Origin of the sequence: Streptomyces sp. NPDC006476, from assembly GCF_040612015.1 — a bacterium.
Classification (GTDB): domain Bacteria; phylum Actinomycetota; class Actinomycetes; order Streptomycetales; family Streptomycetaceae; genus Streptomyces; species Streptomyces griseorubiginosus_B.
In genome coordinates, this window is record NZ_JBEXPK010000053.1 from 1 (window position 1) to 57387 (window position 57387).

The 57387-nt window shown below is 68.7% G+C and carries 54 protein-coding genes and 1 pseudogene; 33 read left to right on the plus strand and 22 right to left on the minus strand.

The features are described 5' to 3' along the window. Window positions 1-150 precede the first annotated feature (150 nt). From ABZZ74_RS38955 to ABZZ74_RS38965, 3 genes are all read left to right on the plus strand, one after another. Complete coding sequence (locus tag ABZZ74_RS38955) at window positions 151-2100, plus strand: AMP-dependent synthetase/ligase (protein WP_356773305.1); 1950 nt, start codon at window positions 151-153, stop codon at window positions 2098-2100. Window positions 2101-2386: 286 nt separating this feature from the next. Then, window positions 2387-4303, plus strand: a complete 1917-nt coding sequence (locus ABZZ74_RS38960; protein ID WP_356773307.1) for an AMP-dependent synthetase/ligase — start codon at window positions 2387-2389, stop codon at window positions 4301-4303. A gap of 151 nt (window positions 4304-4454) precedes the next feature. Next, window positions 4455-6770, plus strand: coding sequence for an MFS transporter (locus tag ABZZ74_RS38965; RefSeq protein ID WP_356773309.1), 2316 nt, complete (start codon window positions 4455-4457; stop codon window positions 6768-6770). A gap of 106 nt (window positions 6771-6876) precedes the next feature. Here the strand turns inward: ABZZ74_RS38965 and ABZZ74_RS38970 are convergent, their stop codons facing one another. The 4 genes from ABZZ74_RS38970 to ABZZ74_RS38985 form a co-directional block, all read right to left on the minus strand. After that, on the minus strand, window positions 6877-7713 hold the full coding sequence (locus ABZZ74_RS38970) for a YceI family protein (RefSeq protein ID WP_356773311.1): 837 nt from the start codon (window positions 7711-7713) through the stop codon (window positions 6877-6879). A gap of 21 nt (window positions 7714-7734) precedes the next feature. Beyond that, window positions 7735-8355 (minus strand): TetR/AcrR family transcriptional regulator, encoded by a 621-nt coding sequence (locus ABZZ74_RS38975; RefSeq protein ID WP_356773313.1) that lies wholly within the window; start codon window positions 8353-8355, stop codon window positions 7735-7737. A 102-nt stretch (window positions 8356-8457) separates the two neighbouring features. Beyond that, window positions 8458-8643 carry a DUF397 domain-containing protein gene (locus tag ABZZ74_RS38980; RefSeq protein WP_356773315.1) on the minus strand — a complete coding sequence of 62 codons (186 nt, stop codon included), beginning with the start codon at window positions 8641-8643 and terminating at the stop codon, window positions 8458-8460. Next, window positions 8640-9494, minus strand: coding sequence for a helix-turn-helix transcriptional regulator (locus ABZZ74_RS38985; protein ID WP_356773317.1), 855 nt, complete (start codon window positions 9492-9494; stop codon window positions 8640-8642). The genes ABZZ74_RS38980 and ABZZ74_RS38985 overlap by 4 nt, the downstream gene beginning before the upstream one ends. A gap of 115 nt (window positions 9495-9609) precedes the next feature. On the opposite strand from ABZZ74_RS38985, the gene ABZZ74_RS38990 reads away from it, so the two are divergent. Further along, entirely contained in the window at window positions 9610-10110 is a 501-nt protein-coding gene (locus ABZZ74_RS38990) for an ATP-binding protein (protein ID WP_356773319.1), read from the plus strand. Here the strand turns inward: ABZZ74_RS38990 and ABZZ74_RS38995 are convergent. Further along, window positions 10037-10942, minus strand: a complete 906-nt coding sequence (locus ABZZ74_RS38995) for a LysR family transcriptional regulator (protein WP_356773321.1) — start codon at window positions 10940-10942, stop codon at window positions 10037-10039. The genes ABZZ74_RS38990 and ABZZ74_RS38995 overlap by 74 nt on opposite strands. A 197-nt stretch (window positions 10943-11139) precedes the next feature. Here ABZZ74_RS38995 and ABZZ74_RS39000 point away from each other — a divergent pair, with 197 nt between their 5' ends. Next, window positions 11140-11661: a DUF6817 domain-containing protein gene (locus ABZZ74_RS39000; protein ID WP_356773404.1), complete on the plus strand. Its 522-nt coding sequence runs from the start codon at window positions 11140-11142 to the stop codon at window positions 11659-11661. Window positions 11662-11723: 62 nt separating this feature from the next. After that, window positions 11724-13502, plus strand: coding sequence for a 3-oxosteroid 1-dehydrogenase (gene kstD, locus ABZZ74_RS39005; protein WP_356773323.1), 1779 nt, complete (start codon window positions 11724-11726; stop codon window positions 13500-13502). Here the strand turns inward: kstD and ABZZ74_RS39010 are convergent. Both ABZZ74_RS39010 and ABZZ74_RS39015 read right to left on the minus strand, forming a co-directional pair. Beyond that, on the minus strand, window positions 13499-14179 hold the full coding sequence (locus tag ABZZ74_RS39010; RefSeq protein ID WP_356773325.1) for a methyltransferase domain-containing protein: 681 nt from the start codon (window positions 14177-14179) through the stop codon (window positions 13499-13501). The two genes, kstD and ABZZ74_RS39010, sit on opposite strands and share 4 nt — an antisense overlap. A gap of 673 nt (window positions 14180-14852) precedes the next feature. Then, entirely contained in the window at window positions 14853-15056 is a 204-nt protein-coding gene (locus ABZZ74_RS39015) for a cold-shock protein (RefSeq protein ID WP_003992177.1), read from the minus strand. 286 nt (window positions 15057-15342) lie between these two features. Between ABZZ74_RS39015 and ABZZ74_RS39020 the strand changes: the two genes are divergently transcribed. Both ABZZ74_RS39020 and ABZZ74_RS39025 read left to right on the plus strand, forming a co-directional pair. Then, window positions 15343-16191: a menaquinone biosynthesis protein gene (locus ABZZ74_RS39020; protein ID WP_356773327.1), complete on the plus strand. Its 849-nt coding sequence runs from the start codon at window positions 15343-15345 to the stop codon at window positions 16189-16191. Between the two features lie 69 nt (window positions 16192-16260). Then, window positions 16261-18021 (plus strand): serine/threonine-protein kinase, encoded by a 1761-nt coding sequence (locus tag ABZZ74_RS39025; RefSeq protein ID WP_356773329.1) that lies wholly within the window; start codon window positions 16261-16263, stop codon window positions 18019-18021. On the opposite strand, the gene ABZZ74_RS39030 is transcribed toward ABZZ74_RS39025, so the two are convergent. Both ABZZ74_RS39030 and ABZZ74_RS39035 read right to left on the minus strand, forming a co-directional pair. Continuing rightward, complete coding sequence (locus tag ABZZ74_RS39030; protein WP_356773331.1) at window positions 17993-18469, minus strand: hypothetical protein; 477 nt, start codon at window positions 18467-18469, stop codon at window positions 17993-17995. The genes ABZZ74_RS39025 and ABZZ74_RS39030 overlap by 29 nt on opposite strands. A gap of 136 nt (window positions 18470-18605) precedes the next feature. Beyond that, window positions 18606-23171, minus strand: coding sequence for an FtsK/SpoIIIE domain-containing protein (locus ABZZ74_RS39035; RefSeq protein WP_356773333.1), 4566 nt, complete (start codon window positions 23169-23171; stop codon window positions 18606-18608). 269 nt (window positions 23172-23440) lie between these two features. Between ABZZ74_RS39035 and ABZZ74_RS39040 the strand changes: the two genes are divergently transcribed. The 6 genes from ABZZ74_RS39040 to ABZZ74_RS39065 all read left to right on the plus strand — a co-directional run bounded on the left by ABZZ74_RS39040 (window position 23441) and on the right by ABZZ74_RS39065 (window position 28355). Beyond that, complete coding sequence (locus ABZZ74_RS39040; protein WP_133043420.1) at window positions 23441-23743, plus strand: WXG100 family type VII secretion target; 303 nt, start codon at window positions 23441-23443, stop codon at window positions 23741-23743. 106 nt (window positions 23744-23849) lie between these two features. Beyond that, window positions 23850-24173 (plus strand): hypothetical protein, encoded by a 324-nt coding sequence (locus tag ABZZ74_RS39045; protein ID WP_356773336.1) that lies wholly within the window; start codon window positions 23850-23852, stop codon window positions 24171-24173. Between the two features lie 26 nt (window positions 24174-24199). Continuing rightward, window positions 24200-25690 carry a putative T7SS-secreted protein gene (locus ABZZ74_RS39050; protein ID WP_356773338.1) on the plus strand — a complete coding sequence of 497 codons (1491 nt, stop codon included), beginning with the start codon at window positions 24200-24202 and terminating at the stop codon, window positions 25688-25690. A gap of 582 nt (window positions 25691-26272) precedes the next feature. Further along, on the plus strand, window positions 26273-27070 hold the full coding sequence (locus tag ABZZ74_RS39055; RefSeq protein ID WP_356773340.1) for a hypothetical protein: 798 nt from the start codon (window positions 26273-26275) through the stop codon (window positions 27068-27070). A 48-nt stretch (window positions 27071-27118) separates the two neighbouring features. Then, the gene (locus ABZZ74_RS39060; RefSeq protein WP_356773342.1) at window positions 27119-27769 is read left to right on the plus strand and encodes a hypothetical protein; all 651 of its coding nucleotides are present in this window, start codon (window positions 27119-27121) and stop codon (window positions 27767-27769) included. Further along, window positions 27762-28355 carry a hypothetical protein gene (locus ABZZ74_RS39065; RefSeq protein WP_356773344.1) on the plus strand — a complete coding sequence of 198 codons (594 nt, stop codon included), beginning with the start codon at window positions 27762-27764 and terminating at the stop codon, window positions 28353-28355. The genes ABZZ74_RS39060 and ABZZ74_RS39065 overlap by 8 nt, the downstream gene beginning before the upstream one ends. Before the next feature lie 50 nt (window positions 28356-28405). Here ABZZ74_RS39065 and ABZZ74_RS39070 read toward each other — a convergent pair whose 3' ends face one another. From ABZZ74_RS39070 to ABZZ74_RS39115, 10 genes are all read right to left on the minus strand, one after another. After that, window positions 28406-29158, minus strand: coding sequence for a hypothetical protein (locus ABZZ74_RS39070; protein WP_356773346.1), 753 nt, complete (start codon window positions 29156-29158; stop codon window positions 28406-28408). Between the two features lie 37 nt (window positions 29159-29195). Further along, window positions 29196-30113 carry a hypothetical protein gene (locus ABZZ74_RS39075; protein WP_356773348.1) on the minus strand — a complete coding sequence of 306 codons (918 nt, stop codon included), beginning with the start codon at window positions 30111-30113 and terminating at the stop codon, window positions 29196-29198. Window positions 30114-30208: 95 nt separating this feature from the next. Next, on the minus strand, window positions 30209-31426 hold the full coding sequence (locus ABZZ74_RS39080; RefSeq protein ID WP_356773350.1) for an enoyl-CoA hydratase/isomerase family protein: 1218 nt from the start codon (window positions 31424-31426) through the stop codon (window positions 30209-30211). Window position 31427: 1 nt separating this feature from the next. Continuing rightward, on the minus strand, window positions 31428-31730 hold the full coding sequence (locus ABZZ74_RS39085; protein WP_356773352.1) for a hypothetical protein: 303 nt from the start codon (window positions 31728-31730) through the stop codon (window positions 31428-31430). A 60-nt stretch (window positions 31731-31790) separates the two neighbouring features. Beyond that, complete coding sequence (locus ABZZ74_RS39090) at window positions 31791-32828, minus strand: hypothetical protein (RefSeq protein ID WP_356773354.1); 1038 nt, start codon at window positions 32826-32828, stop codon at window positions 31791-31793. After that, entirely contained in the window at window positions 32825-33478 is a 654-nt protein-coding gene (locus tag ABZZ74_RS39095) for a hypothetical protein (protein WP_356773356.1), read from the minus strand. Before ABZZ74_RS39095 ends, ABZZ74_RS39090 begins: the two co-directional genes overlap by 4 nt. Window positions 33479-34011: 533 nt before the next feature. Next, window positions 34012-34950, minus strand: a complete 939-nt coding sequence (locus tag ABZZ74_RS39100) for a hypothetical protein (RefSeq protein ID WP_356773358.1) — start codon at window positions 34948-34950, stop codon at window positions 34012-34014. 74 nt (window positions 34951-35024) lie between these two features. Beyond that, the gene (locus ABZZ74_RS39105) at window positions 35025-35678 is read right to left on the minus strand and encodes a hypothetical protein (protein ID WP_356773360.1); all 654 of its coding nucleotides are present in this window, start codon (window positions 35676-35678) and stop codon (window positions 35025-35027) included. Between the two features lie 353 nt (window positions 35679-36031). Beyond that, a complete protein-coding gene (locus tag ABZZ74_RS39110; protein ID WP_356773362.1) occupies window positions 36032-36298 on the minus strand; it encodes a hypothetical protein in 267 nt (88 codons plus the stop codon). 273 nt (window positions 36299-36571) lie between these two features. Next, window positions 36572-36829 (minus strand): hypothetical protein, encoded by a 258-nt coding sequence (locus tag ABZZ74_RS39115; RefSeq protein WP_356773364.1) that lies wholly within the window; start codon window positions 36827-36829, stop codon window positions 36572-36574. A gap of 156 nt (window positions 36830-36985) precedes the next feature. Between ABZZ74_RS39115 and ABZZ74_RS39120 the strand changes: the two genes are divergently transcribed. The 15 genes from ABZZ74_RS39120 to ABZZ74_RS39190 all read left to right on the plus strand — a co-directional run bounded on the left by ABZZ74_RS39120 (window position 36986) and on the right by ABZZ74_RS39190 (window position 48478). Continuing rightward, window positions 36986-37306 carry a type VII secretion target gene (locus ABZZ74_RS39120; protein ID WP_356773366.1) on the plus strand — a complete coding sequence of 107 codons (321 nt, stop codon included), beginning with the start codon at window positions 36986-36988 and terminating at the stop codon, window positions 37304-37306. Continuing rightward, complete coding sequence (locus ABZZ74_RS39125; RefSeq protein WP_356773368.1) at window positions 37303-38703, plus strand: putative T7SS-secreted protein; 1401 nt, start codon at window positions 37303-37305, stop codon at window positions 38701-38703. Before ABZZ74_RS39120 ends, ABZZ74_RS39125 begins: the two co-directional genes overlap by 4 nt. A gap of 45 nt (window positions 38704-38748) precedes the next feature. Continuing rightward, on the plus strand, window positions 38749-39540 hold the full coding sequence (locus ABZZ74_RS39130) for a hypothetical protein (RefSeq protein ID WP_356773370.1): 792 nt from the start codon (window positions 38749-38751) through the stop codon (window positions 39538-39540). Further along, window positions 39537-40340 carry a hypothetical protein gene (locus tag ABZZ74_RS39135; RefSeq protein WP_356773372.1) on the plus strand — a complete coding sequence of 268 codons (804 nt, stop codon included), beginning with the start codon at window positions 39537-39539 and terminating at the stop codon, window positions 40338-40340. Before ABZZ74_RS39130 ends, ABZZ74_RS39135 begins: the two co-directional genes overlap by 4 nt. Beyond that, the gene (locus tag ABZZ74_RS39140; RefSeq protein WP_356773374.1) at window positions 40337-41005 is read left to right on the plus strand and encodes a hypothetical protein; all 669 of its coding nucleotides are present in this window, start codon (window positions 40337-40339) and stop codon (window positions 41003-41005) included. The genes ABZZ74_RS39135 and ABZZ74_RS39140 overlap by 4 nt, the downstream gene beginning before the upstream one ends. After that, on the plus strand, window positions 41005-41586 hold the full coding sequence (locus ABZZ74_RS39145) for a hypothetical protein (RefSeq protein ID WP_356773376.1): 582 nt from the start codon (window positions 41005-41007) through the stop codon (window positions 41584-41586). Before ABZZ74_RS39140 ends, ABZZ74_RS39145 begins: the two co-directional genes overlap by 1 nt. A 390-nt stretch (window positions 41587-41976) precedes the next feature. Beyond that, window positions 41977-42708: a hypothetical protein gene (locus ABZZ74_RS39150; RefSeq protein WP_356773378.1), complete on the plus strand. Its 732-nt coding sequence runs from the start codon at window positions 41977-41979 to the stop codon at window positions 42706-42708. 17 nt (window positions 42709-42725) lie between these two features. After that, window positions 42726-43574 (plus strand): hypothetical protein, encoded by an 849-nt coding sequence (locus ABZZ74_RS39155; RefSeq protein WP_356773380.1) that lies wholly within the window; start codon window positions 42726-42728, stop codon window positions 43572-43574. Next, a complete protein-coding gene (locus ABZZ74_RS39160; RefSeq protein ID WP_133043402.1) occupies window positions 43571-44878 on the plus strand; it encodes an ATPase, T2SS/T4P/T4SS family in 1308 nt (435 codons plus the stop codon). Before ABZZ74_RS39155 ends, ABZZ74_RS39160 begins: the two co-directional genes overlap by 4 nt. A gap of 5 nt (window positions 44879-44883) precedes the next feature. After that, on the plus strand, window positions 44884-45858 hold the full coding sequence (locus ABZZ74_RS39165) for a type II secretion system F family protein (protein ID WP_356773383.1): 975 nt from the start codon (window positions 44884-44886) through the stop codon (window positions 45856-45858). Beyond that, window positions 45855-46778 (plus strand): type II secretion system F family protein, encoded by a 924-nt coding sequence (locus ABZZ74_RS39170; protein WP_356773385.1) that lies wholly within the window; start codon window positions 45855-45857, stop codon window positions 46776-46778. The genes ABZZ74_RS39165 and ABZZ74_RS39170 overlap by 4 nt, the downstream gene beginning before the upstream one ends. Window positions 46779-46840: 62 nt before the next feature. Next, complete coding sequence (locus ABZZ74_RS39175) at window positions 46841-47092, plus strand: hypothetical protein (RefSeq protein ID WP_133043400.1); 252 nt, start codon at window positions 46841-46843, stop codon at window positions 47090-47092. 23 nt (window positions 47093-47115) lie between these two features. After that, on the plus strand, window positions 47116-47568 hold the full coding sequence (locus ABZZ74_RS39180; protein ID WP_133043399.1) for a TadE family protein: 453 nt from the start codon (window positions 47116-47118) through the stop codon (window positions 47566-47568). Then, window positions 47568-48020, plus strand: a complete 453-nt coding sequence (locus ABZZ74_RS39185) for a TadE/TadG family type IV pilus assembly protein (protein ID WP_356773388.1) — start codon at window positions 47568-47570, stop codon at window positions 48018-48020. Before ABZZ74_RS39180 ends, ABZZ74_RS39185 begins: the two co-directional genes overlap by 1 nt. Next, window positions 48017-48478: a pilus assembly protein TadG-related protein gene (locus tag ABZZ74_RS39190; protein WP_356773390.1), complete on the plus strand. Its 462-nt coding sequence runs from the start codon at window positions 48017-48019 to the stop codon at window positions 48476-48478. The genes ABZZ74_RS39185 and ABZZ74_RS39190 overlap by 4 nt, the downstream gene beginning before the upstream one ends. A 10-nt stretch (window positions 48479-48488) precedes the next feature. Here ABZZ74_RS39190 and ABZZ74_RS39195 read toward each other — a convergent pair whose 3' ends face one another. Next, entirely contained in the window at window positions 48489-49901 is a 1413-nt protein-coding gene (locus tag ABZZ74_RS39195) for a sigma-70 family RNA polymerase sigma factor (protein WP_356773392.1), read from the minus strand. A gap of 223 nt (window positions 49902-50124) precedes the next feature. Here ABZZ74_RS39195 and ABZZ74_RS39200 point away from each other — a divergent pair, with 223 nt between their 5' ends. Beyond that, a complete protein-coding gene (locus tag ABZZ74_RS39200) occupies window positions 50125-50538 on the plus strand; it encodes an SsgA family sporulation/cell division regulator (RefSeq protein WP_356773394.1) in 414 nt (137 codons plus the stop codon). Window positions 50539-50565: 27 nt separating this feature from the next. On the opposite strand, the gene ABZZ74_RS39205 is transcribed toward ABZZ74_RS39200, so the two are convergent. Then, the gene (locus ABZZ74_RS39205; RefSeq protein WP_356773396.1) at window positions 50566-50916 is read right to left on the minus strand and encodes a hypothetical protein; all 351 of its coding nucleotides are present in this window, start codon (window positions 50914-50916) and stop codon (window positions 50566-50568) included. A gap of 111 nt (window positions 50917-51027) precedes the next feature. Between ABZZ74_RS39205 and ABZZ74_RS39210 the strand changes: the two genes are divergently transcribed. The 3 genes from ABZZ74_RS39210 to ABZZ74_RS39220 all read left to right on the plus strand — a co-directional run bounded on the left by ABZZ74_RS39210 (window position 51028) and on the right by ABZZ74_RS39220 (window position 56959). Continuing rightward, a complete protein-coding gene (locus ABZZ74_RS39210) occupies window positions 51028-51675 on the plus strand; it encodes a hypothetical protein (RefSeq protein WP_356773398.1) in 648 nt (215 codons plus the stop codon). 104 nt (window positions 51676-51779) lie between these two features. Further along, window positions 51780-56321: a DUF6531 domain-containing protein gene (locus ABZZ74_RS39215; RefSeq protein WP_356773400.1), complete on the plus strand. Its 4542-nt coding sequence runs from the start codon at window positions 51780-51782 to the stop codon at window positions 56319-56321. Then, window positions 56318-56959 carry a hypothetical protein gene (locus tag ABZZ74_RS39220; protein ID WP_356773402.1) on the plus strand — a complete coding sequence of 214 codons (642 nt, stop codon included), beginning with the start codon at window positions 56318-56320 and terminating at the stop codon, window positions 56957-56959. The genes ABZZ74_RS39215 and ABZZ74_RS39220 overlap by 4 nt, the downstream gene beginning before the upstream one ends. A gap of 179 nt (window positions 56960-57138) precedes the next feature. Here the strand turns inward: ABZZ74_RS39220 and ABZZ74_RS39225 are convergent. Next, window positions 57139-57387 (minus strand): annotated as a pseudogene (locus tag ABZZ74_RS39225) (hypothetical protein); the annotation flags it as partial.

Below are 57387 nucleotides of genomic sequence, written 5' to 3' on the forward strand. Positions count from 1 at the left end.
GCGACGACCTTGCACATCCCTGACGCACGCCCACCGCCGGACCACCTCCGTACCCTCACCGGACCATCACGCAGGCACCGTACGATCTCCTCCCCTTGACCTGCGACAACTCCCCTGCAGGGCAGCTGGGTTGAACATCTGGAGTCGCCCGTGTCCACCTCGCACCCGCCCGCCGACCTGGTGGTCCACTCCACGGCGTACGACGGCACACCGGTCCTCGTGGAGCCCGCCGTCCGCCGGCTGGACGGAGAGGTGCGCGAGGTCTCGGTACCGCCCCTCGTCCCCCCGGTGCGCCACGGCTCGCTCGCCGACCTGCCCTTCGACAACGCCCGGATCGCCCCCGACGACCGTGTCCTCAGCCGCCGTACCGAGGCGGCCCGTTGGACGGACGTGACGGCCGCCGAGTTCGCCGCCGAGGTGCTGGCCACGGCGAAGGGACTGATCGCGACCGGGCTCACACCGGGCGACCGCGTCGCCGTCATGGCCCGTACGGTCTACGAGTGGACGCTCCTGGACTTCGCCGCCTGGGCCTGCGGTCTGGTCACCGTGCCGATCTACCCCACCTCCTCCCTCTTCCAGACCCGCTGGATCCTCCAGGACTCCGGCGCGGTGGCCCTGGTGACGGAGACCGGCGCCCAGGCCGCTGCCCTCGGCCCCGAACTGGACCGCGTGCCCGATCTGCGGCACCTGTGGGTCATGGACAAGGGTCATGTGGAGCGCCTGGGGGAGCTCGGCGCACAGGTGCCGGACCAGGAAGTGGCCGTACGGCGCGGGATGCTGGGCCCCGACACGCTGGCCACGATCGTCTACACCTCGGGCACCACCGGCCGCCCCAAGGGCTGCGCGATCACGCACGGCAACTTCTTCGCCGAGGTCGACAACGCCATCGAGCTCCTCTACCCGGTCTTCCGCGCCCGGACCAGCGAAGAGGCGTCGGTCCTGCACTTCCTGCCGATGTCGCACATCTTCGGCCGTATGGTGGCTGTCGCCTGCATCAGGGCACGCGTGCGCCTCGGACACGCGCCGAGCCTGAAGTCGGAGGAACTGCTGCCCGACCTGGCGAGCTTCCGGCCGACCTGTCTCGTCGCCATCCCGTACATGCTGGAGAAGGTGTTCAACGTGGCCCGCGCACGGGCCGAGACCGGCGGCCGGGTCAGCGCCTTCGACCGCGCGGTGGGCGTCGCCTGCCGCTACGGCGAGGCGCGCGAGGCCCGCCAGTCCGGCACGGGCCCCGGCCCGGGCGCCGCGCTGAAGGCCGCCCGCGCCTTCTACGACCCGTTGGTCTACCGCCGTATCCGCAACGCCATGGGCGGCCGGGTCCGCTACATGATCTGCGGCGGCTCCCCGCTGGGCCGCCGGCTCGCCTCCTTCTATGCGGGCGCGGGCATCGACGTCTACGAGGGCTACGGGCTCACCGAGACCACGGGCGCGGCCACCGTTTCCCCGCCCCTCAAGCCCCGTCTGGGCACGGTCGGTTGGCCGCTGCCCGGCACGAAGGTGCGCATCGCGGCCGACGGCGAGATCCTGCTGGCCGGCGGCCATGTCCTGCGCGGCTACTGGGACCCGAACGCCGGCGGGGTCGTCCCGGCGACCGCCGACGGCTGGCTCCCCACCGGCGACATCGGGCGGCTGGACGAGGACGGCTACCTCCACATCACCGGCCGCAAGAAGGAGATGCTGATCACGGCGGGCGGCAAGAGCGTCGCCCCGGCCCCGCTGGAGAACTGGCTCCGCCAACACCCGCTGATCTCCCAGGTCATGGTGGTCGGCGACGCCCGCCCCTACGTCGGCGCCCTGATCACCCTCGACATGGAGGGCGTCAACCACTGGCGCCGGATGAGGGGCAGGCACCCGGTCTCCGCCGAACTGCTGCTGGACGACGAGGAGTTGCGGACAGTCCTGCAACGCGCGATCGACGAGGCCAACAAACTGGTCTCCCGCCCGGAGTCCATCCGCCGCTTCACGGTCCTGCCATGCGACTTCACGGAGGAGGCGGGCCACCTGACCCCGTCGATGAAACTCCGCCGCGAGGCGATAGCCGAGGAGTTCGCCCCGCAGATAGAGCAGTTGTACGCCCCCTACGGCGCGACAGCGCCGTAAAGGGGCGCGGGGCTGTGACATGTGCGGCTCCGCCGCGTGGGCGCGACCAGCCACAGCGGCGCCGCAGCCGAAGACGGCCCCAAATCGGCTCCCCCAGCGGAGCGTTCTGCACAGCCCCGGCGCCGGAGCATTTCCGGATCACCACGAACTCGCCATGGCCGAGACGTATCCTTTCTGCTGTAACCCGCGGTAACATCCCGGCCACGCACCGCCGGTGAACAACTCGGTACGCACCGCACGTACCACTGCAGAGCGGTACCGAGCTGCACGCCCCAGGAGAGCTGCCATGTCCGTGTCCGTGCCCTACCCCGCCGCGTCCGACTACGACGGCGTACCTCAGCTCGTCGAGCCGGAGATCCGCCGGCTGGACGGCGAGGTGCGCGAGACGTCGGTGCCCCCGCTCGTGCCGCCGCCCACGCACGGCTCGCTCGCCGACCTGCCCTTCGACAACGCGGACACGGCGCCCGACGCCCGTGTCCTCAGCCGCCGCGCGGAGGACGGCGGCTGGACGGACGTCACCGCGGCGGAGTTCGCGCGGCAGGTGCTGGGCCTGGCCAAGGGGCTGATCTCGGAGGGGCTGGTCCCCGGCGACCGGATCGCCGTGATGGCGCGGACGATCTACGAGTGGACGCTCCTGGACTTCGCGGCCTGGGCGGCGGGCCTGGTGACCGTCCCCATCTACCCCACCTCCTCGGTCTTCCAGACCCGCTGGATCCTCCAGGACTCCGGCGCGGTGGCCCTCGTCACGGAGAACGCGGGGCAGGCGGCGGCCCTCGGCCCGGAGCTGAGCCAGCTGCCAGACCTGCGGCACATGTGGATCGTCGAGAAGGGCCACCTCGACCGGCTCGCCGAACTCGGGCAGCCCGTCCCCGACCAGGAGGTCGGTGTGCGGCGCGGCATGCTCGTCCCCGACACGCTCGCCACGGTCATCTACACCTCGGGCACCACCGGCCGTCCCAAGGGCTGCGTCCTCACCCACGGCAACTTCCTGTCCGAGGTCGACAACGCGATCGAGCTGCTCTACCCGATCTTCAAGTCGAAGGCCGACGACCCCTCCACCCTGCTCTTCCTGCCCATGTCGCACGTCTTCGGCCGCATGGTGGCGATCGCCTGTGTCCGCGCCCGGGTCCGCCTCGGCCACGCCCCGAGCCTGCAGGCCGAGGATCTCCTCGCCGACCTGGCCGCCTTCCGCCCGACCTTCCTGCTGGTCATCCCCTACATGCTGGAGAAGGTCTTCAACAACGCCCGCGCCAAGGCGGAGAGCGGCGGCCGGGTCTCCGTCTTCGACCGCGCCGTCAACGTCGCCGTCCGGCACGCCGAGGCGACCGAGGCCCGGCACGCCGGCACCGGCTCGGGCCCGAGCACGGCTCTGAAGGCGGCCCGCACCTTCTACGACCCGCTGGTCTACCGCCGTATCCGCAACGCCATGGGTGGCAGGATCCGGCACATCATCTCCGGCGGCTCCCCGCTCGGCCGCCGTCTGGCCGCCTTCTACGCGGGCGCGGGCATGGAGATCTACGAGGGCTACGGCCTCACCGAGTCGACCGGCGCCGCGACCGTCACCCCGCCGCTCAAATCCCGTCTGGACACGGTGGGTTGGCCGCTGCCCGGGACCAGGGTGCGCATCGCGGCCGACGGCGAGATCCTGCTCAGCGGCGGTCAGATCTTCCGCGGCTACTGGGACCCGCACGGCGGCGGCGTGATCCCCTCGCACACCGACGGATGGTTCCCCACGGGGGACATCGGCCGCCTGGACGAGGAGGGCTATCTGACCATCACCGGCCGCAAGAAGGAGATCCTGATCACCGCGGGCGGCAAGAACATGGCCCCGGCCCCGCTGGAGAACTGGCTCCGCCAACACCCGCTGATCTCCCAGGTGATGGTCGTCGGCGACCGCCGTCCCTACATCGCGGCGCTCATCACCCTCGACATGGACGGCCTCAGCCACTGGCGCCGCATGAACGGCAAGCACCCGGTGCCGCCGGAACTCCTGGTCGACGACGAGGAGTTGAGAGAAGTTTTGCAAAGGGCGGTGGACGAGGCGAACAAGCTGGTGTCGAGGCCCGAGTCGATCCGGCGGTTCGCCGTCCTGCCCCGCGACTTCACCGAGGCGGAGGGGCATCTGACCCCGTCGATGAAGCTCCGCCGGGATGTCGTGCTGCGGGACTTCGAGGCGGAGGTCGAGGGCCTGTACGCGCGGTGAACGGCCGCGTGTGACCCGTTCCGCAGTCCGTGTGAAGCTAACGAAACGTTTGCGTTTCGCTGCCCGGGTGGCATACGTTGGCATGGTTTGCTGTACGAAACCGTTTCGGACCGATGTGCTGAACAACCAGCCCCCTGAGGGGAGTACCACCTTGGAAGCCATCCCGGTCGCCACCGCCCAGGCCGGGCCCTCGGGCCAGACCCAAGCTCCGTCCAAACACCGCTGGTGGGCGCTGGCCGTGATCGGCCTCGCCCAGCTCATGGTCGTGCTCGACGCCACGATCGTGAACATCGCACTGCCCTCCGCCCAGCAGGACCTGGGCTTCGACAACAACGGCCGGCAGTGGATCGTCACCGCCTACTCGCTGGCCTTCGGCAGCCTGCTGCTCCTCGGCGGCCGCCTCGCCGACCTCTTCGGCCGCAAGACCACCTTCGTCGTCGGCATCGTCGGATTCGCCGCCGCCTCCGCGCTCGGCGGCGCGGCGAACGGCTTCACGATGCTGGTGATCGCCCGCGTGGTGCAGGGCCTGTTCGGCGCCCTGCTCGCCCCTGCGGCGCTCTCGCTGCTGACCACCACCTTCACCGAGGCCAAGGAACGCGCCAGGGCGTTCGGCATATTCGGCGCCATCGCCGGTTCCGGCGCGGCCGTCGGCCTGGTCCTCGGCGGTCTGCTCACCGAGTACCTCGACTGGCGCTGGACGCTGTACGTCAACGACGTCATCGCCGTTCCCGCGCTGATCGGCGCGATCGTCCTCATCAGCCGTTCCGTCCCGGCCGAGCGGCCCAAGCTGGACATCCTCGGTGCCCTCCTGGTCTCCGGCGGCCTGTTCGGCGTCGTATACGGCTTCGCCAACGCGGAGACGCACGACTGGGACAACTGGATGACCTGGGGCTTCCTCGTCGCGGGCGGGGTCCTGCTGGTCGCGTTCTTCTTCTGGCAGACCCGGGCCGCACACCCCGTACTGCCGCTGCGCGTCCTGGCCGACCGCGACCGCGCGGCCGCCCTGTCGACCGTGCTGATCTCCTCCGCCGGCATGTTCGGCGTCTTCCTCTTCCTCACCTACTACCTCCAGTCGACGCTGGGCTATTCACCGGTCAAGAACGGTGTGGCCTTCCTGCCGATGGTGGCCGCCCTGATGGTGATGGCGCAGTTGTCCACCAACGTGCTGGTGCCGAGGATCGGCCCCAAGATCGTCGTACCGGTCGGCATGCTCCTCGCCGTGGGCGGCATGATCTGGCTGACCCGCCTAGGCCTGCACAGCGGGTACGCCTCGGACGTGCTGGGGCCGCTGCTGCTGCTCGGCGCCGGACTCGGCATGTCGATGCCCGTCGCGATGAGCTACGCCACCCTCGGCGTGCAGGCGAGCGACCAGGGCGTGGCCTCGGCGGCTGTCAACACCACCCAGCAGGTGGGCGGTTCGATCAGCACCGCGCTGCTGAACACGCTCGCCGCCACCGCCGCCACCGACTACGCCAAGGACCACCTGACCGACCCGCTGGTCAAGGCGAACGCGGCGCTGCACAGCTACGAGGTCGCCTACTGGTGGTCGGCCGGCTTCTTCGCCTTCGCGGTGATCGTCACGGCGCTGCTGTTCCGCGCGAAGAAGAGGGCGAGCGAGCCTGCGGAGGAGGCCGGGGCGCCCGTCGAGGCCACGGTCCCGGAGACGCCGGCCGCCGCGAGGGCCACCACGGCCGTGCTCCCCGCCGCGACCGCGGCCGCCGTCCGGGGCCAGGTGCGCGACGGTACGGGCGCGCCCGTACCCCGCACCGCCGTCACCCTGCTCGACAACTCCGGCCGCCAGCTGGCCCGAGCCGTCTCCGGCCCCGACGGCACGTACGCCGTGGACACCGCAGAGCACGGCAGCCTCGTCCTGATCGGCTCGGCGCCCGGCTACCAGCCGCAGGTCGTCACGCTGACCCTGAACGGCGAGCCCGTCTCCCACGACCTGGTGATCCTGCCGAGCCCCGGCGGACTGGCCGGCACCGTGCGCGGCGGCGACGGGGAGGTCCTGCCCGGCGCGCTGGTGGTCGCGACCGACCAGCACGGTGACGTGACGGCCTCCACGACGACCGGCATGGACGGCGGCTACCGGATCGGCGACCTGCTGCCCGGCGACTACACGCTGAGCGTCAGCGCGCCCGGTCACCGCCCGGCCGCCGTAACCGCCACCGTCACCGCCGAGACCGCCCGCTGCGACATCCAGCTGACCGTCGCGGCGACCCTGCGGGGCACGGTGCACACGCCCGACGGGCGGGCGCTCGACGACGCCCGGGTCACCCTGATCGACGCCGCCGGCAACGTCGTCGGAACCCGCACCACGAGCGTCGACGGCAGCTACGCCTTCACGGACCTCTCCAGCGAGCAGTACACGGTGATCGCCAGCGGCTACCCGCCGGTGGCGACCCAGGTCACGCTGGACGGCGGCCGGGAAGGCGTCGACATCCTGCTGGGCCACAAGGAGTCCTGACGGGGAGTTCCAGCACCCACCGACCCCCATGCGGCAGCGTCCGCCACCCGGAGTCCAGGGCGGCGGACGCTGTCGTATCTACGCTCCCGACATACGGTCCCGATGCTCAGCCCAGCGACGGCAGTCGCTCACCCTGGACGGCCTGGACGTCGAGTTCCACGCGCAGGGTGGCGCCGATGGCGGCGACGCCCGCCTGGACGACCTGGTTGTAGTTCATGGCGAAGTCCTCGCGCCGCAGCTCGGTGGTGGCGCGGAAGGACGCCCGCACCCCGCCCCAGGGGTCCGGGCCGGTGCCCAGGTAGGACAGGTCCAGATCGACGGACCGGGCCACGCCCCGCAGGGAGAGTTCGCCGTGCACGGTCCAACGGGCCTCACCGGCCGGGGTGATGCCCGTGCTGCGGTAGGTGATCTTCGGGTGGAGGTCCACGTCGAGGAAGTCGGCGGAGCGTAGATGGCCGTCGCGCATCCCGTTGCCGGTGTCGATCGAGGCACCCTCGATGACCGCCTCCACGCTCGACGCCAGCGGGTTCTCCGCGACCTCGATCCGCCCCCCGAACTCCTTGAACCGCCCGTGCACACTGGTCAGCCCGAGATGCTGGGCCACCGCGCTGACACTGGAGTGCGCCGGGTCGATGGTCCACGGTCCGGGCGGCGGAAGCTCCACGCCCCCGGCCCGGGCCAGTACGAGCGAGCCGAGGTCGGCGCCGCCGGAGGCGGTCACGATGGCGGTGGAGGCGACGGGGGCGTAGCCGAGGGCGGTGACGATCACGGTGTACGTGCCGGGCGCGAGGGCGTCGGTGGCGACGAGCCCCTCCGCGGTGGCCTCATGACGGACCGCCTGCTGTCCCGCCATGTCGGTGACGGTCAGCACGGCGTGCGGGACGGCCCAGCCGTCCTTGGTGCGGATCCGGGCCCGCAGGCCGCCTGTGTGGGTGCTGGTCATGAACGCTGCCTCTCGAAGTGCTCAGGCGGTGACGCTGTTCCGGGACGGGGGAGGCGCGAGGAGGACGGGGAGGACCACGGCGTCGACGTACGCCCGCAGGAAGGCGCGGGTCGGGGGCAGATCTTCCAGCAGACCACGGGCGACCAGGCCGCCGAGCAGCATGTGGGCCGCGTGGTTCGGGGCGGGGTTGTCGGCGTGGATCTCGCCCCGGTCGACGGCGTGCCGCAGCACTCGCTGGAAGGCTTCCAGCTCCACATTGAGGATCCGTTCCCGGAACACCCGCCCCAGGTCCGGATGCCGGTGCATCGCCACGGCGAGGCCGCGCATGAGCGACGACGTCTCCTCCATGGAAGACTCGGCCGCGCGGTCCAGCAGGACGTCGAAGTCCTCTCGCAGTGATCCCGTGTCCACGTCGGCGACGACGCCGGACCTCTTGTGCCGCATCGCCTCGACGACCAGCTCGACCTTGCCGCCCCACTGGCGGTAGAGCGTCGCCTTGCTGGTCCGGGTGCGGGTGGCCACGGCGTCCATGGTCAGTCCGTCGTACCCGACCTCGCCGAGCAGCTCCAGCACGGTCTCGTACAACTCGCTCTCGCGCTCGGCCGTGAACCGACTGCGCCACGTCGCTGCGACCTCGGTCACTTCCCTCACCCTCTCCAGGTGAACGATACGGTTTCGTACGTATCCTTCCTCTTCGACCTTACCCTGTGCGACTGCAAAACGAAACAGTTTCGTACGCGCCGGTTACTTCGTGGACGCGAGGAAAGCGGCCCACGCGGTGGGGGAGACGGTGAGGTGGGGGCCGGCTTCCGGGCGGTGCTTGGAGTCGCGGATGTGGACGGTGGCGGGGGTGACGGCGGCTTCGAGGCATTCACCGCCCTCGCCGCCGCTGTAGCTGGACTTGAACCAGGTGAGTTCGCTGCTGCTCATAGCTCCTCCAGCTTCTTCTGGATCAACGCCCGGGACTCCGAGGGAGAGAGCGCCATCGCCCGCAGGATCCCATAGCGGTCGACGATCTTGCGGACCTCTTCCTGGTCCGTAATCAGCCGCGGAAACCCCTGGACCTCCGTGTACGCAACCTGGGCGTGTTTCTTGGGCGTCAGCAGATTGAACGCGCCGTCCATGTTGGGGTGCTCCTCCAGTGCGGTCGGCATCACCTGGATCTCGACGTTACGCATCTCGCCGACCCGCAACAGCCGCCGTAGCTGGTCCGCATGAACGCCCCGCCCGCCGATCGGCCGGTCCAGCACGATCTCTTCCAGTACGTAGCTCACGATCGGTGCGGGGCGGCGCTCGAAGACCTGCTGGCGAGAGAGTCTGTCAGCCACCCGCTTCTCGATGGTCTCCTCGTCGAGAAAGGGGCGCCGCTTGGTGAACACGGCCAGTGCGTATTCCTCGGTCTGCAACAGGCCCGGCACGCCATGGTTGGCGTAGAAGTGCAGCTCGACCGCCTCCGCCTCCAGTGCCGCGTAACTCCGATACCACTCTGGATGCCTGGTCCGCGCCTTCGCCATCGCCTCCCTGACGTCCGGGATCACCTCCCTCAACAACCCGCCCGCGTCCAACAACTCGTCCGCCTTCTCCAGGAAGTCCGGCTGGGGTGTCCGTACGCCCCTTTCCATCGCCGAGATCTGGTCCGGCCCGTACGACACCAGCTCGCCGAACTCCTTCTGCGTCAACCCCCTCCGCTCCCGCAGCAGCCTGAGCATCTTGCCCAGGGCCGTGAACAAGCCCGTCGTCCCCTCGGCTTCCGCCGGTGTCTCCGGCCTCCGCTCCTCCACGGCTCCACCCTCCCGCCCGACAAGCCGTACCGCGCACCCAACGCAGCCGTACAGCTACCCACAGTCGCCCCGTTGCTCCTGGTCAGGGTAGAGACAACCCAGCACTCTCAGTCACGTGAACGCCGAAATCTCCACCCCCACAAGCACCCCCACCGCCGAACTGGCCCAGCGCCTCAGCTCGACGCCCCGAGGCGCACGCCTCGCCCGTCACCTCACCGCGCAGCAACTGCACGCCTGGGGATTCCCGCACGACAGCGACCTGAACGACACCGCACAGCACGTCGTCGCGGAACTCGCCGCCAACGCCGTCACCCACGGGCGCGTGCCCGGGCGGGACTTCGAGCTGAGGTTGTCGCTGCTGCCGGCCGAGGACACTCTGCGTATCGAAGTGAGTGACGCTCGCGGGGATCGAGCGCTGCGGTTCGCCGCCGCCGACCCGGAGGGCGACGGAGGCCGCGGGCTCGTCCTCGTGACGCTTCTCGCCGCCGCCTGGGGCGTCACCCACCGCACCGTCGGCAAGACCGTCTGGGCCGAACTGCCCCTCAAGGAGCCGAAGTCGAGCCCCGCCGGCGACTCTCGACGACCGTGTCCGCGAACGCCCGCGCCGGAGGACTGAGCGCGTCCCAGCGGCGTACGGCCCATCCGACGGCAAGGGGGCGCAGGGCCGGGACCGGGATCAGTCGCAAGGTCCCGTCCCCGGGCACCGCGAGCCCCGGCAGCGCGGGTACCAGCGCACGCCCCACCCCCAACTCGGCCAGCAGCAGTGCCGTGTCCCAGTCCGCGACACTCGTGTCGTACCCGAAGCCGATCCCCAACTCCGCGCAGGCCGACTCCAGGTGTGCGGCCGACGCGGAGTTCGGGGGGAGGCGGATCAGCCGTATGTCGTTCAGCTCGGCCGCGTCCAGGGACGGACGTCCGGCCCACACGTCGTCGTCCCTCACCGCCAGCACCCACGGCAGGTCGACCACCGCCCGCTGCTCGATCCCGCGCACCGGCGGACCGAGGGTGATCCACGCCAGGTCCAGCGTGCCGTCGGCCAGCGCGTCGAAACTGCCGCGGCCCGAACTCACCGTACGGAACTCGACGTTGACCTTCGGATAGCGGCGCCGGAAGCGAACCACCGCGTCCGACATGAAGTGGCGTACGGTCGTCGCACCCGTCGCGACGCGGACGTACCCGCTCTCGCCCTCGACCAGGTCCCGCAACTGCCGTACGGCGAGGTCGAGTCCGGAGATCCCCTCGGCCGCCGCGGCCTCCAGCACCCGGCCGGCCTGCGTCGGGACGACTCCGCGCGGCTGCCGTTCCAGAAGCGCCACCCCGGTCTCCCGCTCCAGCCGCTTGACGTGCTGGCTGACCGCCGACTGGGTGCAGCCCAGATCGCGCGCGACCGAACTGAGGCTTCCGGCCCGGCACACCGCCACGAACACACGCAGGTCGTCGAGGGTCACAACACCCAAGTTAACACTTGGAGTTGGGCAGAAATCCCAAGGATTGACTGTGCCGAGGACCGCGTACGACGATCCTCTGAGGGCCCCCAAGGGCGGCAACCCGCTCCAGGCGCCGGAGCGGGTGCCGACCCATACGCCGAAGGGACTTCACCGTGCCCCCCACCTTGCTCACCCCCCAGCACCGAGCCACCGCCCTGATGCGGGACCTCGGCGCCGACCGTCAGCCGCACCCCGGCGGCACGCTCCTCGCCCATCTCGACCGGGTGCGCGAGCGGCTCGCCGGCTGGGGTGCGCGGCCCGCGCTCCAGCTCGCCGGGCTCTGCCACGCCGCCTACGGCACGGACGGATTCCCGACAGCGCTGCTGTCGCTGGACCGGCGGGGCGAACTGGCCTCCGTGATCGGGCCGGAGGCCGAGGAGATCGTCCATCTCTACGCGAGCTGCGACCGCAGGGCCACCTACCCCGATCTCGCGGCCCCGGGCGGCCTCTTCCACGACCGGTTCACCGGCCGGACCCATGCCCCCGCGAACCACCTCCGCCGGGACTTCGCCGAACTCACCGCCGCCAACGAACTCGACCTCGCCCACCGCAACCGCGACTTCCGCACCCAGTGGGGCCCCGAACTCCTCGCCCTCTTCAGTCGCTTCCAGCCCCTGCTGACCCAACGTGCCTGGCAGGACTGCCTCACCGTGCTCGGCCCCGGCCGGCACGGCTCTTGACTTCCCAAGACCCCCGCGCCACATTCCGGTCCCCTTGTCCTCATCCGGTAGAAGGAACCGACATGTCCACAAGCGCGGACCGTGCGAGACGAACAGCCCGACCCACCCGCAGACAGGTGCTCGGTACGACGGCCGGCGCGGGGCTCGCCCTCGCGGCGGGCGCCCGCGGTGCCGGTGCCGCCGATCTGCCCCTGCTCGGCACGTACGACGTCGTCGTCATCGGCTCCGGTGCCGCCGGGATGACCGCCGCCCTCACCGCGGCCAAGCAGGGGCTCGGTGTCGTGGTCGTGGAGAAGGCGGCCACCTTCGGCGGGTCGGCGGCCCGTTCCGGAGCCGGGGTGTGGATCCCCAACAACTCCGTGATCCTCGCCGCCGGTGTCCCGGACACCCCCGCCAAGGCCGCCGCCTATCTCGCGGCCGTGGTCGGATCGGACGTCCCCGCGGCGCGCCAGCAGGCCTTCCTCGCCCACGGGCCCGACATGATCTCCTTCGTCATGGCCAACAGCCCGCTGCGATTCCGGTGGATGGAGGGCTACAGCGACTACTACCCCGAGCTGCCCGGCGGCCTGCCGAACGGCCGCTCCATCGAACCCGACCAGTTCGACGGCAACCTCCTCGGCGCCGAACTCGCCCATCTCAACCCGCCGTACATGCAGGTCCCCGCGGGCATGGTCGTCTTCAGCGCCGACTACAAGTGGCTCGCCCTCGCCGCCGTGAGCGTCAAGGGCGCCGCTGTCGCCACCGAGTGCCTGGCACGCGGCACCAAGGCGGCGCTGCTCGGACAGAAGCCGCTGACCATGGGTCAGTCGCTCGCCGCCGGGTTGCGCAAGGGGCTCATGGACGCCGGGGTTCCGGTGTGGCTCGGCACCCCGCTGACCAGTCTGTACGTCGAGGGTGGTGCCGTCACCGGCGCGGTCGTGACGAAGAACGGCACCTCCGGGCTCGTACGCGCCCGCCGTGCCGTCGTCGTCGGCTCCGGCGGGTTCGAGCACAACGCCTCCATGCGCGCCCAGTACCAGCAGCAGCCCATCGGGACCGACTGGACGGTCGGCGCGAAGGAGAACACCGGGGACGGGATCCGGGCCGGGCAGCAGGTGGGCGGCGCGCTCGGGCTGATGGAGGACGCCTGGTGGGGACCGGCCATCCCGCTGCCCGACCAGCCGTACTTCTGCCTCGCCGAACGCACCCTCCCCGGCGGCCTGCTCATCAACGCGGCCGGCGCTCGGTTCGTCAACGAAGCCGCCCCCTACAGCGACGTCGTCCACACCATGTACCGGCGCAATCCCACCGACCCGGACATCCCGGCCTGGCTGATCGTCGACCAGAACTACCGCAACCGGTACCTGTTCAAGGACGTCCTGCCGACCTTCACCTTCCCCGACAACTGGTACAGCTCCGGCGCCGCCCACAAGGCATGGACCCTCGACGCCCTCGCCTCCTCCGTCGGCGTCCCGGCCGCCGCGCTGCGCGCCACCGTCGACCGCTTCAACTCCCTCGCCCTGAAAGGGACCGACCCGGACTTCGGGCGCGGCGACAGCGCGTACGACCACTACTACACCGACCCGTCCGTCCTCCCGAACTCCTGCCTCGCCCCGCTCTGGCTGCCGCCGTACTACGCCTTCCGCATCGTCCCGGGCGACCTGGGCACCAAGGGTGGTCTGGTGACGGACGCGCGGGCGCGGGTCCTGCGGGCCGACGGGTCCGTCATTCCCGGTCTGTACGCCGCCGGGAACGCCAGCGCCGCCGTGATGGGGCACAGCTACGCGGGCGCCGGGTCGACCATCGGTCCCGCGATGACGTTCGGCTACATCGCGGCGCTGGACATCGCCGGGGCGCTCTAGGGGGTGGTGGCCGCGGCCGGTTTGCGGGCTATGAGGAAGGCCTGCGGGGACGTCTCGCCGAGGTTCTCGTCGGCCTCGCGAACCGTCCGGGAATGGAGTGCGAAGCCGGCGTCCGTCAACAGCCCGGCCACGAAGTCGGGTTGGCGGCGCTGGAAGGTCAGCGACACGTCGTGGCCGAAGGGGCGGTCGTGGTGGCGGTGCTTGTCGCCCGCCTGGAAGGCGACCAGCAGCGGTCCGCCGGGTGCCAGCACCCTGTGGAACTCGGTGAAGAGGGCGGGCAGCCGGTCCACAGGGGTGTGGATGGACGAGTACCAGGACAACGCGCCCGCCAGCGACCCGTCGGGAAGGTCCAGGTCCAGCATCGAGCCCTGCTCGAACCGCAGACCCGGATTCTCCCGGCGGGCGATCGCCAGCATCGACTCCGACAGATCGAGGCCGTAGACGTCCAGCCCCAGGGCGGCGAGACGCCCCGTCGTGCGACCGGGACCGCACCCCAGGTCGGCCACCGGCCCCTCGCCGTCCACCAGGTCGGCGAAGACGCCGAGCATCGCCCGCTCCAGCGGCCGGCCCTTCAGCTCCTCCTGGAACAGGACGGCGTAGTCCTCGGCGATCGCGTCGTAGAACACCCGCGTCTCGCTCAGGAACCCGGTCTCGGTCTCGATCTCGGAGTCGGTCATGGTCGAAACCGTAGCGACCGCCACTGACAATCGACCGCGATCCGCCCACTCAGACCACTCGGCCCAGCCACACCGCCGCGGTCCCCAGGGCCAGGATCACCGCGACCGTGGCGTTCATGCCGACGCCTCCTCCCGGCTGAGCCGCGGCCGGACGGACACAGACCCGCGAAGGCCGGCAGTACCGGCACCCCCCCCGGGGCGGCCGCCGTGTCGCCGAGCGCGCCGCCTGCCAGGGTGTCCGAGACCCGGAGCGCGACTCGGCGTCGTACCGGATCGGACTGCGCGGGGCGAAGACGACGGTCTGATCGTTGACCAGATGGGCGCCGACCAGTCGGGTGACCCGACCCCGGCCGAGGGTGTCGGCGTTCGCGAGGCTGAATTCGGCCGTTCGGGTGGTGAGGAGCAGACCGGTGGCCGCCGCGGGCCAGGCCGCCGACGGCGGCGATCGTCCCGAAGGAGATACCGACGATGCCGCTCGCCACCCAGATGAGGGACGCGTCGCGCATCCGTTCCCGGTGGGAGGCGGCAGATGTCCGTTCCGCGCCGAACGTATGTTCCCATCCGGGTGATCCGCGGGCCGCACAAGGCAGGAGCCCCGCCGCCTTGCGGCGCGGGGCTCCTTGGGTACTGCTATCTGTTCCGGATCAAAGCACCAGGCTCCGAGACCGAATGATCAGACGGGGGTGACGTTCTCCGCCTGCGGGCCCTTCGGGCCCTGGGTCACGTCGAAGGAGACCTGCTGGTTCTCCTCCAGCGAACGGAAGCCGCTCGCGTTGATCGCGGAGTAGTGAACGAAGACGTCGGGGCCGCCGCCTTCCTGGGCGATGAAGCCAAAGCCCTTTTCGGCGTTGAACCACTTCACGGTTCCGGTAGCCATAAGCCCTCCTTGGGCCCAAAGGGTTGCCCTGCTCCAGAACCCTGCAAGTGTGAAAACAAGTGCCGCACAACTGCATACGTCTGAAAACGACGAGAGCCCGCGGTTACATGCTCCGCAGGCTCTGTACTGCAAGGAAACCAAACTGCAACTTGCGGCGAGCCTAGCACGCGGGCAGCCGAAAGCAATAGAGGGCAAGATCACGTCACCCGGATGTTTGAAAGATCCGAAAGTGGTTGACACCGGGGCCGAAGCTTGGAGCGTACCCCATAGGGTCTAGCCTCGCGATGTGGACAATTCTCGCACCCGGCCGCGCGTCGGCCACATCCAGTTCCTGAACTGCCTGCCCCTGTACTGGGGGCTCGCGAGAACGGGCACGCTCCTCGACTTCGAGCTCACCAAGGACACCCCGGAGAAGCTCAGCGAGCAGCTGGTGCAGGGAGACCTCGACATCGGGCCCATCACCCTCGTCGAGTTCCTCAAGAACGCGGACGACCTGGTCGCCTTCCCCGACATCGCCGTCGGCTGCGACGGCCCGGTCATGTCCTGCGTCATCGTCTCGCAGGTCCCGCTGGACCAGCTCGACGGCCGTCGGGTCGCCCTCGGGTCGACCTCGCGCACCTCGGTCCGCCTGGCCCAGCTCCTCCTCGCCGACCGCTACGGCGTCCGGCCCGACTACTACACCTGCCCGCCCGACCTGAGCCTGATGATGCAGGAGGCCGAGGCGGCCGTACTGATCGGGGACGCGGCGCTGCGCGCCAACCTCCTCGACGGCCCGAAGTACGGCCTGGCCGTGCACGACCTCGGGGGCCTGTGGAAGGAATGGACCGGTCTGCCGTTCGTCTTCGCGGTGTGGGCGGCCCGGCGCGACTACCTGGAGCGCGAACCGGTCATCACCCGCCGCGTCCACGAGGCCTTCCTCGACTCCCGCGACCTCTCCCTGGAGGAGGTCGGCAAGGTCGCCGAGCAGGCGGCCCGCTGGGAGGCCTTCGACCAGAAGGTCCTGGAGCGCTACTTCACCACGCTCGACTTCCGCTTCGGCGGCCCCCAACTGGAGGCCGTCGCCGAGTTCGCCCGGCGCGTCGGGCCGACGACCGGGTTTCCGGCGGACGTGAAGGTGGAGCTGCTCCAGCCGTAATCACTACGCTGCTGCACACCAGGCGTACCGGGGGAGCGTGACGCCGGCGTACAGGGGGAGAGTGACGCCATGCAGCCGCTCGGAGTCGACGAGCCGACCGTCGTCGGGCCCTACCGGCTGCTGGGCCGGCTCGGCTCCGGCGGCATGGGCCGGGTCTACCTGGGCCGCAGCGCCGGGGGCCGCACGGTCGCGGTCAAGATCGTGCACCCCCACTTCGCGCTCGACGAGGAGTTCCGCGCCCGCTTCCGTCGCGAGGTGGAGGCGGCACGGCGGGTCGGCGGCGCGTGGACGGCCCCCGTCCTCGACGCCGACCCCGAGGCGCCCGTCCCCTGGGTCGCCACCGGTTACGCGGCGGGCCCCTCGCTCGCGACGGCTGTTGCGGACACCGGTCCGCTGCCCGCCCATTCGGTACGAGCGCTGGGCGCGGGGCTCGCGGAGGCGCTGACGGCGGTCCACGAACTGGGCCTGGTGCACCGGGATGTGAAGCCGTCCAACGTTCTGCTGACCCTGGACGGGCCCCTGTTGATCGACTTCGGCATCGCCCGCGCCACGGACGGCACCGCGTCCCTCACCTCCACCGGCGTCTCGATCGGCTCGCCCGGCTACATGTCCCCGGAGCAGATCCTCGGCAAGGGCGCGACCGGCGCGGCCGACGTCTTCTCCCTCGGCGCGGTGCTGGCGTTCGCGGCGACGGGTGAGCCGCCGTTCCCCGGCGACTCGTCGGCCGCGCTCCTCTACAAGGTCGTCCACGAGCAGCCCGAACTGGGCCCGATGAGCGGTGAGTTGCGGGAGGTCACGGAGGCGTGCCTGGCCAAGGACCCGGCCGCGCGTCCCACTCCCGCCGACCTCGCCCGGCGGCTGGCCCCCGAGGGGGCTGCGCGGCTGGTGGCGGGCGGGTGGCTGCCGGGGGCGTTGGTGGAGCAGGTGAGCCGGAGCGCCGTACGGCTGCTGAATCTCGAGGCAGCGGACACGGGCGAGGCCGCTTCGGGGCCGGTGGGGTTCAGCAGGCCTTCGGTGGGGGGTGGTGAGCTGGGGGCGATCGCGGGGGAGTTCGGGCCGGCGCCGGTGATGGCGGGGGAGGGGACGGCCGGTGCCTCGTCCTCCGGTGCCTTGGCCTCCGACGCCTCGCCCTCCGGCCCTTTGGCCGCCGTACCCGAACCGCGGGACGCGCCTCCCGTCGAGCAACGGCCAGGGAAGGTCTCCGTGTCGGTGGCGGCGACGTCCGTGCCGGGGGAGGGCGGACGCGGGCGGAAGCTGAGCTGCACGGTGGCGCTCGCGGTGGCGGGGGCGCTGGCGGCGGTGACGGTGGGGTCGGTGGTCCTGTTCGACCAGTGGCGGAGCGGGGACGAGCAGGACTCCGGGGCCAGCGCGGGCAGCAGGCCCCCGGCGCACTCGGTGACGCCGAGCGCGGGGGCGAGTGCGGGGTCGAGTGCGACGCCGACTTCCACGACGAGGGAGGTGCCCAGCCCGAGTGCCGCCGCCGTTCCCGTCTCCTACCTCGGCACCTGGGAGGGGCAGGCCACGGCGCTGAACGGCACTCTTCCGGTCGGCACCTTCCGGCTCACGGTCCACCAGGCTTCCGTGGGGCAGGAGTTGGGACGGCTCCGGCAGACCGACCAGCTCGGCGGCGTCTGCACCGACGTCCTGTCCGTGAAGTCGGTGACGAAAAAGGAGCTCGTCGCCACGTCGGTGGGCGCCGCGTCCAACCACGAGGGCTGCAACCCGACCCCGCACACGGTGCGGTTGTCGAGGGTGGGTGACGACTTGAGGTACGTGTCGGACAGTGAGGCGGAGGGTCGGCCTACGGCTCGGATGTCGAGGGTGGGGTAGTGCGGGTCGCCCTCACGTACATGACGAGGGCGGTAATGATCAGTGCGGTCGTCGCCAGGGTGGCGAGGAGGCCGACCGCCCAGAGGTACGGGTACTCGACGTGCACCCAGCAAGGACCGCCGCGGCTGTAGCAGCCGTAGCTCCAGTCCTGTCGGCGCTTGGGGCGCCATGTCGCGCTGATCACGCCCGCGATCAGATATCCGGCGCCGAGCCCGGGGAGCGACCCGAGAGCCCAGGCCAGCGAACGCAGCTTGCCCGCCTTCCAGTCCATGCGGGTCAGCGGAGCGACGAACGCCGCGAACGCCAGCGGCACACAGGCACCGACGGTGGCCGCGAAGGCGTAGGCGCCACCCGGCCACGACGAGGCGAAATCGCCCCAGATGCCGTGACCCCAGAACTCCTGGATGAGGATCAACGGGGCGATGAGGAGCAGGAAGACGGGGATCACCAGGCAGGCGAAGAGACAGTTGCCGCGCTCCTTGCGCTGCTCCTCCGTCGGTCTGCCCGGCCGGTGCTCGTACCGCAGCGCCGCCCCGGCCGCCTTCCGGCGCCCCGGCTTCCTCGAACCCGTACCCAGGTGCCCCCTACAGCGGTGTCGTCACCGTGACGTGCTCCCCGGTGCCCAGGTGCAGCATGCCCTTGCCCGGGGTGATCGGGCCGCCGACCATGCTGCGGTTGGTGCGGATGCCGATGAGCTCGCCGGAGCCGGACTCCTGCGGGGAGAGCAGGATGCCGCGGCGGGCCTTCTTCGCGTCGACCTGCCAGCCGGAGAAGCCGTCGCAGATCTCGTCCTCGTCACCGGCGATGACGACGGCCAGCCCCTCCTCGGCGCCACGCTCCACGATCCGCTTGAAGACGTCCTCGGCGTCACAGTCGTCCAGCACCTCGGCGTCGTCGACCAGGACGACGACCGGGTCCTCCGGCTTGGCCGTGTCGACGAGTTCCGTCAGCTCGTCCTCGTCGACGTCCCGGCCGGTGAAGACCTTCAACACGCCTTCCTGACCGTCCAGTTCACGTAGGGGTGAGGGACGCGGGGCCGCGACGACCAGGCGGACGCCCTTGCTCAGGTAAGACCGGGCGAAGCTCAACAGCATCGTCGAGCGGCCGGACTTGGCCGGTCCGCCGATGACGAACGCCGGCATGCCCTGCGCCAGGTCCGGCCCGAACGCGGTGAGTTCGTCGCCGCCGACACCCGCGAGGGCCCACAGCGGTGCGGAGGTCGTCGCCGGGTCACGCATGGCCCACGCGTCGTCGAAGGAGATACGGCTCGGCAGCACGTCCACCCGGAACGGCCGCAGGGAGCGCGGCACTTGGGCGTCCCGGGCGGCCGCCGCCTCGCCGATGGCGACCAGCGCGGCGTTCTGGCCCTGACCCGTGGTGTCCTCGGAGAGCAGCGCGAACTGCGTCTCGGCCGCCGTCTCGCTCCGGAAGGCGCGGCCCGGCGGGATCTCCTCGGGCACCTTGCGGGAGTTGATGTCCAGCATGGAGAAGTCGGCCCGGTCGGCGAGCCGCAGACCGTACTTGTCCTCGGTGAGGGAGGAGATACGGCCCGCCAGCAGCTGCCGGTCACCGGTGATCACGACATGCAGACCGACGCTCGCACCCTCGCGCATCATCGCCATGATCTGGTCGGTCAGATCACCGTGGTTGTGCTCGCCGAGCGTGGGCAGCCAGCCCTCCCAGCGGTCCAGCAGCACGACGATGTGCGGCAGCCGCTCCTCCGCGGAGACGGCCGCCCGCTGCTCGCCGATGTCTGCGAAACCCCGGTCCGCCAACAGCTCCTGACGACGGCTCAGCTCATTGGACAGTCGGCTGATCAGCCGCTCGACCCGCTCCAGCTGGTTGCGGCTGACGACCGCGCCGCAGTGCGGGAGGCGGGTGAGCGCGTTCAGGGCGCCGTTGCCGCAGTCGATTCCGTAAAGGTGTACGTCCGCGCAGGAGTTGGTGCGCGCCAGCGAACCGGCGATGGTGCGCAGCACCTGCGAACGGCCGGTGCGCGGGGCACCGGCGACGATGAGGTGCCCGAAGGTCGCGAAGTCGACGACGACCGGACGCCGCGCCTGGTCGGCGGGCAGGTCCTCGATGCCGTACGGGGCGGCGGGCAGCGAACCCTGGCTCCGCGGGGCCGGCACGTCGTCCAGGAGCAGCGTCTCGTCCAGCGCCGGCAGCCACGGCGAGTGCTGGGCCGGGATGCCGAGCGCCTGGTTGGCCTCCCGTACCGCGTCCACCAGCACCTTCAGGTCGGTGATCTCGTCGTCCTCGCGCGCCTCCGACTTGGGCTTGGCCAGCGCGGCCCGGCCCAGGTCCTGCCAGGTCAGCGAACCGGCCCAGGGCGCGAGCGTGGCGGGATCGGCGGCACCGGGGCGGCGGCCACCGACGCGGCCCGACTGGAACGGGATCAGCGAGGCGTGCCCGAGCCGGACGTACGCCCTACCCGGTGTGCTCTTCGCGATGTGCCCGGCGTCGGGCGCGTCGATGACGTCCGTCGACTCACCGGCGTCGGTCACGCGCAGCGCGATACGGAGGTTGGTGTTGGCGCGGATCTCGGGGGAGACGACACCGGAGGGCCGCTGGGTGGCGAGGAGCAGGTGGATGCCGAGGGACCGTCCACGCTGGGCGATGTTGACCAACCCCGTGACGAAGTCCGGCAGATCGCGCACCATCGAGGCGAACTCGTCGATGACGATGAGGAGTCGGGGCACGGGCGGGTGGGACGGATCCCGCCGCACCAGGTCCTGGTAGTCCTCGATGTCCTTGGCGTCGGCGGCGGCGAGGATGTGCTCGCGCCGCTTCAGCTCGGCGCCCAGCGACTCCAGGGCGCGCTCGACGAGATGGGCGTCGAGGTCGGTCACCATGCCGACGGTGTGCGGGAGTTTGACGCAGTCCTTGAACGCCGAGCCGCCCTTGTAGTCGACGAGGACGAAGGTCATGTTCTCCGGCGTGTTCGCCACCGCCAGCGCGGCGACGATGGTCTGCAGCAGCTCCGACTTACCCGAACCGGTCGTACCGGCGATCAGTCCGTGCGGACCGTCGCGCCGCAGGTCGATGCCGAACGGGCCGTCGTACGACTCACCGATGACCGCCATCGTCGACTGACCGCCCATCCGCCACCGCGCGGCGATCGCGTCCCGCGTGGGCGGCTCCAGCTGGAGCACGTCGAGCAGCCGGCTGGAGCCGGGCAGCGCGGAGTCCTCGGTCTCACCGCTGATGTCGCGCAGCGGGGACAGGGAGCGGGCGAGCCGGGCGCACCAGGCGGCGGAGACGAAGTCGGGCCGTACGTTCTTCTTGCGCAGCGCACCGGTCTGCTCGACGCGCAGCCGCAACTCGGGGGTCCGGGTGGTCTGTTCATCGGCCTGTGCGGCGCTGGGATGCCAGGCCTGGAAGGAGGGAAACCCACCGACGGCCTGCTGCGCCACGGGAGTCGGCTGCCCGTCGCTCTCGGTCTGCCGGGGCTCGGCGACCACAAAGGCCTGGCACTCACCGGGCAGGAACCGCTCCTCCTCGTCCAGGCAGATCGCGTAGATGGCGACGGACGGACCTTCCCGCAGCAGTCGTACGACACCGGGCATGGACCGCAGCCGCCGTGACCCGTCCCAGACGACGACGATGTCCGGGTCGGAGAAGGCGGGCCCGTCCGTCTTGCCGCGCCCGCCCTGCTGCAGTGCCTTCTGCCGGGCGTCGAGCAACTGCGTGAGCTCGCCCACGCGCGCACCCACGGTCTCGGAGTCCGTCCCGATCAGGACGTTCACGTCCTGTCCGCTCGCCGGGCGGGAGTGCGGCAGCCAGCGCACCCAGTCCCAGCGTTCACGGGCGTCGTTGTCGGTCAGGACGTAGAACTGCACGTCCATCGGGCTGTGCAGCACGGCGGTCTGGGCGACGGCCCAACGCCCCATCGCGGGCGCGGAGTCACCGGGACCGGCGACGCCGATCACGCCGAGTTCCCTCAGGGGGAGGGCGACCGGCGCGTCCTCGATGAACCAGCGGACCTTGCGCTTGTGCTCGTCCTGCTCGGGGTCGTCGAGCTCGACCTCGGAGGGGACGCGTCCGGTGCCGAAGCGGAGCAGGAGGTGATCGGCGTCGGTGCGGCGGCGCTCCCAGAGCCGGGTGCGCGGGCCGGTGCCGGTGGCGAGTACGGCGGCAGGGTCGGGCACGGCCTGCCGCCGGTCCGCCCGCTCGGCGACCAGCGCCTCCTGGGCGTCCTTCTCGATCCGTGCCTTGTGCTCCTGGTACTCCTTGCGCTGCTTGGCGTGCGACTTCCGGCCGTGCTTCTTGTCCATGAAGTAGTTGCCGAACAGCATGACCGGGCTCATCAGAGCCATGATCAGGTAGTACCAGCGCCCGAACATCATCACGGACACCACGGCACCGACCAGCGGCAGCAGGGCCATCAGCCAGGGCAGCGGCCGGGCCTCGTAGTCACCGGGCGGGTTCGGCAGCGAGAACGACGTCTGCCGCTCGGCGGGGCGCAGCCGCGGGGGCCGGTTGTAGTCGAGCCCGGCACCGTCGTCGGACCACTTGAGGGCGGCGTTGGGCGGCGAGTAAGGGACCAGCTCCAGAAGGGAGTTGCCTAGGGCGAGCTGGGACCCCAGGGGCCAGTCCCCACCGTCGAAGTCCTCACCGTCGAGACGAACGGCGCCGTCCTCGTCCTTCTTCTGCAGGCTGACCTGACAGGTGCCGTCGATGGCGATGGACAAGGTGGCGGCACGGGAGGGGAGTTCGGGGTCGTCGACGCGGATGTGATCGGCCGGCCCGCTGCCGATGTCGTACCGTCCGACACCGAGCCGATGCACGGCTCCGGCGGCCGGACCGCCGGCGACCCGGAACTCGACGACGCCGGTGGGCTCACCGAGGATGCACCCCGCGGGGTCGTGCAGGCTGACGACGACGCCGTCGCGGAGGGGGGAGTTGACGACGGTGGCGCTCGGGTCGACGGCGTATCCGTCGACGTAGGCGAGGGGGGCCGAGCCGGTGCTCCCGCTACTGCTCCGGTGCGCTCCGATAGGGATGACCTGCGCGTCGTCGCCGCCCCAGCCGACGTGCCTCGCCAACTCCTGCGCGATGGCGCCCACCGTGGACTCCGGATCGGCGTCGAGCACCACGTCGGCACTGGCACCGCCGAGCGGGTCGACGACGGTCAGACTCAGACGCACGCTTCGGTCCCCCAACACACCGGAACCACCGAGCGGTGGCTCCACTCAACACAGTGACAGTGACTGTGACCTTAACCGTCCCGCCTTTGCCCGGCGCAACGGATGTGCACCGGTTCACGATTCCCTTGCATGAGGCCCCTGCGGCCCCATGGGTCCCACCCGTAAGATCTTTGCTCATGCGGACGGCCGCCCAGCCACGGCAGGCCGCGCCTCCGCCAACAGAGCCACGGGGGAAGGCCCTGCGGCCACACCAACGGGAGGGAGCCGTCATGGCCGGCAAAGACACCGATCTCACATATGCGGAGATGGAGAAGGTCGCAGGCGACCTGATCAAGGACATGCACGAGCTGGAAGACCGGATCAAGAACATCGAGAAGCGCGTCTCCGCCCTCGTGGAGAACGGCTTCACCACCCAGAAGGCCTCGGGAGCGTACGACGACTCCATGAAGGACTTCACCAAGGGCGCGACGAAGACGATCCAGGGCCTGCACGGGCTGTCGGACTTCCTGAAGAAGGCCAAGGAAGCGTACGAACAGCTGGACGAGCAGCTGGCTAAGCAGGCCAAGGGCTAGTCCGCCGTATGCACACGGAGCGGCGTCGGTGCGGTGATCCCCTGCGGTCACGGCACCGACGCCGCTGTCTCTGAAAACTCCTGAGGCGACTTTCAACGGGGAAATCATGTCGGACCAGACAGCGGACCTTGCTCGAATCAAAGAGAGTGCTCGATCAATCTCCAAGATCCACAAGGAGTTCACGCAGAGCGCGAATCCGGCAGACGGACTGGGCGTGTCTGTTCTGGGTGAGAAGGGCCTGGTCGACGTCTTCGACGACTTCGGTGACAACTGGCGGGTTCACCGCGAACACCTGGCGGATGAGCTGGAGAAGCTCTCCAAGATTCTGACCACCGCATCGAAGGCGTACGAGGACATCGATCACCAACTCGCCGAAGCCCTGCGAGGTACGGATTCGAAGAAACCCGGAACCGGCGGGGGGCCCAAGTGACGCGTCCTCGAGCCGATGAGTGGGCGGTGATCGGTGAGTCGGCCGACCCGATCCCGGGTGATCCTGAGGAAGTAGCCAAGCTCGGAAGGGATCTCCGCAGGACTGCGGAATCCATCAAGAAGCAGGCGGACGAGATCAAAGCGCTCGCATCCGTCGAATCCTGGAAGAGTAAGGCGGCGACGGAGTTCCGAGAGCAGGCCGAAGGAGCCGAAGGGAAGCTGCGGAAGGCGTTCAGACGCTACGACACCGCAGCTGACGCCCTCGGCGGAAAGGTGGTCGACGGCGGGTCTTCCCGGGAGTACGCCTCGGAACTCCATCGTGCCCAGCAGATGGCTGACAGGGCGCTACGGGACGCCCAGCACGCCCACGACGAGCAGCAGGCGAGCAGTGGTGCGATCGACAAGCTGCCGAAAGACACCCCGGATGACGACCCCGGCCGAAAGAAGCTGCAGCATCGCCACGAAGCGGCGAGTGCGGCAATGGAACGGGCGAAGAAGGACCTCGAGGTAGCCAAGGAGGTCCGGGACACGGCAGCCAAGAGGGCCAGAGACGCCATTCGGCACGCCATCGACCACGACGGCTTGAAGGACAGCCGCTGGGACAAGTTCAAGGGCTGGGTGCACGACCATGCCGCGCTCATCGAGAAGATCCTGGCGGTGTCCGGTTGGGTCGCGACTATCTGCGGGACCCTGTCTCTGATGGTGGGCTGGATTCCGGTCATCGGCCAGGCGCTTGCGGCTGTCCTTGGGAGCATCGCACTCTTTGCCACCGTGGTGTCCCTCGTGGGTCACACGCTCTTGGCCCTGGCAGGTGAGGGCAGTTGGTTCGATGTAGCCCTTGACGTGGTTGGCCTGGTCACGCTGGGCATCGGCCGTGGGGCAATTGCCGGGGCCAAGGGTGCGTCGCTCGCCGCCAAGGTTTCCGCGCGGTCGGCGGCGGGCCGGGCGCTGAGAGCGGGCATTAGGTCGAAGCCTGGCACGGCCGCATACCAGCGGGCACTCAACCAGACTTGGAAGAAGGCCAACCAGCTCAGTGGTCAGGCCCTCCGTGGCAAAGCCGGAGCCAAAGCGCTCGCCGATGCGCCGAAGGGCTGGAACCCCGGTGCCGCTCGACTGAAGGACGCTTTCAGCCCGAAATCGATCGGCAAGGAGTTCCTGGACGGCTTCAAAGGGGTCAAGGACTTGGGCCCGAGCAACCTTCGGCAATTGGGTCACAGCGACACTTGGTCGGGAGTGCGCCCGAGGATCGGTGACTCCGGAATCGCCGACCTCGAAAAGAACCTGGGGCAGATCTCGGAATCCGTTCGGGGTGATGGTGCGGTGAAGGCGGCCAGCGATGTGTTCAAGGCCCAGACTAGAATCTGGGCGGGCTCGACAGGTTTCGCATCGGCCACCGACCTGCTCGACAAGGGTGAGATCACGGGATGGGTCGGCGACCATATCGGGGTAAAGGGGCTGGACGACGGGGTCTGGTCGGCTACCGGAGTCAAGGATGCCACGACGACAAGTAGCGGATGAGCAGGACTGGTGATGGCCGAGAAGTCAGGACGCGGCGACGAATCGGGGAAACTGCCCGAGCCTGTGGTGCGCCCTCGGGGCATGAGGCCACACGGTGTTCAGGCCGTCCGTCGGGCCCGGCTCTATTCCGACGGGGCGGCCCTCGTCCTACGTGACCGAGGTCTGAGTGAGCACCGGTACCCGGTCAGCTCCGGGGGAATCCGGCGTGCTGTCTTCTCGCCACCATCCGCTGAATTGTGGGTGGCCGGCTCGGTGCGGCCTGTCGAGCGCTGGGGTGTGCTGGCATTCCAAGAGGAGGACGGACAGCCCATCCTTGAGGTCCCACTCGCAGATTGGCTACCGGAGGCCAATGTCGTCGGGACTCTGGACCTGCGGCCGGAGAAGTGTCTGGACCGGACTGGGCTGAGGGAGCTGGTAACAGCTCTCGGAATTCCCTTGGAGGCGAACCCACAGCCCCGCGTGGGTGATTCAGCGCGAACAGATGGGGGGAACAAGGCGGATCGGGCAGTTCACAGAGAACTGCCCCGTTGGTACAGCTGGGTCAGAGGGTTTGGGATCTTCGGCTGGTTTGCCGCTCTCGTCGTGGCCTTCGCCGCTGATGTGGACTGGTTCCTGCCAGTTGCCGCGGGAGCCTTGTTCCTCGTGCCAGCAGCGGACACAGTGGTGCGTTTCGGCGTACGGCTGAGCAATCGGCGGTCTGACAGCGCGCAGTTCACCGATGCCGTCGTGATCGCGCCCGATCCGGCGGTCGAGGCCGAAGTGACTCGGAGATTCCTTCGCACCGCGTCCGTGCGCGTGCTGCCCGGCGACGTGGTGGTAACGGACACCATCGGTCAGGAGCGCTGGATCGCGAGGAGGGGAGCGCATGGCATCTCGCGGCTGGTGCGACTGACCGTTCCGGGTACCCGGCAGCCCCTCGGAGTGGAGTTCCGAGATGGGAACGGCGAGGTTCGAGCGCTGCTGCCGTGGAGTTACTGGTTTGCCGGTCCGCAAGGCCAGGATCGATGGACTGAGATGGTGGCCGCCCTCTCAGTCCCCGAAGCGGACGAGGAGATACGGCGCGCTGGACCTCAAGCACCGGCCACGGATCCCTGGTGGACGGGACACATCCTCGCTGCCGATGTCCGAATGATGTCGCCGCTGCGCGCCAAGGAAGCCCGACAAGAGACCAGTTGGCACCGCACAGTCGTCGGTGGCAATGAACTGTTGCTCGTCCCGCTCTTCAGCCTCGTCTTGCTGGCCGGAGTCTTTGGCGACGACGGAGCTGCGCGCCTGGCGGGTTTGCTTTCCGCCCTGACCATCGCAACCGAGCTGGCCCCGGTCGCGGTCAGCTCATTGATCAGCCGGGTCTACCGCGACAAGCCGGGCGGGCATGGCTAAAGCTGCTTATTTCAGATCCACGACTAAACGGACGACCCCGGAGCCCTCATGACCTCGAATGGGACCGGCGCCAGCGGCGCTTCCCCTCCAGCCGACTATCGGTTGCTGTTGCCGGACAGTTGGTTCCGTGTACGGATCGACCCCGATGGGCGTGAGCAATCGGTCGATGCGCTGGTGGACCGCCAGTTCGAGGGAGTCGACAACGCCCCCCACATCAAGCGGCAACTGCGCGATCGGCTTCTCGCACAGGCCGTCGCGGCATACCAGGACGGTGGGATCGAGCTGTACCTGAGCCTGCAGCAGGCGGGCCCGCTGACGATTCCCGCATCGCTTTTGATCACGCTGGTTACACCACCCCCCGGAGGATCCCTGCCGGCTACTGCCGATCTGGTAACGCGCCTCGCGGCCGATGGGGATGGGGACGTCTCGCTGGTTGAGTTGCCCGCAGCGACGGCGGTACGTGTGCGCCGAGAGACGGGTCAGCCTGACCGTCCAGCTCCGGCCGGTGCACCGGGAGACCCGGACGAGGTACTTCCGTCGATCACGTTGGACTACCAACTGCCAGTACCCGCTACCGAGGCCTACCTGCTACTGACCTTCTCCACCCCCCTCATCCAGATCGGTGACGCGATGGTTGAGCTCTTCGATGCGGTGGCCGGTTCTCTGACTTGGCTGGACGGTGATGGCGCCCATGAGTGACATCCAGGCGTGCGGCATCGTCTGCCCGACGGATTGGGTGCCGCTTCCGCTCGATCCCTCGGACGACGTCAAGAGATGGGCGAAACGTACTGCGGCGGATCTGACTGAGCGGAGCGGCGCGGCTGGCCACAAGCTGGACGTGTCCTTGTTGCGAAGGGACTTGAGAACTCGGGCGGAGGACAGTCGCAACCGCGCCCCGCTGTACGCTTTTGCTTTCTATCCCGACGGCTTCGACACCGCCCTCGGGCTGCTGGAAGTCGACGTTATTCGTCCCGACGATGCGGTACCCCGTATCACCCTCGAGTGGCTTGCCGAAACTTTCACCGCAGGCGATTTCGGTCCCCCTCTGATCTCGCGTACCGAGCTGCCCATCGGGCCTTCAGTACGCCTCCGCCAGAACTTCGCCGCCGACGGCGCACCACGCCGCGGCCCCGGAGTTCTACTGCAGAGCGTCATGTACGGAGTTGTTCCAACGGGAGCGGAGAGTGCCCTGGTACTTCTGGTGTCGTGGACGGCTCCAGGCATCGATGAGGAAATGGAAGAGGCAGCGGACAGCATCGTGCAGACGTTGACTGTTGAATTCTAAACCGCGTCCATTTCGAGAGCGCCGCAACCACCCAGGCCGTCTCGTGGGCCTCACCCTTCCCCGGAGGCGGAGTCCAGCGACTTCTCGGCGTCTTCCTCGACCGGATCCGAGAAGGAAACCGTCTGGAGGACGGTCGACATCAGGCGATACAACTCGGCCCAGTGGTCCATCGATGCCGTGTAGAGCGTGAAAATCGCAGTGAACGGGCCCGTGGAAAAGGGGATGTGGACCTGTATCTGCCCGGTGAGGAGTTTTGTCCCCTCGCCACTCGCCGATACGTCCGGACTGACGGTGTACTCACGCAAGGTGATGCAGGAAACCGCGGGGCCACACGGCAGGTCGAGCCAGATTGCGTTGTTGTACGGATCGCTGGAGAGTGCAGCGAGCACGCCCTGGGCCACGATATCCGGGTCCGGGACGGTTTGATCCGTGGGGGTGATGGCCACCGTGAGAGCGCATTGGGCGACACCGGCGGAGGGTTCGTATCTGGTCACCTCCCCGTCCGTCGTGCCGCCGTCCTCCGCGGTGGAGAACAGTCCCATCGCGGCATAGGAGAGACCGGAGTCCGCCATGAGTTCTACAATGGCCGCGTAGTACGGGGCAGCGAGTTCCCAGATGGAATCGTCACCTCGCGAGTACAGCTGTCGTACGAATGAGCTGGCACCCTCGACGCGTTCCTTCGGTGTGGCGGCCAGCGGAAGGGCGAAGAACCCCTCGGGAGTTACGAACCAGAGGGGAGGCAGGCCGCCGTTGGCAGGATCGACGTAGATAGTGGGCGCGAGGTTGGCGGAGGCAAGGTTCATCCGGTGATGGGCCGTTCTGATCGGTGCGGACCAAGAGTCAGGTCAGCATGTCTTCTTTGTGCCGGTCCATGTATTTGAGTTCGGTGCCGTTCGCATCCATGACGGTGTTGAGGCCTGAATGGCCGAAGAACGCGTGTGTCGTACTCGGTGCCAGGACCTCGATCCGAAAGCAACCACAGGAGTTACGTTTCACCAACGGTGGTTGAGCGTCCGGTGCCTGGGCTGCTGCGAACGTTGTGGCAGTGTTTCGCTGTGCAGGCGTGAGCGAATCCAGCGGGATGAAATCCAGGCTTTCGATCAGATATCGGGTGAGCCTCTCCCGATTGGTGCTGCTCACTCTGCACCACGAGCCATCAGCGAACACGATCTTCGCGTCATTGCCGATCCTGAAATCTCGGAGCTCGACTCTTTCGATGCCGGACCGTGGGATTTCCCAGAGCAACTCGTCATCAATAAGATGGTCGTTCCCTTTGGCATAGGGGAAACCGACGATCACGAGCCTGCGGTCGGTGATGACGGCATGGGTGCGATAGTCCTTGGCGGACGAGCGCCCCGGGTCCATTCGCCAGGGCAGGGTACGGGCGATACTGCCCGGCGCGGCCCACATGACGGGGAAGTCGTCGACTTCGTCCGTCTCGTCGTGCGAGGTGTCAGTTCCGGCATCGGACGACTGGTTGCCTCCGATGTTGCCTCCATGGGAGGAGAGGAATCCCATGATGACAGCGCCGGCAGCAAGTGCTGCGCCCTTGACGGTGCTGCGGGCAGCCGTACCCCCGACGGAATGAGCGGTATAGGTCGGTCCTGCAGGCCAGCCGGGCAGTTCGCCCTGGATGTCGTTCCGCTCGGTGTCGCGGAACCATCGCATTCCTTTAACGCGGGTCGCCGCACCCGTGGCAAAGACGATGGGGGCGCGAGCGATCAGTGTCTCGTCCGATGCGGGCTGCCAGACGCTCATTTCAGGCGAACCTCCTTCGGAGTGAGCGGGTTGCCATGCAGTCGCGCTTCACTGTGTCACACGGCATTTCCTGGCGTGTTGCCGAGGCGGTCGGCCTAGTCATCCTTGAGGTGCCCGTAGATCTTGGGTGCGATCTTGAGGCCCCCGTCGAGGGCCCTGCCACCGAGACTCAGTGGGTCGAGTTTCAGGCCGAGGGCATTGGCGCCCTTCGAACCGATCAACTGTCCTGGAAGATAGCCCTGGGTGGTTAGACCACCCATGCGGGACATCAGACCGCTGCTCGAATGAGCAACCTCGTAGACATCGTTGGACATGCCGCCGATCTTCACCAAGCCACCTCTACCGAGCCCGCCCGTGATGTTCGTGGACTCCTTGCCGAACGAGAGGAAGACCCGGGCGTTACCGATCTTTGATGCCTCGAATCCCCTGCCAAGCTTTCCGGCAGTGGCGATCGCCTTGGCCTCGCCGACCACCTTGGCTCCCTTGCCGAACATTCCGATTCCCGGCAACAGGCCCACCGCGTCGAGGCCGACCTGCATCCAACTCACGTCCGCGCCAGCTGCCTTGGCCAAGCCGTGTGCCGCCAGAGTCAGGCCACTTCCGATGAGGGCCGCCGTACCGAAGATGGCCGCGAGCGGCGGGAACGGGAGCGTGACGATGGCGAGCATGCCCAGCACCGCGGTGATGTCGCTGAGCACATCCCCGATTGCCTTGATCAGGTCTGCGTGCTCCGTGAGCCAGTCGCCGGTGGCGTCCCAGGCGTTCTCGATGTCCTTGCCCAGCTTGTCCCAGAAACCGGGTTCGTCGGGCGCTATGTCGCCGGCCTTGTCGAGTTCCTTGCTTATCTGTCGGGCGGCCTGACGATACTCTTCCTCCAGTTCGTGGACCTTCTGGATGACGCCGTCCACGGCGCTGGAGGCTTTGCCGAGTTCCTCACTGCCCTTGCCGTCGGCCTTGGCCTCGGCCTTCGACTGGGCATTGAGTTTCTCGCCCGCGGACTTCTCCAGCCTGTCCGCTCGGTCCTGGAAGTCCTGGAGTTCGTTGGCCCATCGGTGCAAGGCGCGGGAGGACTTATCGAAGGAATCGTGACTCTTGCGGATGAGAGGGGTGACATCCTTGCCGATGTACTCGGTAAAGGCGATCGCGGTCTTGCCCTTCCAGGCACCGCATTCGATACGCTCCAATTCACCCAGCGCTGTGCCCAGCTCACCTGCCAGTTTGCCCAACTGCTTGGCGAGAACCCGGGTGTCCTCCACATTTCCCGGCGTGGGATCCCAGCCTATGTGAGGGAATGCGGGCCGCTGTGCTGCCACGTCACTTGTCCTTCTTCTGCGGGGACTTGAGGGACTCGGCCAGATCAAGGTCGAGCTTGCCGAAGCTCTCCCCGATCTTGTTGATCATCTTCACGGCGCCCTGGGTGTGTTTGCCGAGTTGCTTGATGCCGTAGGCCCAGTCGTCGGCGAAGTCATGCACGTCGTCGACAAGTTTGCTCTCGCCGACCGCCGTGGCGTCGGTGTTCTTGAGGGCGCGGCGGGTGGTCTCCATGCGGTCGCTTATGGAGGAGAAGGTCTTCTTCAGGTCCTGGAAGACGGTGTCTTCGAGACGGAGGTCACTCATGTCGAACTCGGTTTCTCATGACAATGGACGGCCCATGCCTGCGGGCCGTCCACGGGTTCGTCAGCGGTTCACGGCTTGGATTTCCTGGACGGTGACGTTCTGAGTGGCGCCGAAGGTGCCGTCGGGCAGGTCGTCGCCGGTGCCGTCTGAGCCGGTCCAGTGGATCTTCCAGGTGATGGTGGCCTTGAGCGGGTAGGTGCCGTTGCCCGAGGAGCGCAGGTACTTCACGCCGCAGGGCGGGGTGTCGTTCGCCTTGCCCTTGGCGTAGGGCTCGCCGATGCGGCCGCCGTTGATCTGGCAGACGCCGGAGGCGGGGTAGGTCTGCGCGTCGGCGGTGCCGGGGTCGATCTTCAAGGAGATCGGTTCGGCGGTCGTCGTCGCGGAGATGCCCAGGACCGGCACGGAGGCGGTGACGGAGACTGGTTTGAACTGGGCGCCGTCCAGCCATGCCCAGGTCGGCAGGTTGACCTTGGTGGTGTTGGCCGGCGCGAGGGTCACTTTGGTGCTCGGGACCCGGATCTCGTTGTAGGCGAGTTCGGCGAGGATCTTGGGCGTCACGGCGTTCTGGACGTTGGCCGGGGGAGGATCGCCCTTGTCCACCCAGAAGATGGGCTCAGTGCACTTGTCCCAGCCGGGCGGGAAGCTCTCGTTGGCGTACGAGTCCCACCAGTAGCCCTTGCCGGTCTTGTCCTTGTTGAAGTCTTTGTATGTGCCGGGAGCGTCGCCGCCCTTCTCGTACTTGTTTCGCTGCTCTAGGTCCCACTGTGACCCGGTTGACTCGGCGTTCCAGATCGGCTCCAGGTACGCCTTGAGTTGTGCGGGCGTGTACTTCGGGGCGTACCAGCAGGCGGGTGGGGTCCAAGCGGTGGTGGAGGTGACGGGGCCGACGGAGCTGCCGGAACCGTTCTTGGAACGGTCATAGACGATGACGCCCGCGCTGAGGGTGCCATTGTCGGAACCACCCGACGTCTTCTGTCCCGGCTTGGGCGGAGTCTTCGAGCCTCCGCCAATGCCAGTGTCAGCCGTGGCGGCCCCCGCGCCTGCCAGGATTGAGCTGACGAGCGACAGTGTGATCAGCAACCGCGAGCCAGATCTCATGGCTGGCACTTGGAACTCCCCCTCACGGACATGAGCTTCTGGACTGCCCAGACACCGTTCCCGTTCTTGTGCAACTGGGTGCTGTAGAGCACGTAGCTGTTCTTGGTGACAGCTGTCTTGTTGACCTTCTTGGTCTTCAGATAGAGGTCGTAGGCTTTGCTCTGGTCCTCGCAGTACACCAGCGAGGCCTGATCCGAGGCGCTGATGTTCACCACCGGGGCGTAATAGCGGTAGTGGCCTGTCGTTCGAGCATCCGCCTTCACATACGCCTGAACGTATCGCTGGATCTGTGCGGCGGCCTCGCCCTCGTAGTAGAAGAGGTAGGTCTTGTCTAGCGGATTCTGGTTCGCGATGGCCAGATCCACTGCCTTGATGGACTGCTCACTGTCTGCAAGTACCGCGTCCTTGGCTGCGTTGCCCGTTTTGGACCAGTCGAAGGTGTACGAGAGATCCGCGGGCAACTCGATCTTCGGACGTGCAGCCGTGCTGGAGGCCGAAGCACTCGGGGAAGCTGTAGTCGCGCTCCCCGTATCCGCCCCCGCGATCTTGTCGTTGGCTTTCGACCCGTCACCCCCGCTCCCGCAAGCCGTCAGCAGCAGGGCTGTGGCTGCGGTGAGCGCGACGGCGGTGGGCAAGGTGCGGCGCTTCACTGTGGTGGACTCCCCGTGAGACTGAAGTACATCAAGGGTACGAACGTTATCGGTGGGGTTCTTGCTTTCGCCAGCGCGAAGTTCCCTGCGAACGCTTTCAATTGGGGACTTAGCGGGCGCGAGCAGTGTGGGACGTGTCCTGACTGTGCTCTAACTGGCTGTGAGTCCGGATGCGTTGGAGTCTCGCGTCCAGGCATCGGTCGATGCTGGAGATTTCGGTTCGCGATTGCGGCTTCCTCCTTCTCGGACACCCACACGGCGGATACGCCGACTTACGCGGCATCGGCTCCACGCGACCGCCGGCCACGATCTCCAGCCTGTCGCTGTCAGCCGTCACGTTGCCTTTCGCGTCGACCATGTAGATGCCGAGCATCAGGCGAGAGCGGCGGTGGGTGGAGTCCAAGTCCAGGACGCCAGCCGGGGGTGGTAGTGCGTTGCGCGGTCCTAGCAGGCATAGATGTTGAAGCCGGAGCGCGTCGGGGCGTGGACCTCGACGATGGAGGGTCCATGCCTGCGGACCGTCCACGGGTTCGTCAGCGGTTGACGGCTTGGATTTCCTGGACGGTGACGTTTTGGGTGGCGCCGAAGGTGCCGTCGGGCAGGTCGTCGCCGGTGCCGTCTGAGCCGGTCCAGTGGATCTTCCAGGTGATGGTGGCCTTGAGCGGGTAGGTGCCGTTGCCCGAGGAGCGCAGGTACTTCACGCCGCAGGGCGGGGTGTCGTTCGCCTTGCCCTTGGCGTAGGGCTCGCCGATGCGGCCGCCGTTGATCTGGCAGACGCCCGATGCCGGGTAGGTCACCGCGTCTGTCGTGCCCGGGTCGATCTTGAGGGAGACCGGCTCAGCGGTCGTCGTCGCGGAGATGCCCAGGACCGGCACGGAGGCGGTGACGGAGACTGGTTTGAACTGGGCGCCGTCGAGCCATGCCCAGGTCGGCAGGTTGACCTTGGTGGCGTTGGCCGGCGCGAGGGTCACTTTGGTGCTCGGGACCCGGATCTCGTTGTAGGCGAGTTCGGCGAGGATCTTGGGGGTCACGGCGTTCTGGACGTTGGCCGGGGGAGGATCGCCCTTGTCCACCCAGAAGATGGGCTCAGTGCACTTGTTCCAGCCCGGCGGGAAGCTCTCGTTGACGTACGAGTCCCACCAGTAGCCCTTGCCGGCCTTGTCCTGGTTGAAGTCCTTGTACGGGTGGCCGTTCACGTACCTGTCGCGTTGTTGGGAGTCCCATTGGTCGCCCGTCGAACCGGCCGCCCAGATCGGCTCCAGATACGCCTTGAGCTGCGCGGGTGAGTACTTCGGGGCGTACCAACAGGCCGGTGGGGTCCAGGAGGTCGTCGAGGTTACGGGACCCACGGAGCTACCGGAACCGTTCTTGGAACGGTCGAAGACGATGACACCCGCGGACGCGGAGATCTCGTCGCCCTTCTGGTCGCCATTCACCTGCGTCTCGGAACCCGTGCCTTTGCCTCCGGGCACAAAGTCGGCCCAAGCTGCCGGGCAGGACGTGGCTACGGCGCCTCCCACTACAGCCAGGCACACCAGGAGTCTGCTTATGGCTGGCACTTGGCGGCCCCCCGGACGGAGATGATCTGGGACGTTTGCCAGACCCCTTCGGCGTTCTTGTCCAAGCTGGTGTTGTAGAGGACGTAGCTGTTCTTGGTGACTGGCGTCTTGGCGATCTTGTTGGTCTTCTTGTCCTTGCTGTAGCCCTTGCTCTCGTCGGCGCAGAACGTGAGTGTTGCCGAGGACTTGCCTGTCAGCGTCACCGTCCGGTCGTAGTACCGGGCCACGCCGGTGAGCGTGGCTCCGGCCTGTTTGAACTCGGCGACCCAGGAGAGGGCGGCCTCAAGCGCCTTGCCCGTGTTGTAGAAGGCGAGCGCCTGGCCCTTGGGGTCCGTTCCGGTGATGGCGGCATCCACGGCACGCATGCGTTCCGCGTTGTCAGCCAGTACGGCGTCCTTCACCGAGTCACCTGTCTTCGTATCCTCGAAGATCAGGTTGAGGTCGGAGGGCAGTGCGATCTTTGGCCGTTCGGACGCGCTGGAAGCGGAAGCACTCGGCGAAGCCGTCGCCGAACTTCCCGTGTCCGCCCCTGCGATCTTGTCATTGGCCTTGGAGTTGCCGCCCCCGCCGCCGCAAGCCGTCAGCAGCAGGGCCGCTGCCGCGGTGAGCGCGGCAGCAACGGGCAAAGAGCGGCGATTCACAGTTGAGCTCCCCGTGAGACAGAAGTTAAGCCAAGAGGTCTGACGGTATCGGGATGCTTCCCGGTTTCACCAGAGCGAACTTCCCCCGCGATGTGCGCAGTTCAGGGTGTACTGGATGTTTTGTGTGGTAATCCCGGCTCGTCCGGAACCGGCCGGCCAGGTCGGTTCCAGGCACGCCTTCAGTTGCATGGACGCGAACTTCAGTGCGTATCAGCAGGAGACGCGGTCCATTGGTCTCCGAGCGACCGGCGATCCAGGCACCGTTTCCTGGGCGGTCGGCCATGGCGGCAGAGGCCGAGAACAGACAGATCGATGACGTGAACTACCGTCGCTACACCCCCTCGGAGTCCGTGTTACGGCTGGCACCGATCGGCTCCTCGTGAGGAAACGATCTTCACCAGTTCCCAGACCCCCACCGCGTTTTTCGCGACCTGCACGCCGTAGGAGACGTAACTGTTCTTGGTCGTCTTGGTCTTCTTGACCTCGCCGGTCTTGATGACCTTGTTGTAGCCCTTGCTCTCATCTCCGCAATACGTAAGTGACGCCTTGTTGTCGGATGCGACGGAGACCTGCCGGTCGAAGTAGCGGACGGTTCCGGTGACCGTCAGCCCTGCGTCCACAAAGGACAGGAGGGTGCGCCAGGGAGCGGGCTTCTGGTCTGGCTGGGCCAGCCAGTTGAGGGTGTCGCCGTCGATCGTCTTCGCCCAGGCGATCGGTTCGTAACGAGATCGTCGCTGAATTCCTGCGGCTGTTCGTCCTCCTCTCCTCCAGCGGGCGGCCTGCCGGATCGTAGGTGTAATCCATGTGTCGCCGACGGGGTGAGCGCGCGCACCAGTCGGCGGTCCGTGTCGTGCTCGAAGGTGTACGACGCTCCCTCCGCGCCCGTCTTGCCGTCAACAGGTCGAAATGGCCCGGGGACTGCGCGATCCGGCGGTCGCCGGGGTCCGTGTGGGCGACCGGGTTGCATTCCGCGTCGAACCCACGAGACCAGCCCTTCCACCGTCCAGCCGATGTCGAGGGTGCTGCCCAGGGCGTCCGTCGCCTCGGGTGATACGGCCCAAGGCGTCGCGCGCGGCGGTGGTGGTGCCGCGGGCGTCCGTCACCGATAGCAGCAGGCCGGCCGCGTCCGTGGAAAAGCCGCGGTCAGACACCCCCAAGGGCGTCCCTGATTTTCTCGGCGCCTCCCCAAGCCTTCACTCCGGCAAAGCAATCCTGGACGCTCCCTTTGCAGTCCTTTGGTTGCTGGCCGAAAAGCCGTCGAAGGACAGTAACCCTGGCTGCCCATGCCTGAGGGGCGGATGTGACGTATGCGTACGGGGGTCGAAGTGGCGGATCACGTCAAGGTGTCCACGTCGGAGCTGAAGGAGATCAGCAGGTCGGTGGCTCGGCTCAAGGCGAACTTCGAGCAGGCCAGGGACCTTGTCGACAGTTACGGCGCCGAGATCGGGTCGGGAGACGTCGCCTCCGCGCTGGACGACTTCGCCGACGACTGGAAGAAGAAGCGCAAGGAGCTCTGCGACGGCCTGGAGTTCCTCGGGAAGACCGCCGGCGCGGCGGCGAAGGCCTACGACGGTGTTGATCAGCATCTGGCGGACGCGCTGCTCAAAGCCCAGCCGGGGGACAAGTGAGCTACGACTTCTCCGGCGTCGACTGGCAGACGGCGCGGTATGACGACAAGGAGTTCGCGCCCGGCGATCCGTATGAAGTCGCCCGGCTCGGCAAGCGCATCGCCGACACCGCCAAGCTCATCGAGGAGCAGGCCGGAAAGCTGAACAACCTCGTCGACGGGAACGGTTGGGACTCCGACGCCGGCCGGGCGTTCCAGGACAAGACCCATGACACCGTCGGGCTGCTCACCAAGACGCATCAGCGGTACGCCGCCGCCGCTTCCGCCCTCGGGTCGACCGTGCCGTACGAGCCGATCGCCGACACGGTCCGCGAGAACTGGGCCACCGCTCTCAACCACGCGCAGAACCTGGTGCGTACGGCCCTGAAGAAGGCGCAGGCCGCCGACGCGGACGGCAGCCGGTACCAGAAGCAGATCGACCAGCATCCCGGGCCGGACGAACACCCCGACAAGCAGAAGCTGAAGCGGCAGAAGGACGCCGCGGACGGGGAGTTGGAGGCCGCGAAGAGGGATCTGCGGCGCGCGCTCGAGTACCGGGACACCCAGGCCGGGTACGCGGCGAAGGCCATCCGGGACGCTCTCGACCATGACGGGCTGAAGGATCCCGCTCATCACTGGTGGGACAACTGGAAGGACTGGGTCGCGGAGGTCGGGCACTGGGCGGGGGTGGCCGCCGCCGCGCTCGGGGTGCTGGCCCTCGTCCTCAGTTGGGTACCGATCCTCGGCGAGGTGCTCGGCGCGCTGGCGCTCATCGCCTCGGTCGTCGCCCTGGTCTGCGACACCGTCTCGGCGCTGGACGGCAAGGGCACCTGGCTGGACGTCGCCATCGACGTGGTGGGTGTGCTGTCCTTCGGCGCCGGACGGGTCCTCGGGACAACGGCCAAGGAGGCGGCCATGGCAGCCCGGGCCTCCTCCGCGGTCAAGGACTTCCAACTGGCCCGGGAGGTCGGGCTGAATCCGGCGACCGCCCGCGATCTCGCCGAGGCGCTCAACGGTGTCAAGCCCGGGGAGATGAGCAAGGCGCTCGCCGAAGGTCCCGCCAAATTGCTGCCGAGGATGCGGTCGGTGGTCAAGGAGACGTTCAACGTCAAGGGATACGTGAACGACATCCGCGACGCCCGGGAAGTGCACGCGGCGGCCAGGGCCTTCGCCGAAGAGGCGCCGAAGATGTCGGAGATCGCGGACTCCTCGTTCAAGACCATGGCAGGCCAGGCGAAGACCCTCTACTACGGCAGTCAGGCACTGCCTCTCCTGGCCGGCTGGGCGAACCTGGCCCACACCCACTCCGGCGAGCCGTTCGTCACCGGACCGAACTGGCTCCAGGGGGCGAAGGAGCTTCCGGTGATCGGCGCCGGCGGAACACCGTTCTACAACTGGCGCTGGAGCACCAGCGGTTGACCCGGTCGGCCGACTGGAACCCAGTGCGGAGAGAGCAAGGATCACGTGGCGAGCGACGAAGACCGGTCCGTCGACGAACTGTTCGCGGAACTGCCGGAGAAATGGCAGCGGGCGCTGGAAGAGGTCGGCATGGGGCTGCCGGAACTGCGCCGTATCGCAGCCGGGCCCGACGGCATGCAGCGGGTGCGCCGCATCCTCTCCGAGTTCTCCACCAGTCCTCGCTCCGAGCGGATGGGGGACAACAGGGGGTCGGCGGTGTGGCCGTGGGTCCGACTGCTCCTGGTGGCCGCCGCCTCCATCGTCGTGTGCCTGCTTCTGAGCCTGCTCCTGGGCAAGTTGGCGGGGCTGGTGGGCCTGGGGCTCGGGATGCTCGTGATTTGGCTCGTCTTCAAGACGCCGGACAACCGCGGCGTCCGAGTCGCACGGTTCCTCACGGCGGCGGCCTACTTCGTCTCGGTCCTGGTCGGGACGACCTTCGTCAACGCCTGGTATCTGCAGGTGCGGGGCGTGGAGCAGACGGCCACCCTCGTCTCACCGACCCGTCAATGGACCCACGGCACCCGTGAGACGTACTGCAGAGTCCGGCTGGCGGACGGTTCCGTCCACGAGGTGATCGACAACAAGGACGACTGCGCCCACCGAGTGGGGCAGACGACCAAGGCCGTGGTCGACCCCGCGGGCCACTACAAGCCTTCCCTCGGTACGAAGTCGGACATTGGCGGCATCGCGGAGGGGTACGTCTTCCTGGGCGCCGCGGTGGTCCTCGTGCTGACGCCGGCCACCGCCCTCGTCCTGGGGCGGCGTGACCGCAACCGGGCGCTCAGGACCGTGGCGTGACCGAAAGGGGCACGGCGGACGAGCTGTTCGCACGATTGCCGAGCAGCACGCGACGCACACTGGAGCAGATCGGTCTGGGGCTGCCGGTGCTGCGCCGGATCGCCGCCGAGGAGGGCGGTGAGCGGCGTGTGCGGCACATCGTCTCCGAATTCACCCCGTCCGCTGACTGGCGAGACCTCGGGCGTGACACCCCGGTGTGGCGGTGGATACGGCTGCTGCTCGTCGCCGCGGCCGGCGTGGCCGTATGCCTGGCCTCCACGTATCTGGTCGGCCCGTACGCGTTGCTCGTGGGCGTTGTGTGTGCGCCGGCCGTGGGGTGGGCCGGGTCCAGGGCGCGGGCGTCGGGAGCGGAGCTGGTCGTGTGCTGCCTCGTCGGCTTCTCCTACGTGGTTCTGATCTGGGTCGGTTCTCAGCAGGCCGACCAGTGGTATCTGCACCTGCGCGGACGTGCGGCCAGGGTCACCTACGCCAGGCCCCTGCGCTCGGAGTCCCACGGCGTTTCCACCCTGTACTGCCGTGTCAGGCTTCCCGACGGCTCGGTCCGCCAGGTGATCCGTAACGACAAGACGTGCACGGAGGCGACCATGGTCGGTCTGAGAACGCGGGCCGTGGTCGACCCGGCAGGGCACTACCGGCCGTTTCTCGGGGGCGTGTCGGACCTCGGCTTCGGCTTCTGGGACCACCTCTGTCTGGGCGCCGCCACCGTACTCGTCCTCGCCCCGCTGACCACGGCGCTCGTGAGCGGGCGGAGCGCGCTCAGGGGCCGTGGGAGCGGTCGGGCGGGCGGTGCCACGGCATGAGCGACGACATGAGGGCCAACGGACAGCCGATCGAGCCGAGCGAAGTGAGTGTGACCATGGGCATGGCGACCGACCCCGCCCCCGTCCTCCCACCCCCCTCCGACTACCGCCTCGCCGTCCCCGAAGGCTGGGAGCGCGTCGTCCTCGACCCCGACCGCTGGCCCCACCGCATCGACAAGCTCGTCAACCGGAGCCTGCGCCGCACGAAGGCCACCCCGCAGCTGAAGGCGGCGCTCGCGGAGCGGATGCGGGCTCAGGCGGAGGCGGCGCACGCCAACGGCGGGCTGGAGATGTACGTCGTCAACCAACTCCTCGGCCAGATACCGGTCTCCGCCGGACTCGTCGTCACGCTGCTCAAACCACCGCCCGGTACGGCCGCCGGCGAGCTGTCCGACATCGCGCTCTCCCTCGGCGCCCGGGGTGAGGACGTCACCATGACCGACCTCCCCGCCGGTCCCGCCGTACGACACCTGTACCGCCGCCGCCCCGCCCACGACGACGCGGACGGCAACAAGCTCACCGTCACGCACCTGGACGTCTATCTCGCCGTCCCACAGGCCGATCAGCGGCTGCTGCTGTCCTTCTCCACCCCCATGGAGCCGCTCGCCGACGCGCTGGTCGGCCTCTTCGACTCCATCGCCCGCACCCTGCAATGGATGGCCTGATGCCCGCCTTCTCCTCGTCGACCGTGCATCTGAAGGCGCCGGACGACGCCGTCCGCCTGCCGGTACGGGAACCGGTCGACCTCGCCGCATGGGCGGCGGAGGCGGCCCGGGAGCGGACGGACGACGAGCGGCTGGTGCCGGCCCTGGCCGAGGAACTCCACGACGCCGCCGCCGACGCCCGCACCCGCGGCCCCGTCACCGCGCTGTCGTACGTCCCGGAGCCCCACCGGGGCGAGTTGGCCCGCATCGAGCTCTCGGCGCTGCTCGCCGACGACACGTACCCGACGATGACCGTCGACCTCCTGGCCCGCTACCTCACCACCATCACGGCGATCTCCTTCCGCCCACCCGAGGCGGAGTACCACGACCTCCCCGCCGGCCCGTCCGTCCGTGTGCGGCACGCGTACGTCCAGGACGCCGACCGGGACGGCACGGGGACCATCCTGGAGACCTGCGCGTACGGGATCGTGCCGGACGAGGGGTGGGGGCTGGTGCTGCTGACGTCGTGGCGGGCGATGGCCCGGACCGACGAACTGTGCGCGCTGACCGACGACTTGGCCAGGACCGTCACGATCGGGTGAACCCGGACGGGGCAAAGATCATGACACGGTGGCTCAAAGGCTTCGTGAGCGAATCGTGCAGGCCTCATGGGTGGAGCGTGATGAACGTCCCGGTACGGGTGGGATGTCGGAGCGGTGCCGGATTCACTGACGCACAGGTGGCGGAGGGTTCCGAGGCCGCGCACAACTGGGGAGTACGCACTTCGAGTTGCAGGTGGATAACGGTGTGCGCGGTGCGGTCCAGGAGTCAGGACGCGCCTTGAGGGGCTTATGTGCGGCTGATACGGTGCCATGGCTTGACACTCACTTCTGTGCTGGACAGCCCGCCGGTCGCAACCCGGGGTCAGTGGTCGGGAAGTGTGAAGTGTCCATATTGGTAGGCAATTTCTTGGGTGTACGGGGAGCTGTTGCGTGAAGATCCAAGAGCGTACGGGGGCGGGCGCGGGACGTTCCGCGGTTCCGGCTCAACCGTCGGTCGGTGACCGGCTTCCCACTCCTCCTCGCGAGCGCAAACCCGCGCTGGCAGCGTTGGCGGTGCTGTTGATCCTGCTGGGTGCGCTCGGTGCCACGACGCTGGTGCTGCAGGCAGGCGACCGGATCGAGGTCATCGAGCTGACCGGCGACCTCCAGGCAGGCGACTCCATCACCGACGCCAAGATCACCTCCGTGATGGTGAACAAGGACTCGGGCGCCGAGTTCGTGCCCTGGTCGCAGCGCGAGCTCCTCAAGAAGCTCCAGGCCAAGTCCACCCTCTACAAGGGCACGGTCCTCGTCGGCCCGATGTTCGCGACGAAGAACTCCCTTGCACAGGGCAAGGCGACCGTCGGCGTCTCCCTCAAGGAGGGCCAGTACCCGACCGGCCTGAAGGCCGGGGACAACGTCGCCGTGTACCGCGTGGGCAGCAACTCCTCCTCCAGCGGTGGCTCCTCCAGCTCGTCCTCGTCGAACAGCTCGTCCGGTGGGGGCAACTCCCTGCTCGTCGAGCGGGCCGTCGTGGCCGACGTCAAGGACAACGGCAGCGGCGACGTCATCAGCAGCACCAGCCTGCCCGTCACCCTGACCGTCGACGCCTCCGACGCCGCCGCCCTCGCGCAGGCCGCGTCCGACGGGTCGGTCGCCGTCGTCCTCATTCCCGGCAACTAAGAGGCGGCACCCAACCCATGGCCCTCATCGCCCTCGCCGCCGACAAGGGTTCCCCCGGCGTCACCACCGCGGCCGTCGCGCTCGCCGCGGTCTGGCCGCGTCGCGTCCTGCTCGCCGAGACCGACCCGGCGGGTGGTGACCTGGTGTACCGCAGTGCCGCCGCGCACGGCGGGCCGCTGAACCCCAACACCGGCATGCTGTCGATAGCCGCGACCGCCCGCCGCGGCCTCGTACCCGACCAACTCTGGGACCACGTCCAGCCGTTGAGCGGCGGACTCGAAGTGCTCGTCGGACTCGGGATCGCCGAGCAGGCCGCCGGTCTCACCGGTCTGTGGCCCACCCTCGGGCACGCCTTCGCGAGCCTCGCCGACTCCCCGAACGCGCCCGCCGACGTCATCGCCGACTGCGGCCGCATCAGCGGCGACACCCCCGCCGTCGACCTGTTCCCGCACGCCGCCCTGGTCCTGCTGATCAGCCGCACCGAGCCGGAGGCGATCGCCCGCGTCCGCGACCGCGCCCTCGCGCTCGCCAACAAGCTGCACGGCGGCCCCCGCGGCGCCGCGAGCCTCGCCACCCCGCTGATCGGCGTGATCCTGATCGCCGACACCAACAGCGCCGGCAAGATCGCGAGCCAGGTCAACGACATGCTGGTGCACGCCCAGACCGGCGCCCGCGTGGTCGGCACCATCGCCGACGACCCCGCCGGAGCCGACCAGTTGGCCGGACGCAAGCGCGGCCGGCTGGAGAAGTCCCTGCTCATCCGCTCGGCCCGCAAGGTCACCGCGGACCTCTACCAGCAGTACGGCGCCGCCTGGTCCGTACCGACCCATGGCCAGGTCAGCGGCCATGCGGGGGCCGGGGCATGACGGCTGTCGACCACCAGTTGGTCAAGCGGTTCCGGCAGGACGCCGGTGACCGCATCGCCGAACAGCGCCGGCTCGACCAGGCGAACAACGTCACGCCGATGTCCACCGAGGACGAGCGGCAGTACGCGCGCGCGGTCATAGCCCAGATCCTGGAGGAGTACGCCCGCACCGAGATCAACGCCGGGCGCACCCCCCTCGACGCCGAGACCGAGGAGCAGTACGCCGCCGCCGTGCACGCGGCGCTGTTCGGCGTCGGCCGGCTGCAGCCGCTGCTGGACAACCCCGAGGTCGAGAACATCGACATCAACGGGTGCGACCAGGTCTTCGTCGGGTTCGCGGACGGGCGGGAGGTGAAGGGGGAGCCCGTCGCCGAGACGGACGAGGAGCTCATCGAGCTGATCCAGGTGCTCGGCGCGTACTCGGGTCTGTCGTCCCGGCCCTTCGACTCCGCCAACCCCCAGCTCGACCTGCGCCTGCCGGACGGTTCGCGGCTGTCGGCCGTCATGGATGTGGCCCGGCGGCCGGCGCTGTCCATCCGTCGCGCCCGTATGGGCAAGGTCTTCATCTCCGACCTGGTCGGCAACGGCACGCTGGCGCCCGAGGTCGCGCACTTCCTCGCCTGCGCCGTCCGGGCCCGCAAGAACATCATGATCGCGGGTGCGACGAACGCCGGTAAGACGACTCTGCTGCGGGCCCTGGCCAACGAGATCCCGCCGCACGAGCGTCTGATCACCGTCGAGCGCGCGCTGGAGCTCGGGCTCGACACCTTTCCCGAACTCCACCCGAACGTCGTGGCGTTCGAGGAGCGGCTGCCCAACTCCGAGGGACAGGGCGCCATCAGCATGGCGGAGCTGGTGCGCCGGTCGCTGCGTATGAACCCCTCCCGCGTCATCGTCGGTGAGGTCCTCGGTGACGAGATCGTGACCATGCTGAACGCGATGTCGCAGGGCAACGACGGCTCGCTGTCCACGATCCACGCCAACAGCTCCAGCGAGGTCTTCAACCGTATCTCCACCTACGCGCTCCAGGCGTCCGAGCGGCTGCCCATCGAGGCCAGCCAGATGCTGATCGCGGGCGCGGTGAACTTCGTCGTGTTCATCCAGCGGCGCAACAACTACCAGACGGGCGGCCGCCTCCAGCGCATGGTCACCTCGGTCCGCGAGGTCAACGGCGTGGACGGCCGGGTGCTGTCCAGCGAGGTGTTCGCCGAGGCGCCGGACGGCCGGATCGTGCCGCACGCGCCGATCTCGTGCCTGGAGGACCTGATGCAGCACGGCTACCGGCCCACCGGAACGTGGGGGTGAACACGATGACTTCAGTGGCACTCGGGTCGCTCGGCTCCATGGGCGGGCTCTTTTCCACCACCGTCCTGTACTCCATCGGGTCCGGTGTCGCCGTCGGCGGCGGCCTCGCGCTGTTCATGGTCGCCGTACGCGGACTGCCCGTGAAGCCCGACCACGAGAAGCAGAAGGCGGCCGAGCGGGCGAGCGAGCTGATCCGGTTCGCCGGTCAGCGCGGATCGCTGGCCGCCATCATCGGCCTGGTCGTGCTGCTGCTGACCCGCTGGGCGGTCGCCGGGATCGCCGCCGGTGTCCTGGTCTTCTTCTGGGACCGGCTGTTCGGCGGCGCCGCCGAGGAACGGGCCGCCATGCGGCGCGTGGAGGCCCTCGCCTCCTGGACGGAGTCGCTGCGCGACACCATCGCCGGCGCGGTGGGCCTGGAGCAGGCCATCCCCGCGTCTGCGCGTGCCGCGGCCCCGGTCCTGCGTCCGCACCTGGACGCGCTCGTCGACCGGCTCCGCTCCCGCACCCCGCTGCCCGACGCGCTCCAGCAGCTCGCCGACGAGATCAACGACGCGTCCGCCGACATCATCGTCGCGGCCCTCATCCTCAACGCCCGCCTCCGCGGCCCCGGTCTGCGGCAGGTCCTCGGTGCGCTCGCGAAGTCGGCGCGCGAGGAAGTGGACATGCGCCAGCGCGTGATGGCCCAACGGGCCTCCACCCGCCGCTCGGTGCAGATCGTCGTCGCCGTCTCGGTCGCCTTCGTGCTCGGACTGTCCATCTTCAACCGCGAGTTCGTGGCGCCCTACGGCACGGCGGTCGGTCAGCTCGTCCTCGCCTGCGTGTGCGGTCTGTTCGCGCTCGGTTTCTGGTGGCTGCGCAAGCTGTCCACCATCGAGACGCCCGAACGCTTCCTGGTCCGCGACGAGTCCGGGGTGCAGTTCGTCCGGCCGCGGATGCCGGCCCAGTCGCCCGCCCAGCCGGAAGAAGGGGTACGACGGTGAACCTCACCATGCCGGTCGTCGTCGGCGCGGTCCTCGGCCTCGGCGTCTACGTCCTCGTGCGCGCCCTGATGCCGACCAGGCGCAGCGCGGTCTCGCAGGTCGCCCGCATCGACGCCATGCGGGCGCGCGGGGCGGCGTACGAGTCGGCGCGCACCGCACGCGACCAGGGCCGCCTCGGCTCGCTGCGGGCCGAAGTCGGCGAGCGGGTGGCCGAGTTCTATCTGCAGCAGGGCTGGGAGCAGCGCTCGCTGCGGGCGGACCTCGCGGTCCTGGAGCGCAGCTGGGAGAAGTTCCTGGCGACCAAGGTGCTGCTGGCGGTGGCGGGTCTGTTCTTCGGCCCGTTCCTGTTCGCGGTCGTGTGGACGATGGGCTTCGGCCACAGCCCGATCATCCCGGTCTGGCTGGCGCTGATGTTCGGGGCGGTGTTCTTCTTCCTGCCCGACCTGGAGGTACGGCGGGACGCGGCCGAGAAGCGACGCGACCTGAGGCGGGTGATCGGCGCCTATCTGGACCTGGTGTCGATGAGCCTCGCCGGCGGCCGCGGTCTGCCCGAGGCGCTGATGGCGGCGGCCGAGATCTCCGACGGCTGGGCCAACCAGCGCATCCGCAACGCCCTCGCCGACGCCCGTATCACCGGTGTCAGCCAGTGGCAGGCGCTGGGCGCGCTCGGCGAGGAACTGGGCGTCGAGGAGCTCAAGGACCTCTCCGCCTCGCTCGCCCTGGTCGCCGACGACGGTGCCAAGGTCCGCGAGTCCCTCGCCTCCCGCGCGGAGACCATGCGGCACCGCGAACTCGCCGAGATCGAGGGCAGCGCGGGCGAGAAGTCCCAGTCGATGCTCGTGGCCCAGCTGCTGCTGTGCGCCGGCTTCCTGGTGTTCCTGATCTTCCCCGCGGCCATGCGGGTGTTCCAGGTGCAATGACAAGGGCCGGTACCACCGACGCCATCCAGCCGCCGAACCGCTTCTGAGAGGAACAACTCATCATGAACACAAGGAACTTCACCACCGGCATCCCGGCCGTGGACTTCCTGGTCACCTTCCTGCAGGGACGGGTGCAGCGCGCCCGCTCCGGCGAACTGGACCGCGGTGCCTCCGCGGTCGAGTGGGTCATCATCTCCGCGGTCGTCGTGGCGATCGTCGGCGTGGTGGCCGCCATCATCAACGCGGCGCTGAGCGACGGCGCCAACAAGGTCGGCAACTGCATCAAGGGCGCCGACGCGGGCAAGACCTGCTGAACGCCCGTACGAGATCAACGGGGTTGTCGGTGCGCGTACGTCGCTGGGTACGCCGACGGGTGGAGGCCGCCTCCGCCCGCGGCGACTCCGGCATGACCGCGATCGAGTTCGTGCTGCTCACGCCGGTCCTCTTCTTCATGATCTTCGCGACGGTGCAGTTCGCGCTGTACTTCTTCGCCGACCACGTGGCGCAGGCGGCGGCCCAGGCCGGCGCCCGCAAGGCCCGGGCCACGGCTCATGACGAGCCGGGCGGCTGGCGGGGCGAGGCAGGGGACGTGGTGGACAGCTACATCCGCCAACTGGGTCCGCAGCTCGTGCTGTCGCCGGACGTGAAGATGGTGCAGCCGGATCAGAACACGGTGGGCGTGGAGATCACGGCACGGATCCCTACGGTCTTCCCCGGGCTGAACCTGACCGTGCACGCGCAGTCGGAAGGACCGGTGGAGCGGTTCGTGCAGGACAACGGGGGGAACTGATGGACGCCCACAGGGGTGATGACAGCCGGGGCGACGACAGCAGGGCCGACGACAGCAGGGGCGATGACCGGGGACTGTCCACCATCGAGGTGGTGATCCTCGCCCCGGTGATGATCCTGTTCATCCTGGTGCTGGTGGCCTTCGGTCAACTCGTCGACGGCCGTGGCGCTTTGGACGGCGCGGCACGGGACGCCGCCCGCGCGGGCTCGATCCAGAAGGACCACGGCACCGCGATGGCCGAGGCGCGGAAGGCGGCCGAGGCGGACCTCTCGGACGTCTGCTCCGGCCCGGTCTCCGTCGTACAGACCAGCCAGGGCTTCGAGCCGGACACCATCTTCACGGTCGAGGTCAGCTGCCAGGTCCGGGGCCTGGCGATGCTCGGCCTCGACGTCCCCACGACCCTTACCTCCAGTTTCAGTTCGCCCCTGGATCCCTTCCGGAGGACGGCATGAGGAATGCCGTGCGCAACTGGTGGTCCGCGCGCCGGGCGCGGCTCGACGACCGCGGCTCGGGCGCCGGCGCGGTCATCATCTTCGCGCTCGTCTTCCTGTCCCTGTCCGCATTCGTGATCGACGGCGGCCTGTCGATCTCGAAGCGCGAACGGGCCGCCGACATAGCGGAACAGGCGGCCCGTTACGCCGCCCAGGACATCGACCGGGAGGCCCTCTACGACGATGCGGGCGGCCCCGCGCCGATCAACTACCAGGACTGCGACGCCCGGGTGAAGACCTTCGCCCGGCAGATGGACATGTCCGGCGCGGACATCGCCGCGACCCACTGCGTGGCGGCCGACGCAGAACAGGTCCAGGTCGAGGTGCAGTTGACGTACACGCCGGTCTTCACGGGGATGTTCTACGGCGGTGACGTGGTCGTCCACGGGCAGGCGGTGGCGCAGAACGAGGTCGGCTGAGGCGCGGGCTTCAGTGGTGCGGGTGCCCGTGCCCGTGCTTGTGCTCGCGCTGTTCCGGTCCCGGTCCGTCATGAGGGCCGTGTGCCCCACCGCAGGTGTCGGTGGGCTCAGGCGTGGGCGCGGGTTCGGTCTCCGTGGGCGGGGTGACCGGGGGCGTCTCGCCGTCGTCTGGCGGGGGAGTGGTCTCGTCGACGGGCGGCGGACTGGAGGTGGCCGGGGGCGTCGGTTCGCCGCCGGTTCCGTCCGTGGGCGGGGGAGCGGGGTCCGTCTCCTTCGGTACGGTCGTCGGCGTCGGGACGGGCTCACTCGGTGCGGCGGTCGCGGGTACGTCCGTGGAGTCGACGCGGGGCTCCGTTACGGCCGTACCGCCGGCCGCCTTCGTCGCGGCGACCAGGTCCACCGGTACCGAAGTGCCCTCGCCGTCCCCCGACTTGACCCGTCCCTTCTTCACCGACGGCCCCACCGGAGCGTCAGCCACCGGTGTCCGTACCGCCGGTCCGTCCGCCGCCGGGACCCGGCCCGCCGGAGCGGTGGGTGGGCCGCCGTTGCCGAGCACGAGGACGAGTGCTGCGGCACCCGCCACGACCACCCCGGCCGCGGCGGCCACCGGCTTGGCTCCGCCGGTCAGGGCGTGCCGCACCCCGTGCAGCACGCCCTGTGTCCCCGTCGCGGAGCCCGCCGTGGCGAAGGCGAGCAGGTACTTCCCCGCGCCCCCCATCGCCAGCACCAGCAGCGCGGGTCCGACCAGCGCGGGCAGACGGTCGTTGGCGCTCATCAGTGCCGCGAGCCGTGCCCGGCAGTCCTCGCAGCCGTCCACGTGCCCGAGCAGCCGCTCGGACTGGCGCGCCGAGGCCGCCCCGCGCACGTACGCCGGCATCCGCGCCCAGTGCACCTGGCACGCGGGGTCGTCGGGCGCCCCGGTCTGCTCCCGCAGGAACGCCTGCCGCATGCCCTCGCGCGCCCGGTGCAACAGGACGGCGGTCGCCCCCTCCTTGGTGCCGAGCTGCGGCCCGATCGCCGCCAACGGCTGCCCCTCCGCCTCGGCCAGCCACAGCGCCTTCACCCACCGCTCGGGCAGCTGCTCCAGCACCCGTACGACGAGGTCCACGGAGGACACCCGCTCGGCCGGATCGCCGCCCTGCGCGGGCACCTGCGCCTGCTCGTCGCCGTGCGGATCCCGCGGGGTCTCGCGTACGGCGGTGCCGGCGGCGGTCGCGAGATGGCGGACCGTCGTCATCAGGTACGCGGGGACGTTCTCGATCTCGTGCCCCTGAGCAAGGCGGCGCCAGACCCTGAAGTGGGCCTCGGCCACGAGGTCCTCGGCGGCATGGGCGTTGCGGGTGAGCGAGCGGGCGTACGCGACGAGGCGGGGTTGCTGCTCCTCGTAGACGCGGGCGTACGCGGCCGTGGAACCGTCGGGCATGGCGGAACGCTCCAGTTGCTGCCTGCTGGGGGAAGGACGGGGCAGAAGGCTTGTAAGCCTAGATGGCAAAACTTTCAATCAAAGTTTCGCGAGCATCGTAAAGTGACGCACGTCACGCCGGAATCTTCCGTACCGGCGTAATGCAATCGCCACTTGCGTGCTCCAAGAAGTGCAAGGACTCACCGGCACCGCCGCCCGCGCCCGACCCCGACGGAGACCGCTCGTGTACATAGCGCTCGAACAGCCCACCGGCGCCCATCTTCTGACGCCCGACCACGAGGAACTGGCGGTCCCCGTGACCCTCCGCTACAGCTCCGAGGACCCGCTGGCCGTCCACCTCGTCTTCCCCGCCTGGATCTCCCTGGACGAGGAGGAGGTCACCTGGACCTTCGCCCGCGCCCTCCTGGAGGAGGGCCTGGACGCCCCCGCCGGCCTCGGCACGGTCCACGTCCGCCCGTACGGCCCCACCGACACGCTGGTGGAGTTCCGCGCCCCCGAGGGCGTGGCGGTCGTCCGCTTCCGCACGGCGGACCTCCGCCACTTCCTCCACCGCTCGTACACGGTCACGGAGCCCGGCGGTGAACCCCTCCGGCCGGCGCTGGACCGGGGTCTGGCGACGCTGTTCGGGGCGGCGTGAGACCTCAGTCGGCCTGGCTGTGCTCCCTCACTCAGCCTGGCTGTGCCCCTTGCCGCCGCCACCGGCCTGCCCCTCCGGGCGGACCGCGTCCTCGGCCTTCTTCGCCAGGTCGACGTCGAGCTTCCTGAACTCCCGTACGACCGTGTCGGACATGTCGGCCAGGGCGTCCAACTGCTGGCTGATGTCCTCGCGTCCGTCCTCCCAGTTGGACTCGAAGTCACCGAGGGCGTCGTTGACACTGCCGTCGCCGATGTCGTCCCGGTAGGACTCGAAGAGCTTCTTGGTGTGGTTCAGCCGGGTCTTGAGGGAGCGCAACTTGCCCCCGTACTCCTCGAGTTCACTGAGCGGAAGCGCGAGGTCGCTCTTGCCCTTGCCCATGTGTCCGTCCCCCGTTCCGACGATCTCGTAGTCTGGGCGGCACCGTACAACTTAACGATGTTGGCACGAGCGATCGAGAAGACTTCGCGAAACGGGGGAACCGGATCCGTCATGGCCCGCTACATGGAGGCGCTGACCGTCGAGCGCGGAGGTTTCCGGATCAAGGTCCCCGAGTCGTGGTGGGAGTTCGACGTGCGCCCCGAGTCGCGCGACGACTCCATCCGCCGCATGGTGAGCGAACGGGTGCGTCAGCACCCGGAGTTGGCGCCGCACCGGGACACGTACGTCGGCTTTCTGCGGAAGGCGGCGGCGGACGCGTGGAAGTCGGGTGCCCTGTACTGCGGTTGCATGGCGGAGAGCTTCGGCGGCGAGACGCCGATCACGGGCTCGGTGACGGTGTCCCTGGTCGGCGGCCGTACCCGCGACGGCGCGCCCCTGTCCACCGACCCCGCCGCGATCGCCGCGGGCCTCGCGCCCAAGGAGGCCAGGAAGGAGGGCGACTCCTGGCGGAAGGTGACGACGGTCGACATCCCCGGCGTGGGTCCGGCGGCTCGCACCCACGGCATCGAGGACATCGCCGTACCGGACGACTCCCTGGGCCGCACCCTCCGCGCCGTCCTCATGCAGACGTTCATCCCCGTCCCGGGCCAGGAGGGCAAGGTCGCCCTGGTGGCGGGCAGCAGCCAGGTCCTAGACCTGGCCGACTCGTTCTTCGACATCTTCGACGCGATCACATCGACGTTCCGCTTCACGGGTTGATCCGCATCACGCCGGTGGCTCCTTCACCTCGAACGTAAGTGCACGGTAAGTTCGCGTGTGCATACGGGTGTTGACATTGATGTGCGCGTGACGGGGGTTGCGGAATGGCGGGACAGCGGCCACGGGACTGGTATGTCCTGGACCTGGACAAGGACCCGACACCGGGTGACCCGGACCGTGTACGGACGCTCGCCAGAACCCTGCACGAGTTCGCGGAGGACGTCTCCGGCGCCCTGAAGGTCGTCAAGGGCATGGCGGACGACGACGCGACCCTGCAGTGGGCCGGGAAGTCCGCGGAGGTCTTCAAGGACGAGTTCTCCGGTGTCCCGAAGAACCTCAAGAAACTGAAGAAGTCGTACGAGATGTGCGGCGACGCGCTCGCGGCGTACTGGCCGAAGCTGGAGCGGGCGCAGGCACTGGCGGACAAGGCGCTGGCCAAGGGCAGGGAGGCGCAGCACGACCTGTCCTCGGCCAAGTCCCGTCTGGCGTCCGCCGATTCCTGGGTGACCCGGGCCACCAAGGAGGCCGACAAGTACAAGGACGACCCCACCGGAAGCAAGTCCGCCGCCGACAAGCCCGACGAGTCAAAGGTCCGCGCCGCCACCCGCGACGCCCAGGCCGCGAAGTCCGCCCACACCAAGGCCCAGTCCGACGTCACCGACGCCCAGGACGCCCTCTCCGCCGCCAAGAAGATGGCCGAGGACGCCCGCAGGATGCGCGAGGACGCGGCCCGCGAGGCCAAACAGAAGATCGACGACGCCTCCGACGCGGGCATCCAGAACCGCTCGTGGTGGGAGGACGTCGGCGACTGGTTCGAGGACAACTGGGACACGATCGTCACGGTCTGCAAGGTGGTCGTGACGGTCGTCGGCATCATCGCGATGATCATCGGCGGCCCGATCCTGGGCGCGATCGTCCTGGTGGCGGCCCTCGTGGTCCTGGCGGACACCCTCTACAAATACTCCAAGGGCCAGGCGTCCCTGTGGGACGTGGGGTTCGCGGCGCTGGACTGCATACCGGGGGGCAAGGGGATCACTTCGCTGGGGAAGCTGGCGAAGGGGATGAGAGCCTTCGGTAAAACCGGGCTGAAGGGCATGGCCTTCGGTGTTCGGGGGTTCGGCGAGACCGCGCGTGTCCTGGGCCGCCAGATGAAGAAGCTCATCACCCGCGGCGACCCGGTCGACCTGGCCACCGGCGAGCTGGTCATGTCGGCAACCGACGTGCTGTTGGACGGTGTTCTTCCCCTCGTGCTGGAACGCCACCACCGCACGAGCGTCCGCAGTGGCCGTTTCCTGGGGCCTTCCTGGACGTGCACACTCGATCAACGCCTGCTGCTCGACGACTCCGGCGTGCGGCTCGCCGTGGACGACGGCATGGTGCTGCATTACCCGGTGCCGGATCCGGAAGTTCCCGTACTGCCGGTGGAAGGCCCCGCATGGCCTCTGAGTTGGGATGGCGACGGCGGACTCGCCGTGCACCATCCGGAGACGGGTCGCACGTTGCGTTTCCGGCCGCTGCCCGACCACACGTCGGCCGAGCTTCCGCTGTCGACGATCAGTGACCGGAACGGCAACACCGTCACCGTGACCTATCGGGCGGACGGAACGCCCGCGGAGATCATCCATCACGGCGGCTACCGCATAGGAGTGACCTGCGAGAAGGGCAGGATCACGGAACTGGTCCTGCACAGTCACCCCGAACGGCCGACCCTGGTCCGCTACGGCTACGACGACCACGGCAATCTCTCGGCCGTCCACAACTCCTCAGGACTGCCCCTGCGGTTCGCCTATGACGACCACCGGCGCCTCACGCGCTGGGAGGACCGCAACCGCGTCTGGTACAGCTTCGAGTACGACAACGCCGGCCGCTGCGTGGCCGGCCACGGCATGGACGGATTCCTTTCCTACACCTTCGCGTACGACGAGGAAGCTCACCGCACCGTAGCGGTCGACTCGTTGGGTCATGCCACGCACTACCAGTTCAATGACGCCTACCAACTCGTTGAGGAAACAGACGAGTTCGGCCACAGGGTCACACAGGAGTGGGACCACCGGGACCGTCTGCTGCGCCGCACCGACCAACTGGGCCGCTCGCTGAGCATGGAGTGGGACGAGGCGGGCCGTCTCACCGCCGTCGAGCTGCCCGACGGCTCGGTCTCCACCACCCGCTACAACGACCTCGGCCTGCCGGAGGAGATCACCGAGTACGACGGTGCCGTCCTGCGACAGCAGTGGGACGAGCGCGGCAACTGCACCGCGCTGACGACCGCCGACGGGGCGACCACTGTCTTCACCCGCGAACCGACGGGTGCCCTGGCCACGCTGACCGACGCGACGGGCGCCGTGTACCGCTTCACCAACAACCGTGCCGGACAACCGACTTCTGCCACAGATCCGCTCGGGGCGACCTCCACCTACTCCTACGACCCGTTCGGCCGGTGTATAGCCGTCGTGGACCCGCTGGGAGGCCGGACCCTGCGAACCTGGTCCCCCGAGGGACTGCTGACCTCGACAACCGGCGCCGACGGCAGTGTGGAGAGCTGGACCTATGACGGCGAGGGCAATCAACTCACCCACACCGACGCGCTGGGCCGAACGACCACCTTCGCCTACGGCCCCTTCGACCTGCTCACCTCGCGCACGACGCCGGACGGCGTACGCCACAGCTTCCGGCACGACACGGAACTGAGGCTGACCCAGGTGACCGGCCCGCGCGGACTCACCTGGGACTACCGCTACGACGCGGTGGGCAACCTGGTGTCCGAGACCGACTTCGACGGCCGCACCCTCTCCTACACCTACGATCCGGCCCGCCAGTTGCTCAGCCGTACGAACGCCGTCGGGCAGACGGCCGAGTTCGCCTACGACGAGGTCGGCAACCAGATCAGGGCGACGTTGGACGGCAGGGCGACCACGTACTCCCACGACCGCGCCGGTCGGCTCGTCCAGGCCGTGGGCCCGGAAGCCACCCTCGTGTACGAGTACGACCGCGGTGGCCGTATCACCGCCGAGGCCGTCGACGGCAGGGTCCTTGCCACGGGATACGACGTCCTCGGCCGCCCGGTGAGCAGGACCACCCCGAGCGGTGCCGTCGCAACGTACGGGTACGACGCGGCAGGCCACCGTACGGCGCTCAGGGCCGGCGATCGCACCCTGGCCTTCGCGTACGACCACCTCGGCCGAGAGACGACCAGGTGGACCGACACCGGCCTCACACTCGCCCTTGACTGGGATGCCGGGGACCGACTCACCACGCAGCGGCTCACCTCGCCCACCAGCCCGCGCCCTCTCGCGCACCGCAGCTACACGTACAGGCCGGACGGCCACGTGACCACGCTCGATGACCGAACGGCAGGACGCCGCACGTTCGAACTCGACAGCGCGGGACGCGTCCTCACCGTACGCGCGCAAGGCTGGACGGAGTCGTACGCCTACGACGAGCAGGGAAACCAGACACGCGCCGCCTGGCCGGATCGCTTCTCCACGCAGGAGGGGCGTGGCGAGCGCGTTCACCAGGGCAACCGCGTCCTACGTGCCGGCGGCGTTCACTACGAGTACGACGCCGCCGGGCGGGTGGTGCTGCGCCGTCGCACACGGCTGTCACGCAAACCCGACATCTGGCGCTACACCTGGGACGCCGACGACCGGCTCACCTCGGTGGTCACCCCCGACGGCACGGTCTGGCGCTATGTGTACGACCCACTGGGCCGCCGAGTCGCCAAGCGACGTCTGAGCCCGGACGGCCGGAGCGTGACAGAGGAGACCCGCTTCACCTGGGACGGTCCGCACCTCGTGGAGCAGACCACGGTAAGCACAGACTCCGCCGAGGTGTCCACCCTGACCTGGGAACGCGACGGCGCCCGACCACTCACCCAGACGCAGCGCACCACGCTCGCCGACGCGCCCCAGGACGTCGTCGACGAGCGGTTCTTCGCCATCGTCACCGACCTCGTGGGGACGCCGACCGAACTCGTCACCGACAACGGTGACATCGCCTGGCGCTCCGATGCCACGCTCTGGGGCCTGACGGCGCTGGACGGGGCGTACGACACGTCCACACCCCTGCGCTTTCCCGGCCAGTACTTCGACCCCGAGACTCTGCTCCACTACAACTTCTTCCGGTACTACGACCCGGTCGCCGCGGCTTACATCAGCGCCGACCCTCTCGGCTTGGAGGCGGGCCCGAACCCACGCGCCTACGTACCGAACCCGCTGTCGTGGCTCGACTACCTGGGCCTTCTCACCTGTGCCGAGAACGCCGACCTGCTGGCGAAGAACCTGGCGCGGGAGGGCCGGGCCAAGAGCGCGGGTGAGGCTGCCGCCCACCTCGTGCCGTCGGGCATGAAACGAAACGGGGCGGCCCAGGCCAGGGCCCTGCTGGAGAAGTACGGCGTCGACATCAACGACGCGGTCAACGGGGTTCCGCTGGGGCATCCACGGCCGCACAACTTCACGCATCGGAAGATGTTCCTCCAGCGCCTGAACAACCATCTGCAAGACGTGGCGGACGTGATGAAGAACGACGGCTACGGAGCGCGCGCCATCCGTGGTGCCCTGCGTCGGGAACTGCGTTCCATCGGGCAGCAGGTCGAGAGAGAGCTGGCAAGCGGGCAGCCATCAGCGAACGCGGTCTGGACAGCCCCATGATGGACCGAGCCGACGTGACGACGGATACGGATGGTGACGCAATGGCGCAGCAGGCCGAGAAGGCTCTTTCGGTGTATCGGCTCCTGCCGAGCATGAACGAATACCAAGGGCTGCATCTCAACAGCGACGATGTGCAGCACCTTATGCGCTGGCAACGCAGTGGAGCCGAGGCGGACCGGCCCACTCGATTGCGTGCCGAATGGCTGGGGGAGCGGCGCTGGCCCAAGAGTGAATTTCCCTCGGGCCGTGCAGGTGCTCCCCTGCTCAGCCGCGGTCTTGTCGAGGGCTTCGGAGAGGGGTTGCAGGCAGCAGGGAGTTTCATCCCCGTCGATATTGACGGCGCCAAGGACGACGAGTACTTCCTCTACCTGGTGGAGCAGGTGGTCGACTGTCTGGACCTGCGCAGGTCGTCCAAGCCGAAGAAAATGGGCGGGGAGGTCAAGAAGGCGGTTTACCGCCCGGAAGCGTTGCCGGCCCATCTCCCGGCCTTCCGCCTCCCACAGTTTCCTCGCGCCGTCCAGTGGAACGGCTGGGCGGCCGAGCGGCTGGTGGAGCTCACAGGGGATCAGATCGAGGCCCGTCTGACCTGGTCACAGGACCCGTCGGCGAAGGTTCATCCCGATCCGTGGGGTCTTTGATGTGACGTGAGCGAGTCGCTTCGTGGTTCACCGTTCTTCCTGCGGACCTATGTCGAGATGACTGGTGGAGGCGGGGCCGCTTCCGGTGACAGGGCGCTCCATGCGACCAGTTCAGACGATCTGTTCGCCGAGGACTCGGCCTGATCCGGCGCGTGTCCTCGGCGACGTGGAGTCGGTCGTCAGCGGTTGATCGCCTGGATCTCCTGGACGTTCATGTCCTGGGTCGTGTCGAAGGTGCCGTCGGGGAGGTCGCCCCTGGCGCCGCCTGTGCCCTCCCAGGAGATCTGCCAGGTGATGCTGGCCTTCAGGTGGTACGGCGTGCCGTTGGTGGCCTTGAGGTAGGTGATGCCGCAGGGCGGGGTCTTGTCCGAGTCGCCCGGCTTGTACGGCGTGCCGATCGAGCCGTCGTCGTTGATGGTGCAGTCGCC

Coding starts and splice junctions, on each gene's coding strand:
- ABZZ74_RS39195 (WP_356773392.1), bottom strand. CDS start 49,901: ATGCCCGACGGTTCCACGGCCGCGTACGCCCGCGTCTACGAGGAGCAG.
- ABZZ74_RS39070 (WP_356773346.1), bottom strand. CDS start 29,158: ATGAACCTTGCCTCCGCCAACCTCGCGCCCACTATCTACGTCGATCCT.
- ABZZ74_RS39000 (WP_356773404.1), top strand. CDS start 11,140: ATGCGGGACCTCGGCGCCGACCGTCAGCCGCACCCCGGCGGCACGCTC.
- ABZZ74_RS39045 (WP_356773336.1), top strand. CDS start 23,850: ATGTCGGACCAGACAGCGGACCTTGCTCGAATCAAAGAGAGTGCTCGA.
- ABZZ74_RS39205 (WP_356773396.1), bottom strand. CDS start 50,916: ATGGGCAAGGGCAAGAGCGACCTCGCGCTTCCGCTCAGTGAACTCGAG.
- ABZZ74_RS39015 (WP_003992177.1), bottom strand. CDS start 15,056: ATGGCTACCGGAACCGTGAAGTGGTTCAACGCCGAAAAGGGCTTTGGC.
- ABZZ74_RS39060 (WP_356773342.1), top strand. CDS start 27,119: ATGACCTCGAATGGGACCGGCGCCAGCGGCGCTTCCCCTCCAGCCGAC.
- ABZZ74_RS39215 (WP_356773400.1), top strand. CDS start 51,780: ATGGCGGGACAGCGGCCACGGGACTGGTATGTCCTGGACCTGGACAAG.
- ABZZ74_RS39210 (WP_356773398.1), top strand. CDS start 51,028: ATGGCCCGCTACATGGAGGCGCTGACCGTCGAGCGCGGAGGTTTCCGG.
- ABZZ74_RS38970 (WP_356773311.1), bottom strand. CDS start 7,713: ATGACCAGCACCCACACAGGCGGCCTGCGGGCCCGGATCCGCACCAAG.
- ABZZ74_RS39220 (WP_356773402.1), top strand. CDS start 56,318: ATGATGGACCGAGCCGACGTGACGACGGATACGGATGGTGACGCAATG.
- ABZZ74_RS39185 (WP_356773388.1), top strand. CDS start 47,568: ATGGACGCCCACAGGGGTGATGACAGCCGGGGCGACGACAGCAGGGCC.
- ABZZ74_RS38980 (WP_356773315.1), bottom strand. CDS start 8,643: ATGAGCAGCAGCGAACTCACCTGGTTCAAGTCCAGCTACAGCGGCGGC.
- ABZZ74_RS38960 (WP_356773307.1), top strand. CDS start 2,387: ATGTCCGTGTCCGTGCCCTACCCCGCCGCGTCCGACTACGACGGCGTA.
- ABZZ74_RS39160 (WP_133043402.1), top strand. CDS start 43,571: ATGACGGCTGTCGACCACCAGTTGGTCAAGCGGTTCCGGCAGGACGCC.
- ABZZ74_RS39155 (WP_356773380.1), top strand. CDS start 42,726: ATGGCCCTCATCGCCCTCGCCGCCGACAAGGGTTCCCCCGGCGTCACC.
- ABZZ74_RS39075 (WP_356773348.1), bottom strand. CDS start 30,113: ATGAGCGTCTGGCAGCCCGCATCGGACGAGACACTGATCGCTCGCGCC.
- ABZZ74_RS39025 (WP_356773329.1), top strand. CDS start 16,261: ATGCAGCCGCTCGGAGTCGACGAGCCGACCGTCGTCGGGCCCTACCGG.
- ABZZ74_RS39010 (WP_356773325.1), bottom strand. CDS start 14,179: ATGACCGACTCCGAGATCGAGACCGAGACCGGGTTCCTGAGCGAGACG.
- ABZZ74_RS39165 (WP_356773383.1), top strand. CDS start 44,884: ATGACTTCAGTGGCACTCGGGTCGCTCGGCTCCATGGGCGGGCTCTTT.
- ABZZ74_RS39175 (WP_133043400.1), top strand. CDS start 46,841: ATGAACACAAGGAACTTCACCACCGGCATCCCGGCCGTGGACTTCCTG.
- ABZZ74_RS39120 (WP_356773366.1), top strand. CDS start 36,986: ATGCGTACGGGGGTCGAAGTGGCGGATCACGTCAAGGTGTCCACGTCG.
- ABZZ74_RS39190 (WP_356773390.1), top strand. CDS start 48,017: ATGAGGAATGCCGTGCGCAACTGGTGGTCCGCGCGCCGGGCGCGGCTC.
- ABZZ74_RS39140 (WP_356773374.1), top strand. CDS start 40,337: ATGAGCGACGACATGAGGGCCAACGGACAGCCGATCGAGCCGAGCGAA.
- ABZZ74_RS39085 (WP_356773352.1), bottom strand. CDS start 31,730: ATGAGTGACCTCCGTCTCGAAGACACCGTCTTCCAGGACCTGAAGAAG.
- ABZZ74_RS39145 (WP_356773376.1), top strand. CDS start 41,005: ATGCCCGCCTTCTCCTCGTCGACCGTGCATCTGAAGGCGCCGGACGAC.
- ABZZ74_RS39040 (WP_133043420.1), top strand. CDS start 23,441: ATGGCCGGCAAAGACACCGATCTCACATATGCGGAGATGGAGAAGGTC.
- ABZZ74_RS39065 (WP_356773344.1), top strand. CDS start 27,762: ATGAGTGACATCCAGGCGTGCGGCATCGTCTGCCCGACGGATTGGGTG.
- ABZZ74_RS39090 (WP_356773354.1), bottom strand. CDS start 32,828: ATGAGATCTGGCTCGCGGTTGCTGATCACACTGTCGCTCGTCAGCTCA.
- kstD (WP_356773323.1), top strand. CDS start 11,724: ATGTCCACAAGCGCGGACCGTGCGAGACGAACAGCCCGACCCACCCGC.